Genomic DNA, 55,771 nt, shown 5'->3' with positions numbered 1-55,771 from the left:
GGCGCTGTGCTCGTGGCACCTGCAGACGCAGAGCGTATGGCCGCTTGGGACAAAAAGTTTGCAAGTTTCGCGCCCTTGCCGCGCCATAAACTGAGCTTCCCTTCTGTGGTCGTGGCAAGCCGTGACGATCCTTATATGTCTTTCAATAAAGCACAGGCCCTAGCGAATATCTGGGGTTCCGGTTTCGTTGATATGGGTAATTCAGGGCACATTAATGTTGAAAGCGGTTTCGGCTCGTGGCCAGAAGGACATGTCCTGGCAGATTCAATGCGCAGGCCTCACCAGAGTTTTCGCGCACAACGCGCTGCCTAAACCAATTGCTTGCGTTCAAGCAGATATTTGAGAACTAATGTCACGACAGCAATCAGCGCCAATGTAGATGAGGCTGCAAATGCACCAGTGACATTATAGTCATTGAATAGCAGCTCAATTTGCAAAGGCAGCGTGTTGGTTTGCCCCCGAATGGCGCCGGAAACAACTGAAACGGCACCAAACTCGCCCATCACGCGAGCATTGCATAGCACCGCACCGTAAAGAAGAGCCCAACGAATATTCGGCAATGTAACGTAAAAGAATGTTTGCAAGCCATTGGCGCCAAGGGTGATTGCTGCCTCCTCATCTTCGCTACCTTGAGCCTGCATCAGGGGAATAAGCTCGCGTGCAACGAATGGGCTTGTAACGAAAAGGCTGACCAAAAAGATGGCGGGAACCGTAAACATAATTTTTATGTCGTAGTTCTCCAACAACGGTCCAAGCAGGCCCTGACTCCCATATAGGAAGAGATAGGTCACACCCGCAACGATTGGCGAGACCGAAAAAGGTATCTCGATAAATGTAATCAACAACCCTCGTCCGGGAAATCTAAAGCGCGTAACCAACCATGCCACGCAAATCCCGAACACCATGTTGATCGGCACTACGACGATCGCTGTCAAGACAGTTAGCCAAATCGCGTGCAGAGTTGCGGGTTGGCTTATCTGAGTCAAATATACCGTCATACCCTCCCGAAATGCGTAGGTGAAAATAACGAGCAGCGGTACGCCGATAAGCAATATAGACAGCAAAATCGCGGAAATTACCAAAAGCCGCTGGGACAATCGCACGGGCTTTTTGCCGTGTCGCGATGACGGCTTCAGGCTCCCGAAGGGCGCAGCAAGATTAGTTACGTTCTGCATATTTCAGCTGCCAGGCCTGTATTGAGTTTGTTACGAAAAGCATGACGAACGCTATGACCAACATAACTGTCGCTATGGCTGCAGCTGCGGGATAGTCATATTCATCAAGCCGGATAAAGACGAGAAGAGACATTACTTCTGTTTCAAACGGCAAATTGCCCGAAATAAAGACGATGGCACCAAACTCTCCCAAGCTTCTTGCAAATGAAAGGCTGCAACCAGCGACAAATGCCGGAAAAATGGCGGGCCAGATAATGTTTGCGAATATCTGCCAGTTTGTGGCACCCAAAGAGCGGGCAGCCTCTTCTACATCTGTTGCCACATCTTCCAAAACGGGCTGAACCGTCCGGACAACGAAGGGAATGCTGGTAAACATCATCGCGAGCGCAATTCCCAAAGGTGCATATGCGATTTTGATACCCAGCGGCTCCAAATACCGTCCGAACCAGCCATTGGCGGAAAATACGGTGACCAATGCCAACCCAGCAACGGCCGTGGGCAAAGCGAAAGGCAAGTCGACCACCGCATCAAGAAGTCGTTTTCCGGGAAACTCGTAACGCACCAATACCCACGCTAGGAGCATCCCAAAAAGCGCATTCAGCAAGGTGGCCAACAAAGCTGCACTGACTGTTATGCGATAGGTTGCGACGGCCCGTTCAGAAGAGATGATACTCCAGAAATCCGCCCAACCCAGATTGAAGGATTTGTACAGCATTGCCAGCAATGGCAGAGCCACAATCAACGTAAAATAAAATAACGTCACTCCAAGAGTGAGACCGAAACCGGGCAAAATTCCGCGCTGACTGGACTTGGAAAACAATGACATGCGAGGTTCTTAATTCATCCAGACTTTAACGCAAGTGATCTGTTGCAACGAAAAACGACGCGGATTGGCTGCCGCGCCGTCTGTATAGAGATTTACCTTTGATTCAGCGCTTGGTGAATACCTTATCAAGAATACCACCTTCAGCCAGATGATCTGTGGTGACCTTCTTCCAGCCTCCGAACACATCCTCGACAGTCAAAAGACGGGTTTCTGGAAACTGCGAGGCGTATTTGGCTTTGACTGCTTCATCATGCACACGGTTATAATTCTGCGCGAGGATGTCCTGGCCTTCCGAGGTGTAAAGGAATTTCAGATAGCTTTCAGCAATTGCACGTGATCCGCGCTTATCCGCAACTTTATCGACTACAGATACTGGAAACTCAGCTAACAAGCTTACCGGTGGAATGACCGCTTCGTACTTGTCTTCGCCAAGCTGCTTTCGAGTGCCCAGCACCTCTGCCTCGAACGTGATGAGCACGTCGCCAATCCCGCGTTCAGCGAAAGTTGTGGTGGCAGCGCGACCGCCAGTGTCAAACACCGGAACATTGGAGAGCAACTTTTTCGCGAATTCTTGAGCCTTTGCTTGATCCTTATTGTTTGCCTCAAGCGCATAGGCATAGGCGGCCAAGTAAGTATACCGACCATTACCGGATGTTTTCGGATTGGGGAAAACAACCTTTACATCATCACGAACAAGATCATCCCAGTTCTTGATATTCTTTGGATTACCGGCCCGCACGAGAAAAGCAGGAAGGGAATAATATGGCGATGAATTGTTGGGAAGGCGTGATTGCCAATCGGCTGGGATCAAATTTCCCTTATCGTGCAACACTTGCACGTCGGTCACCTGATTGAACGTTACAACGTCAGCCTCAAGGCCTTCAAGAATGGAGCGCGCCTGCTTCGATGAGCCCGCATGCGACTGGTTTACCGTAATGTCCTTACCTACCTGTACCTTGTAAGCAGCGCTAAAAGCTTTGTTGATCTGCTCGTAAAGTTCACGGGAGATATCGTAAGAGACATTGAGAATTTCCGTAGGCTCTTCTGCCGCTTGTGCAGGAGTTAAAGCAAAGCTCAGCGCCAAAGCCGCAAAAGCAACCAATTTTTTCATGAAATTCTCCCAGTTGGAGGCGATAATCGCCCAATCTACTTTTCAAGCCACACCCAATCCGCCTGCTCTCCGGCTTCACGGACAATTATTCTAAGACTGTCGGTAAAAACGGGCGGAAGGAAGGGTTACCTTTCCAAGGAACCGCAAATAATAGAAACAAAATACTATGAACTGGGAAAATCAGGGCAAACGACGGCGATGCTCCAGGTCGCCCGCATTAATTGATATACTTCGGGTCTCAGGCTGTCGGTTTACCAAAAACCACGATGCTGCCAGCACCACAGAAAATCTTCCTCGCCCGAGTTGCGCCGCTTCTTCACAGGAGCTTTATCATCGGCGCAATTCTCAGAATTACGAGCATCGAATTTGATGTTATCAGACGTGAATACCTCACGCCATAAACGCTCCGCTCGATTGAAGATGTTTGAGACTTCACTATACATTGCGACCTCCAAAAATAACTCGGCTGTAAAGTGGCTTACCATTGACGGGCAATAGAACGACAATGATGACGCCTTGAAATTGTTTGTCAATAATCACGACTGATTTAATCGTGTATCAAAATGGCTTCACAAAGGTATTTTCCAAAGCAAAAACCTTAATGAATTATTATTTTTCAGAGCATTACGTGCCATTATTGAGACATTCGGGCGCCGCAAAAAAACTCACATTTTTTACGTTTTTATACTAGGAAATGTTTATCGAAGGGCTATGACTGCACCCAGAAGGTTGTAGGCTAAGAAGAATGATATCGCAAAAAGCCAAATATGCTCTCCGCGCGCTTGTCGTCCTCGCACGCGCCGACTCTGAAAAAGCTTTATTCATTTCGGATATTGCAGAAGAGCAAAATATTCCAAAGAAATTTCTCGAACAGATTTTGCTAGACCTAAAGCGTGAAGGCATTGTCATGAGCCGAAGAGGCAAGATGGGTGGCTATCTTCTTCTGAAAGGTGCGGACGACATTACTTTCGGCGAAATTCTGCGCCTGATAGACGGTCCCATAGCGTCCCTTCCGTGTTTGAGTAAAATTGCCTACCGGCGCTGCGAGGACTGCAGCGATGAAGATACCTGTGAAATCCGCCATGTTTTCAACGAAGTTGCGAATGTAACACGCGGGGTACTCGACAAAACGACCATTGCCGATTGTCTGATCTATGGCGAAAAGGGGAAAATACCCGCCATTCTTGATATGTAAAAGGACGATGTGGTGGTCGCTGAAGATCAAGATACTCTTCGATTTTATTCAGAAGAAGCTGAGACCTATGCCAATCGCATTGAACATAGATCATACGAACGATTGGATTCCTTTCTTATTCGTCTTACTCGCAATTGCTCCATTCTAGAACTTGGTTGCGGCGGCGGCGATGACAGTGCCCGCATGCTCGCTCTAGGCTTTGACGTTACACCTACCGATGGCAGCTCAGAACTTGCCTATCAAGCTGAGAAACGTCTGGGCGTTCCTGCAAAAGTATTGAAGTTCGATCAAATCAAGGATCGCAGCAAATTTGATGCTGTGTGGGCCAACGCCTGTCTTTTACATGTTCCGCGACCAAACCTTGCCGCTATTCTTCAGCGTATCGAGCGAGCGCTTAAATCAGGCGGTTTGTTTTATGCCAGTTACAAGGCTGGAAAGCAGGAAGGGCGCGACAAGTTTGGGCGTTATTATAACTACCCCTCTCCTGAATGGCTTAGGCAGGCTTATGGCTCAAGCTGGTCTTTGGTCGAGATCAAGAATTATATGGGGAGTGGTTACGATAATGAGCCGACGGAATGGCTCGATGTTATTGCTACAAAGGCCAGGTAATCTCCCTATGTAAATACAGCCTTGCCTATTACAGGCGTTGACGGCACAGCCATATCGCGCGGCTCCAGCACGACCGCTTGATAAGCTTGATGGCCAGCCTCAACAGCTTTGGCAAAAGCCTGTGCCATTGCTGGCGGATTGCCTGCCTTGGCTACCGCTGTATTGAGAAGGACCGCATCAAATCCCAATTCCATCACAGCCGCTGCATGCGACGGCCGACCCAAGCCAGCATCGATAATAATCGGAACCTCAGGGAAATGCCCGCGTATCGAGCGCAATGCATGCAAATTGAGCGGTCCCATGGCTGAACCAATAGGCGCGCACCACGGCATGAGAACATCGCAGCCCGCTTCCAGCAACCGTTCAGCGATGACCAGGTCATCGGTTGTATAGGGAAACACCTTGAAGCCATCTTCGCTCAAAATCCTTGCGGCTTCTACCAAAGCGAAAACATCGGGTTGTAGAGTGTCGTGATTACCAATGACTTCAAGCTTGATCCAGTCTGTAGAAAAAACGTCACGCGCCATATGCGCAGTCAGCACAGCTTCTTTCACTGTGTGACACCCGGCTGTATTAGGCAACACACGCAATTTCAAGGAACGAAGCAAGGACCAAAATCCGTCGCTAGTTTTCGTGCCAGCCATTTCGCGGCGCAACGACACGGTTATGATCTCTGTTCCTGAAGCTTTAATCGCATCTATAAGAATTGCAGGAGATGGATACTGCGCCGTACCAAGCAAAAGGCGAGACGATATTTCGGCGCCATAAAGTTTCAACATTTCACCCACCCTGCTTCGGGGTCAAAATTTCGATGCGATCACCATTCTTTAGAGTGTGATTCTGCCGCTCGTTTGCTCGTACAAGCTCACTATTGACTGCTGTTGCGAGCCACTCACCCTCAAATTCAAGCTCTAACAACAGCGCTTCAAGAGTTTGCGCCGAGACATCATGCGCTTGTCCGTTCACGGTGAGTTTCATGGCGTATACTCCTTTCTTTCAGGATCATGTCGGCAGCCTGCTTTGCCATCGCTGGCGCAAGCAGAAAACCGTGTCGATAAAGTCCATTAATGCTGATGCAATTGCCCGTTTTAACCACGCGCGGCAGATTATTTGGGTAGGCTGGGCGAACGCCTGTTCCGGTTTCGATAATTTCGGCTTCACCAAATGCCGGGTGAACACTGTAGGCAGCGTTCAACAATTCCATCATTGAGCGCGCCGTTACCGGTCCATTTGCATCGCTCTCAATCATTGTCGCGCCCACCATGAAAGTGTGGTCCGGTCGGGGCACAATATAAAGCGGGAACCGCGGGTGAATAAGCCGTATGGGTCGTGACAGTGATATGTCTTTGCTGCGCAAGATGAGCATTTCGCCACGCACGCCCCGCAAATCAATATCTGGAGACGCGATTCCAGTACAATCGATAACCCATTCAAAGCTGGAAATTTCAGCGGCGCTCATCTCAGTTTCGCAGCGGGCGCCTAACCCAACGAGTTTTGCCTTTAATTCCGTTAGAACCTGACGTGGCGCCAGATGCGCCTCACTTTCAAAGAACAATCCCTTGCGGAAAGCCGCCTCGCCAAGATCGGGTTCCAAGAGCGAAATTGCTTCCTCACCAATGCGCACAAAGCCCGACGTCCGCGCGCCAAAGCGCTCCAGTTCTTTTACATCCCGCGGTGTGGCCACCACCAGCGTTCCCTTGCGACTCACGGATCCGGGAATTACAGACTCCCACCAATTGGCCGCGTTCATTCCAAGATCAATGACAGCCTGTTCAGCGCTTTCGCGCTCACACCAAGGTGCGAGCATGCCACCGGCATACCAGGAGGCCGCAGAATTTTCGCCGCCAAAGGGGTCTAGTATCGTCACTTCGGCTCCACGTGCTCGAAGCTCATAAGCAACTGTGAGGCCGGCAACGCCGGCCCCTTTCACCAGAATATTCACCTCATTCCCCGGCATTGAGCGGCATATAGAGCTCGCCGCCTGTGCGGAATTTCTCCGCCATCGCTGCCATGCCTTCTTTTTGAGCCTCCGCACGAATGTCGTGTGAAATGCGCATTGAGCAAAACTTCGGCCCGCACATTGAGCAAAAATGCGCAACCTTATGCGCTTCTTTCGGCAAGGTCTCATCGTGGTAGAGTCTCGCCGTCTCAGGATCCAGAGAGAGATTAAACTGGTCCTCCCAGCGAAACTCAAAGCGCGCACGGGATAGAGCATCATCTCGAAGCTTCGCCGCCGGATGCCCCTTGGCCAAATCCGCCGCATGTGCAGCAATCTTGTAGGTAATAACGCCGACCTTTACGTCGTCTCGATTGGGCAATCCCAGATGTTCTTTAGGCGTAACATAACAAAGCATCGCCGTGCCAAACCAGCCGATCATTGCAGCACCGATGCCAGAGGTAATATGATCGTAGCCGGGAGCAATGTCTGTCGTCAGCGGTCCAAGCGTGTAGAATGGTGCCTCTCCGCAAACAGCAAGCTGCTTGTCCATATTCTCTTTGATCTTGTGCATCGGCACATGACCGGGACCTTCGATCATAACCTGGCAATCTCTGGCCCAAGCGATCTGAGTCAGTTCACCCAATGTTTCAAGCTCAGCAAACTGCGCCGCGTCGTTTGCATCGGCTATTGAACCGGGACGCAATCCGTCACCGAGTGAAAAACTGACATCATAAGCACGGCAAATATCGCAGATTTCCTCGAAATGCTCATAAAGAAAGCTTTCCCGGTGATGATGCAGGCACCACTTTGCCATGATTGAACCGCCTCGCGAGACGATGCCCGTGAGACGATTAACCGTCAGTGGAATATAATGCAGTCGGACACCGGCATGAATAGTAAAGTAGTCGACGCCCTGCTCTGCCTGTTCGATCAGCGTATCTCTGTAAACTTCCCAAGTCAGATCTTCAGCGATACCGCCAACCTTCTCCAGCGCCTGATATAGCGGAACAGTTCCGATGGGAACCGGCGAATTACGGATAATCCACTCGCGAATATTGTGGATGTTGCGCCCGGTCGACAAGTCCATCACCGTATCGCCACCCCAGCGGATAGCCCAAACCATCTTTTCGACTTCCTCCTCCATCGACGATGTGACGGCGGAATTACCGATATTGGCATTGATCTTCACGAGGAAATTCCGACCTATGATCATAGGCTCAAGCTCAGGATGATTGATATTGGCAGGTATGATGGCCCGCCCCCTGGCGATTTCCTCCCGTACGAATTCCGGTGTCACATGATCCGGTAACGATGCACCGAATGACTCGCCATCCCGAACCTGGTTCCGTGCGGCTTCCCGACCGAGGTTCTCCCTTATGGCGACATATTCCATTTCAGGCGTAATAATTCCCGCACGGGCATAAGCAAGCTGCGTTATCGCTTTTCCGTCGTAAGCGCGGCGTGGCTGATATTGAACAGGAAATTCTCTTGTAAGCCGCTCGCCCGTGGCGAAGCCATTGTCAGCTGACTGGATTATTCGCCCCTTATAGGAATAGCTATCGGCCTGTTGACCGATTTTCCATGCCTCACGAACACGTGCGATCCCTTTATTGATATCGATACTTGCAGTTGCGTCAGTGTAGGGACCGGATGAATCGTAAACCGCAAGGTTTGGCTCACCAGCGGTGGGATGAACCGCAATTTCGCGCAAGGGAACGCGAATATCAGCATGTATCTGCCCTGGTTTATAAATCTTGATTGACGCGGGAAGCGGCCCGGTTGAAACTTTCGGGGCCTCGGTAATTTTTGTTACAGCAGTCATCGTCAGGTTCCTTTGCGTTATTGCAGGAAACCCAGTTCTGAGCCGGAAGGATGAAAGAAGCCTCGCGAATCCAATCATGGATTCAGTGCGAATGCACTATGCGCGATAACCTTTGCACCGTCCCTACGCCAGTGTGAACTGGATCAGGTTCAACGGGTCACTGCGCTTGGCTATGCCTGAAGCAGTATCTCAGCCCCTTGTCGGGACTCCCCTGGTGAATGGCCTAAAGTGAACCGCCTGACGTATTGCTGTCAAGCGCTTCATAAAATTACGAAGCGCGAAGCGGTTTCAGAGCGCCTGCCCATTTTGCAAGTTCAGTCAAAACCGTGCTGGCGCTGGTAGTTATCAGTTCATTTGGCGTGAACACGCCATCATCGTTGATAAACTGCTGGTACGAAGGAATGGGAACGCTTTCTGCAAGCGAAACCATACGGAGTGCCGAGATCAACCCTTTGACCGATTCGGTAGCACGCAAACCACCGGAAACACCGCCATAACTTACAAAGCTTACAGGTTTGTAGTTCCACTCATTCCATAAATAGACCAAGGCATTGATGAGCGAAGGTGGCGCGTTGTAGTCATATTCAGGCATGACAAAGATGTAAGCGTCGGCCGGCTCAATCGCCTCACTCCACTTCTTTGTATGCGGATGTTCGTATTTTTTCATGCGGGGATGATTCGGTTCGTCATAGACCGGCAACTTGAAATCAGCCAAATCGATAAGCACAGGGTCGAACTTGCCATCCTGCTTGGCGAATTCGTTGAACCACTTTGCTACAGCAGGACCACCACGCCCGGGCCGCGTGCTTGCGATTATAATATTGAGCCTGAGTGCCATAGTATCATATCTCCATAACTGCGATAATCGATAAGTAAAGACATTGACCCATCGCACAAGAAGGCACTTTTTTGAAACTGCCCGGAATGTCTGCGTAGTCCCACAAAAAACGAAACCCGCTATAGCGATTTGGCCATGCGGGTTTGTCGTCACAATGAAGGGCGTTAAAGCCCGTCAGATATTAGCGATTATTATTATAGTCGTTACCTGCTGGCGCGCCAGGGCGTGCAACACGTTCTTTTTTCTTTGGTCCAGGCAACAAGCCTTCGCGTTGAGCCTGCTTGCGGGCAGCCTTGCGGGCGCGGCTAACGGCTTCTGCTTTTTCGCGAACACGACGTTCAGAAGGCTTTTCGAAAGCCTGACGGGCCTTCATTTCGCGAAATAGACCTTCGCGCTGCATCTTTTTCTTCAAGACCCGTAGGGCTTGTTCAACATTGTTATCACGGACGAGAACTTGCAATCGTTTTCCTTACCCATGCTTGCCTCGTCTTGCAGTACCAAAACTGGCCACAATCAGACAAGCGTTTGAAGAATTGCCACAACGGCAATCCGGAGAAGCGCGGACTTTATTCATTCCCGCGCCAAAAATCCAGTGCACCCAAGCAATTAAACTTGGATACGCAATCTTTAGATTGCAGCCGTGATGATGATTTCAACCTTATATTCCGGTGTTGCAAGCTTGGCTTCACCTGTCGCGCGTGCTGGAGCATTGGCCGGATCAACCCATGCATCCCATACTGCATTCATTTCGCCAAAGTCCTTCATGTCATCAAGCCAGATGATGGCCTGCAACAACTTCGACTTATCTGTGCCTGCCTCTTTGAGCAAACGATCAACCGAGGCCAGGACGTCTTTAGTCTGTTCTGTTACGCTCTTGCCCGGACCACCTACCTGACCGGCCAGATAGACTGTATTACCATGGATCACGGCCTGGCTCATGCGAGGGCCTGCTTCAATACGACGAACGCTCATGAAAATCTCCTGTGGAAGGTTTCGGACAAGCCGAGGCTTGCTTGGTGCAAGAAAAAAGGGCCATACGGCCCTCGTTTCAGAAAAATGGTGGGCACAGTAGGGATCGAACCTACGACCCGCTGATTAAGAGTCAGCTGCTCTACCAACTGAGCTATGTGCCCGTCAGCCGCTTCCGCGACGACAGTGAGCGCTCTATAACGGGGCAAATCTTGCCTGTCCAGCCCTTCACCAAACTTTATCGCGCTGATCGGCAAGAAGATGAAATTTTCGCTCTCAGACAAACAACTTGCCCTCTGCCACCTTGATCGCCACGCCACCGATTCGTGCGCTTATGATTGCCTTATCCTTAATATCGAGTTCTAGCTCAAGTTTCGACAGCCGGCCCATCTCATAGCCTTGTTCAATAGAAAATCGCTGTACGCCATCAAGCGGTTCATCGAACAAGTGAATTGCACCGGCAAACGCAGCTGTCGCTGAGCCGGTTGCAGGGTCTTCATAAGTTCCTTCGTCACTGACAAACATACGCGAATGAAAATCGTTCTCATGCCCTACGGTTTCACGGCAGTAAGCATAAACCGGCAATTGCCTATGGCCAATTCGGGGTGCTATCCGCTGCATTGCAGCCTGATCGATCCGTATTCGAGCAGCTGATGCAAGACCACGTATCGGCACAAGTAAAAATGGTACACCGGCATCCCAAATGCTGGGAACATGGTTTTCAAAACCAATCTCGTCGCGCTCTAACCGCAGTGCCCGCGCTATAGCAACCTTGTCGTAGTTGTAGTCTACCCGTTGCGGCAATTTAGGGAGGTCAAATTCCGCAAAAGCCCCGTGTTTTCCCAGTCTTACGCCGCACCGAACAGGTCCAACCTGCTCTTCCAAAATAATAAGCGCATCTTGATCGCTTTCAACTTCACCAAAACGATTTTGCGCAAGTGACACAGCTGTCCCAACCGTAGGATGCCCGGCGAACGGCATCTCATAATCCGGCGTAAAAATGCGGACCCATGCTGTATGAGCGGCGTTTTTCGCCGGCAGCACGAAAACTGTTTCCGACAGGTTGAACTCACGGGCGATACGCTGCATCGCCTCATCATCAAGGCCCTGCGAATCGTGAACGATTGCCAATGGATTCCCTTTCAGGACCTCGGAAGTAAAGACATCATATATTTCATAACGGCGGAAGGTCATGGGCGTTGCCCCTTTTTCAATTTGATGAAAAATAGACCAACCCTAAAGTGGCGCAAGTCAAACCTTGTAACGGTTACATTTGGCTGAAATGCCAGTCGCCGAACGCGCGGAATGTAACAGGTGTTGTATCGGTCATATCAGCCGATGAAGCCACTGCAACAACATCGTCGAGCTCCGAAATAAGTTCTGCAGCGATATGGCGACGTATGCGCGTCAACAATTCTTGGGAACACAAATCAAAATAATAGCGACGAAACAATGCAATGCTGCGATCCGCGGTAACGAGATAAATATTGCTGTCAAAGCCCTGAGCATCCGCTAAATCAATAGCAGTCTCCTCCAAAACCTCACGCCTCATATTCCCTTCAATATCAATAATTTCGTTGCGCACATCACCTTCATCAAAGGAACCGGCCGGAAAATAGACACGCCCTGCCGCCGCCGTTGAACTGGCCATTCGACCGGCGATCAGCTTATTGTCGTTAGAGACGATCACGCCTACTGCATAAACGTGCCAAGGCTTCAGTGATGTCCGATTCTTCTTCCAGTGCATCATCGTTTTGAAACGCGTGCGTTTATAGACCGCTTCGAAGGCATCACCGTTGACGTGAGCCTGCTCAGCCATAAAGAAATCGCCATTGAAAAGAGTAGGATTGGCTCTAATTTCCTCTTCCCAATTTGCCCCAATTTCAGACTTGTTTTCTAATTCATAGGTGAGCGAGCCACTTTCTATCCGTATCGCGGCATGTTTGAGCTCAATCACCGTCTTCTCGGGAGAGGCTTTCATTGTTCAAACCATGTCAAACGTAACTACGACAGGACAATGATCGCTGGCCTTGGGGCGATCCCAGCCAATACGAGGAAAACGTTCAAACTTTTGATCAGGTGGGAATACTGCCCGGAATGGCTGTCCTTGTCTGATGATGTCGGGAACAGCTTGCATGTTATTCTGCGCCAAGGACGGTGACGCCAAGATATAATCAAGCTGGCACAAGTGCCGTTCATTGGGTCCTCGCGTGTGATAAAGCGTCCAGCGATCCATTTCGGGGCGTCTTTCTACCAGATTTTCACAAAAGCCACCCTCAAGCAGGATGTTAAGACTGCTTTCCATCTCTTTAACCGGCTCGAACATGTACCCAACCAGCGTGTCCCCCTTGATAAGAACACGCTCTCGATAATCATTGAAATCACCACAGATGACCCAGCTCTTATCAGCTGATCCCCCACTGCTGGCAAATTTGTCTTCGATGATACGGCGCACGGCCTTTGCCTCCGCAACTCGGACGGGCATGGAAGCAGCCCGCCCATCCATGCCGTTGCGAGGCGTGCCCATGGATTTGAAATGACTGACAAAAAGCGTCAACGGCTTTCCACCGATGCGCACGTCGATCTCTAGGCAGTCACGCTTGAATATTCGCTGGTAGGATTCGATACCCAATAACGCCAGGTCAGCGCTATAAATACCAAAATCATTATATGTGAGATGGGCATGACTCGTCATCGCAACAAATTCGATCGGTAAACCGTCACGTGTCTGATCTCGCATCAGGACAGCAACGTCGATGCCACGGCTGTCATTTCCTTCGACCATATATTTGTGGCGATAGCCCTCACCCACCATCTTGAACAAATAGCCGAATTCGAAAGCATTCAGCGCGCCGATATTGTCCACCTCCTGGAGGCAAAGAATATCCGCGTGAGTTTCGGCGATCGCCAATGCGGTCAGCTGGCGTGTGTCATCGGCATAAGCAATAGCTCGAGCCTGTTCGAGTTGCCGGTATTGCGCCTCATCATCTATCTGAAAGAGCTGCAAGGCTCTGTCTTTGTTAAGATTATTTTTGAAACCGGAAAAGTCGAAGCGATTCATCAGATTTTCAACGTTGAAGGTAGCAATGCGAACTGACATGCAAATACTCTGGATTAAGATCAATGACGCTCTATGCGCTCATAGCCTACCCGCATTACCCCGTTGCTGCCAGTAGCGATTGGCATCACAAGCGCCTATATCAACCTTATGAATAACCGGAAGCTTGAAACAATGAAATTTCTTAAGATGGCGCTGGCTCTTCTGGTTTTAGAAATGGTCGGCCAGATGCCGACTGCTTTCGCGCGAGAAATCCAGACATATCGACCGGCTCCGCGAGGGCTTGATGTGGTGCCGCGATCCCCAACGATCCTGCGCAATAATAGTCCGTATCGGGATAGTCTGCGGGATTGTTCGACAGGAAACTGCTACAATGGACGAGCTAACCGACCGACCGGAAATAACGGTCCTACGCAGGCTGAGAAATGTCGCGCGGCCTATCAGTCCTATCGAGCTTTCGACAATACCTATAAGCCATATAACCGTCCGCGAGAACGATGCAATTTGTAATGTAAATTCAGTGGCTTCGCCGGATCTAAAGACACAAAAAAGCCACCGGGTTTCGCCGGTGGCTTTTAAAATTATGTTCTGATCTTCTTAGTTCTTTGCCTTATCGACCAGCTTGTTGCTACCGATCCAAGGCATCATGCCGCGCAGCTTCTCACCAACTTCTTCGATCTGGTGTTTGTCATTGTTGCGACGGATGGCCTTGAAGCGCGATGCGCCGGCCTTATACTCCTGCATCCAATCGGAAGTGAACTTGCCGGTCTGAATGTCGGTCAGAACGCGCTTCATCTCTGCTTTTGTCTCAGCCGTGATGATGCGTGGGCCGGATACATACTCACCCCACTCTGCAGTGTTCGAGATCGAATAATTCATGTTGGCGATACCGCCTTCATAGATCAAATCAACGATAAGCTTTACTTCGTGCAAGCACTCAAAATAGGCCATTTCAGGCGCATAACCACCTTCAACCAATGTTTCGAAACCAGCGCGGATCAGCTCAACGAGACCGCCGCACAGAACAACCTGTTCACCGAACAGATCGGTTTCGCATTCTTCACGGAAATTGGTTTCGATAACGCCCGAACGACCGCCACCAACGCCACAAGCGTAGGATAGAGCGAGATCATGTGCGTTGCCGGATGCATCCTGATGAATAGCGATGAGGCATGGTACGCCACCGCCCTTCTGATACTCACCACGAACCGTGTGGCCGGGGCCCTTTGGCGCGATCATAACAACGTCAACAGTCTTCTTCGGCTCAATGAGACCGAAGTGAACGTTAAGACCATGAGCAAAAGCGATCGCAGCGCCATCGCGGATGTTATCGGCGATATGGTCCTTGTAGATATCGGCCTGCAATTCATCAGGCGTTGCCATCATCATAAGGTCGGCCCATTTGGCTGCCTCGGCAACGCTGACGACCTGAAATCCGTCCGCTTCAGCCTTTTTCGCTGTTGCTGAACCGGGACGCAGAGCAATGCGCACATCCTTTGCACCGGAATCCTTCAGATTGAGCGCATGCGCACGCCCCTGCGAACCGTAGCCGATGATGGCGACCTTCTTCGACTTGATCAGATTGATGTCCGCATCACGATCATAATATACGCGCATTTTGTTATTCCTTCCTATGTTTCAATCAGTATTGTTTTCCAGTCGCTTGACCGGTTTTTCTCAAGGTTTGTATAGAACCAGAAATTGTTCAGTGGCCCGTTTTGCGTCACGCTCAATAGCTGCCTCGCCCAACTCGAAGCGATCTCCTAGCAGCAGACGAATTTGCACATCGCGAACCACCAGACCAAAAAATGTACGGAATGCCTCATCGGTCTGTTCGAACTTAAGCAACCCTGCTTCCCGCCCAAGCAGCAGAACGGGCTCGAGCCTGCGAGCCATGGCAAATGGACCATTCTCCAGAACGATACCGCCAAGATCGCGACCAAGTCCGTGCTTGTCTGTGCCGGCATGCGTGACAGCAACGCGGTTCAATGCAACTGAGATTTTACCCGACAAGACCCGCAGCCAATCGGCCGCGAAACGCTCCAAACCAGCTACCAGCGCATCGCGATCAAATGCATTGCGGCTGACGGGGACTCCCCTGACCTTGGAGGCTTGCCACTGGACCGTAGCCGTCAGCAAGCCATCGCGGTCGCCAAACCATTTGTATAAGCTTTCTTTCGAACAGCTTGCACGGCGCGCCACGCTTGTCATTGTGAGTTTGTCGCCAGCTTCAACCAGAAGCGCGAGCGCAGCATCAAGGACGTCTTTCTGACGTTCCGTTAATGCCGTTTCGCTGATTTCCAGTTCTGCTTTCAACACATCCTCCAACCGTACCGTACCGTACGTTACGGCTTGGCTTTTAATACATGTCCCAGGGTTTGACAAGCGTTAGGCCGAAAATTCAGCTCCAGACTTTCTCACGCAATCCGATCGGTCCAAATGGATCTATCAGCGTGCCTGAAACCATTGCTGCCAATAATTGCGGCGCTGGCGGAATGCCAGAAATTATTGGTACCAAGCGGTCACGGATGAAGGGCAATATTCTGGAGTCTGATTGATAAAATGGCGTGAATGCGCGCGACAATGCTTGGAAACTCCGTATATGCCCACGTCGCGACGATGCATATAGCGACAATGCTGTTGCAAGGTCAGATGAAGAATGCAGCGCATGAGCGAGAGCCTTGGCATCCAGCAAAGCCATATTTGCACCCTGCCCCAATTGGGGACTCGTCGAATGTGCTGCATCGCCAATAACCGAAAGGTGACGCCCGATTGGGAAAGGGAGTGTATGATGGCCATAACGCGCCAATGCCATATCATCGAAGCTGCCGATCTGGTCGAGATAAACCGAACATTCCGGCCAAAGTGACAATATATTGTCTTTCCATTGCGTCATTCCGGCACTACGCAATTTTACGTTTTCGTCTGGCTTGGTACTCCAGAAGAAGGCAGCGCTCTTCTCGTCAGCAACGCTTGCTTTGCCTATCGGCAGCACGCCAATCATTATTCCTGCTTTGCGATAACGCTGTTGCAGCGAACGCTCATCAAAAGCATCCGGATGCCATTTGAGCGAGGCCCAATAAGCCCCATAAGCCAGCGGCTTCGGGTCCCGGCTCTTGTATGCAAATTTATTTATTTTCGATCTCGATCCGCTGGCATCAACAATCAGATCAAAGGCCCCGACGCGGCGGCCAGTATCCGTTATGAGCCAAGCGGAACCAGCTCCGACTTCCATTGAAACAACATCAATATTCGTCTCAATATCGATAGCTTCGCGTAGCACTGCATCGTAAAGCACACCAAACAAAGCCGCCCGGTGAACCGCAATGCCATAACGCCCACCCTTAAGCGCAGAGTATCTCACGTCAAGAACAGTGCGGCCAGAATGTGCATCCGCACCATAAAGTCTGTCGATGCGACTACCCAAACCCCGGATCATCTCAAACAACCCGAGATCGTCAAGAACCGTCAGTCCCGTGGGTTGAAGGATAAGACCTGAACCAACCGCAGAAGCCGATTCAAACCGTTCAAACAATGTAACATGATTGTCCGAACGCTTAAGGTAGAGCGCGGCGGCCAATCCAGCCGGTCCTGCGCCAACAATAGCGATCTGTAATTTTTTCATGCGGACCAGTTTGCTAATGCGGGCTAAATATTGACCTGCGTTCCAATCTCGACGACGCGTCCTGTTGGTATCTGAAAATATTCAGTCGCATCGCTGGCGCTTCTTGCCAGAGCAATGAAAAGACGGTCCTGCCAGCGTGGCATTTCAGAGCGCGCCGAAGCCTTCAAGGACCGCCGGGACAGGAAGAATGAAGTCGTCATAATATCGAACTTCCATCCTTGCTTACGACAAATCGCGAGCGTCCTGGGAATGTTTGGTCGCTCCATATAGCCGAACGTCAAGGTTACCCGCATGAACAGGTCGTTGATAGGTTCTATCCGCACCCGCTCACTCTTTTTCACCAAAGGCGATGGAGCGGTGATTACGGTCAGGATCACATTGTTCTGATGCAAAACCTTGTAGTGCTTAAGACTGTGCATGAGCGCTGTTGGCGTGCTTTTCGGATCGCCAGTCAGGAAAACCGCAGTGCCCGGGACCAGGGTAGGCGGATTTTCAGCCATTTTCTTTGAGATCAAAGCCAGCGGAACTTCGCCCTTGCGAGTTTTCTCGAAGAGCTTCCGGCTGCCGCGAACCCAGGTAAACATGATAAGAACAACCAGGAAAGCAACGACCAAAGACGCCCAGCCTCCATCTACGACCTTAATCAAATTGGCGCTTACAAAAACAAGGTCGATGATGAGGAAACACGCGGTCAGACTGGTTGCCAACCACAAACTCCATTTCCAGATGCGGGTCATGACAATGAAAAGCAGGATTGTCGTTACTAGCATATTTCCAGTAACGGCAATACCGTATGCGGATGCCAGATTTGAAGAGCGCTCGAAGCCCAAAACAAGCAGTATAACAACAATACCGAGAAGTGCGTTGACCTTTGGCAGGTAGACTTGGCCTGACTGCTTCTCTGACGTGTGCTCGATATTCAGGCGCGGCAGAAGGTTCAACTGCACAGCCTGACGGGACAATGAGTATGCACCCGAAATAACGGCCTGGCTGGCGATAACAGTGGCCATAGTCGCCAACACAACCATCGGTAAGAGTGCCCAATGCGGGAACATCTCGAAGAATGGATTTTTTGCTTCATCCGGATAAGCGAGGATGAAGGCGCCCTGCCCAAAGTAATTGAGCAGCAAACACGGGAAAACAACCCACATCCACGCGGTAGCAATCGGCTTGCGTCCAAAGTGGCCAAGATCGGCATAAAGCGCTTCCGCACCCGTCACGGCAAGGAACACAGTTCCAATCGTGGGGAAAGCGGTACCCGGATTATCCATGATATATTCGAACGCATAGTATGGGTTAACAGCCGCAAAAATGCTGAGATCATCGGCAATGTGCAGCAGCCCGAAAAAACCGATCGCAAGAAACCAGATCAACGTAATCGGTCCAAATATCTTTGCTACGCTCGCTGTCCCAAACCTTTGGATGGAGAACAAGGTCAGGAGGATGACAATCGTTATCGGGACGATAAATGGTTTTAAGGTTGGCGTTACTATCTCAAGTCCCTCGACGGCCGAGAGGACAGAGATCGCAGGCGTTATCACGGCATCCCCGTAAAACAGGGAAGCGCCAATGATACCAAGCCCCAAGATAAGTTGCGGCCGTGATTTAAAGCTGGACCGGGCTAGGGCCATCAAGGATAGGATACCGCCTTCGCCGTCATTATCTGCGCGCAATACGAAGGTGACGTACTTGATGGTAACAATGACCGTCAATGCCCAAAAAATCATGGATACGACGCCGAGCACGTCAGTACGGCTCAAGCTGCCATCAAGGGAGGCAGCATGCAACGCTTCGCGAAAAGCATAGATCGGGCTGGTTCCGATATCGCCATAGACAACACCAAGCGCGCCCAGAACGAGAACTGGAAAGGCTTCCTTGTGATGCGGTTCTGGCTCGTAACTTACCGAACCGTTATCGCAATCATCGCCGACCGCTTGCTGGTCATTCATAAAAGTTTTCCCTCGCTCCTACAGCGTGGGCGGACGAGTTAGTCGTGTTGCACCGCAATATCAATCGCCATTTTAACATATCTCATCCTTTGCGTTATGCAAAAATGCATGACAGCAGATTAGCATGCTAAATCAAAGCATTATACCTTGAGCGCATTGAGAAATCTTTCCACAGAGCCCGCCATCCCATGTATTAAAGCATCCGCTGTGAGGCCGTGACCAATGGAAACTTCGGCAAGTTTTGGCACTTTCTTCACCAGCGCAGGTAAATTTGCTACCGTCAGATCATGTCCGGCATTCACCGCAATACCCGCTTTCGCTGCTGCAGATGCCGTAACGCCCAGCTTCTCAAGTTCAATTAGCGCGCCGTTTGGATCATCATACATTGAGCCATAAGGGCCAGTGTAAAGTTCAATTCGATCAGCGCCAAGTTCTTTTGCGGCCAGCGGCGTCTCCGGATCCGGATCAACAAAAAGGGAGACTCGCATGCCGCGGTTTTTCAAATCCCGAATAATAGGCGTCAGAAATTCTGCGTTGCGCTCCAAGTCCCAACCATGATCGGACGTCGATTGGGCTGGATCATCCGGCACCAGCGTCACCTGTTCTGGTTCATTCCTGGTAACCAGTTCGAGAAATTCACTGGTTGGATAACCCTCAATATTGAACTCTGCTTCAGGAAACTCATCATCAATGAGGGCACGAATTTCCGGAAGGTCGGCAAACCGGATATGCCGTTCATCGGGCCGGGGATGCACCGTTAATCCGGAAGCCCCCGCAGCCAATGCTATACGGCCGATACCGATGACATTTGGCCAAGGCAGATCACGGCGGTTCCGCAACATAGCAATTGCGTTCAGATTAACAGACAAAGATGCGGTCATGAAAATATCCGGAGCAGTGTATTTGGGTTTTGTTGTACATGAGTTTGGAGACGCTAAACATGCTTATTTTACGACAGCAGCTCAGACCTCAAGCACCCGACTTAACGGCCTGAATTTTATCGGACAACAGTCAAGCGCTCGGCTGCACGGGTGATGGCCGTATAAAGCCAGCGATCCCGCGTGTCTCGAAATGCATAGCTCTCGTCAAACAGCACAACTTCGTTCCACTGCGAACCCTGTGCCTTATGAGTAGTCAACGCGTAGCCATAATCGAAATCATCGAAACGCTTCTTTGTTTGCCACGGTATCTCTACATCGGGATCGTCAAACTGCGCTTTCAGCAATTTTATTTTCGCGACACCCCGTCCTGGCTCTTCATCTTCCGGTGCAATCAGCAAGTTGATACCAGGTTTTACTGTTTCGCGTGAAGAGGTCATCACCTTCCAAAGCGAACCATTGAGAAGCCCCTTGGCTGGATCGTTACGCAAGCAGACCAGCTTATCGCCTGCCTGCGGAAAGGCAGCCGAAAATCCCTTGAGCTCTCGCAAGCGCTGATTATACCGTTTGCGAGTCCGATTAGTTCCGACCAGAACCTGGTCAGCCCCCAACACCAATTCCTGCGTCACTTCAGATTTGGAGATCACCTTAGCAGCACCATAGTCACCAAATTCAAATTCACGCCCCTCACGAACGTCCAAGGCCAACCGCAAAATTGGATTGTCACGCGCTTGCCGATGAATCTCACTCAATAGAAAGTCAGGCTCATGTTCGGTGAAAAAGCCACCGCCGGATATGGGCGGCAACTGTCCCGGATCACCCAAAACAAGAATTGGCGTTCCGAAACTCATAAGGTCCCGCCCCAATTGCTCATCAACCATCGAGCACTCATCAACGACAATCAATTTTGCCTTTGCTACAGGACTCTGCCTATTGAGAGAAAAGGTTGGCGCGATGCTGGTTTTGCCTGTCGTTTCGTTTTCGACAGCCTCTTCACCGCGCGGCCTATAGATAAGCGAATGCAGCGTGCGCGCGTTCTTGGCGCCCTTGGAACGCAAAACCTGCGCAGCTTTGCCCGTAAACGCAGCAAATTGAACATCGCCTTCGATATGTTCCGCAAAATAACGCGCAAGTGTTGTTTTGCCGGTGCCGGCATAGCCAAACAGCCTGAAAATCGGACTCCGTCCGCTCTTCAGCCATTTTGAGACGGCCTGTAAGGCCTCATCCTGTTGTGGTGACAGTTGCATGATCCTGAGAGACAGGATTCGTAATCAAAGGGCAAGAAAAATGCTGATAAAGGCCATTAGACTATAGATTATCAGGATTCCCGGAACGGATCTGTCCTTCGCCGGCAAGGCCAAATTGCTGGTCCAACATACGAAAACGGTCGCCCTTGACCTGCAACTTCCAGCAAATTTTCTTTTCCTCACCTTCATAAGTGAAACATAGGCTACCTTGGTCCAGCGCCCACTCCCCCGAATATGACATGCCCTTTGTTGCGAGCTCGTCGGGCTTGCAGCATTCGATCATCTTGCCGCGTGATGTGCCGTCAGCGCCAAGATATTCGCTGAAATTAAAGGGCGGCTGCGCTTTGACTTCGCCGGTAAGCGTTGCCCCTGTGACGATCTTACGGAGCTCTTCCTCATTAGGCGTAGGCCAAATATCTGCCTGTGCAAGGGCCTGCGTTACCACAAGTCCTCCAACAAGGGCAGCAAGAACAGAAATACTTCGCAATACTGTCAGCATAGTTTTCATACCCGATCAGGATCATTTTCCAGCCTGATAGGCTGCCCATGAGGCGTTGCCAAGGCAGCGCGTTGCCAGGCACGCGTCAGCAAATCTATATCCGCTTTTGGCGCAACCTTCTTTTCCGTTATGAGCGATTCCAACGCAGCAAGCCAGCATTGATAATAGTCGCTAGGGTCTTCCAGCTCGTCCGACTGTTTTAGTTGGGACGATAAAGCCTGTGCCCACTCGGCCCAGCTGAACAATCCACGCTCATGTAGCGCGACCACCATTGCAAATGCTTCTGCCTGCCAAGGTTGCGCAAAAACCGTTGCTTCTCCTCCAGGGGCGGCGGAATTACCGATCAGATCATGCAAGCTCAATATAATCCTCCCAAGCGTCAATACTGATGGTCAACAAAGGATCTGCGGCAACACCCCAAATTTCTGAAGCTTGAAACACGACGGTATAGACATATTGAGGGTTTTCCCCTTGGCCATGCGCGTTCGTGTCAGGAAACACGAAACCATCGCGAACAGCTTCGATGATACCGGTCTTGCCCCGCGCATAGCGTGGTAGGCGCGTATGAGTCTTAGGATTTAGATTACGGGTTCGCACTCGATCACCCGCTTGGAAACGAGGCTCGGACTTCATCCCCCTGTCGCATGGACCACCTTTAGCGAGCACGGAGGGTACGCTTTCTGCTAATAAGACACGTTTTGGAGTCGCGCCCTTTGTTAAAAACCGCGCCATTCTCAATTCGTCATCTGAAACGAACCCATGTCGCTCCAGGAGAACTTCCAAAGCCTTGATCCAAATTTCATAGTAGGATGACGAATAATAATCGGCTGGATGCAGGCTTTCTCGAGCATGACGGCTTTCATCAATGTTCCAATGCCCCATGCCACCCGCAGCAAGCGTGATGCCTAACGCCCTTTTTTCCCATTCTGCATGAAACAATGGCTCGTTGACTTCAGGGGCAACGGGACCAAATCCCATCTGCCCGCCAAGATCGTGCGGCCCGTTCATGTGTGCCCCGGCGTCAAAGGCAGTCCGGTCCCGATCATTGAATCCCGCGTAACGAGAGCGGCCAGTTGCTCATCATTCAGGTCATCGGAACCTTCAGGGCGCAGTGGCACCACCAGGTAGCGCAGCTCAGCTGTTGAATCCCACACCCGTATCTGGGTGGTTTGAGGCAGAACCAGATCAAATTCGGCGAGAACACCGCGAGGGTCGATCACGGCTTGTGATCGATAAGGTGGCGATTTGTACCAGACTGGAGGTAATCCAAGCACTGACCACGGATAACAAGAGCAAAGTGTGCAAACGACAAGATTATGTGTATCGGCCGTATTGAATACAGCCTGCATATGCTCGCCTTGCCGACCGGTGAATCCAAGTGAAGCGATAGCCGCCGTAGCGTCCCGCTGGAGCCAGTCTGAAAATTCAGGATCGCTCCACGCTTTTGCTACTACCTTGGCGCCATTTCTTGGGCCGATCTTGGTTTCATAAGTCTCGACTATGGCATCTATCGCCAAGGGATCGATCAAACCCTTTTCGGTCAGGATCGTTTCCAGCGCACGCACTCGCGCAGCCATGGGGTCAAGCTCATTATCATGGTGATGGTCGTCGTGATCATGTGGCATGGCAAAATCCTATGCACCTAAAGCCTTAGATGCAAGATCACTTCAACATAGGCCAAAGACTTGCCACCAAGAGAACGGCCATAATGATATTGAACCATTTGAGTCTTACTGGATCGGCAAGCCATCCGCGCATGATCTGGCCAAATGCGGCCCAGCTCGATACAGATGGTATATTGACGACAGCAAAGGCTATGCCGACTATCATCATCGTCGTGAAATAGGCATCCGGCGAGGTATAGGTCGCCATGGCTGTAACGGCCATCACCCACGCCTTGGGGTTGATCCATTGAAAGGCTGCCGCTTCCACAAACGTCATTGGCCGAGCCCTGCTATCAACATTGCTTATGGAGCGAGACATCGCAATTTTATAAGCAAGATAAAGAAGATAGGCTCCGCCTGCGAATTTCAGGACGGTATAAAGCACAGGCATGGTTTCAATTAGTGCGCCAAGTCCGCAGCCGACACCAATCAATAGGGTGAAGAAGCCAGAGCCAATGCCGAACATATGCGGAATGGATCGCCTGAAACCGAAATTAACGCCTGAGGTCAGCAGCATTAAATTGTTCGGTCCCGGCGTTATCGAGGTCACGAAAGCAAAAAGAAGTAGTGTCAGGAAAACATCGAGCGCCATTTAAGAACCAGTCAATGAAAATCCAATATTAAGATCTGGCCTGCCACCGCTCAATATCCAACTTGTCAGGGATACAATTTACCCCTGACAAAAAGAGAATTGATCCTCTGACAGATCACATTCCCAAAGGACCACGGTTCATTGCAGCAACACCGGTCCGGCAGATTTCAACAAGACCAAGCGGCTTCATGATCGCAATAAACTGATCGATTTTCGAACCTTTGCCGGTGATTTCAAAAATGAAGTGCTCGGTTGTGGCATCAGCAACTTTTGCATGAAAAGCATCTGCAAGACGTAATGCTTCATTTCGGTGCTCGCCAAGCCCAGCAACCTTGACCAGTGCCAGTTCGCGCTGGATTGGCCCTGCTTGGCCGAGTTCATCAGCACGGACAGAGAGGTCCACAACACGGTGCACCGGCACGATGCGCTCTAGCTGATGGCGTATCTGGTCAAGAATATGCGGCGTCCCTCGTGTCACAATGGTGATGCGTGACAGATGTTGCTCATGCTCCGTTTCGGAAACCGTCAGGCTTTCGATATTGTAGCCCCGTCCGGAAAAGAGACCGATGACGCGTGCGAGTACACCAGGTTCATTATCCACAAGGACGGACAAGACAGTCGTAACAGGTAGTTCAGTCTCCTTGGCGATGAAATATGCCGAGCCGGAGGCTAGATTTTGAGCGTTCATTCTATTTCTCCGGGTTCTTAAACGAGCTGTCTGCCCTTGGCATCAATAGCGTTTGCAACGGCTTCATCGGTGGCTTCGTCAGGCAGAAGCATCTCATTGTGGGCTTTGCCTGATGGTATCATCGGGAAGCAATTTGCCAGATTGGCAACGCGGCAATCGAAAAGCACAGGCTTTTTGACATCAATCATTTCCTGAATAGCGTCGTCGAGATCGCCAGGCTTTTCACAACGAATACCATGGCCACCATAAGCTTCCGCCAATTTGACAAAGTCCGGCAATGCTTCTGTGTAGGAATGCGACAAGCGATTGCCGTGCAGCAATTGCTGCCACTGACGAACCATACCCATATATTGGTTGTTCAAGATGAAGATCTTGATCGGCGCCTCATATTGAACTGCCGCGCTCATTTCCTGCATGGTCATCTGCACAGACGCATCGCCAGCAATATCGATAACCAACGAGTCAGGATGGGCGATCTGCACCCCCAGCGCCGCCGGCAAACCATATCCCATCGTGCCAAGCCCACCGGATGTCATCCAGCGGTTTGGCTTTTCAAAGCCGTAGAACTGCGCCGCCCACATCTGATGTTGTCCGACTTCCGTCGTAATGTAGGTGTCGCGATCCTTGGTCAGAGCATAGAGGCGTTCAAGCGCGTATTGCGGCATGATAACGTCCTTGTTGCGGGTATAAGACAAGGATTTCCGGCTACGCCACTTGTCAATTTGCAGCCACCAATCATCAATCGCCTTCGCGTCAGGTTTGGTGGATGAAGCACGCAACAAGCGGATCATATCCTCAAGCACCGAGGCAACGTCACCTATCACTGGAATATCGACCCGAACGGCTTTGTTGATTGATGATGGATCGATGTCGATGTGAATCTTTTTCGAATTTGGTGAGAATCCGCTCAGGCGCCCTGTAATGCGGTCATCGAAACGAGCACCAATATTCACCATGACATCACAGTCATGCATGGTCATATTGGCTTCATACGTGCCATGCATGCCGAGCATTCCCAGCCAATTCTTGCCAGAAGCCGGATAAGCGCCAAGCCCCATCAATGTCGATGTGATGGGGAAATTCGTCAGCTGTACCAACTCGCGCAACAATTTGCTTGCTTCATCACCGGAGTTGATAACGCCACCACCCGAATAAATCACCGGGCGCTTTGCCGTCAGCATCAGCGCTACAGCCTGCTTTACGGCTTCGAGGTCTGCCTGGATGGTGGGACGATAACTGGTCCGCGGACTGGTTTCAGGAGGTGTATAAATGCCCGTAGCGAACTGAACGTCCTTGGGAACATCAACCAGAACTGGACCAGGACGTCCGGTGCGAGCGATGTGAAACGCTTCGTGCAATATACGGGAGAGATCGTTTACGTCCTTCACCAGCCAGTTATGTTTGGTGCAAGGACGCGTAATTCCAACGGTATCACATTCTTGAAAAGCATCTGATCCGATCAAACTGGTTGGAACCTGTCCGCTGATGCAAACAAGCGGAATTGAATCCATTAACGCATCTTGAAGTGGGGTAACGGCGTTGGTTGCACCTGGACCGGAAGTAACCAGCATGACACCGACTTTGCCGGTGGAACGAGCATATCCTTCAGCCGCATGACCAGCGCCCTGCTCATGGCGAACGAGAATGTGGTTGATCTTGTCCTGCTGAAAGAGTTCATCATAGATCGGAAGCACAGCACCACCGGGATATCCGAAAATATCGGTCACGCCCTGATCGATAAGAGCCTGCACGACCATTTCGGCGCCAGTCATCTCACGTCGTTGCGAAGTTTTACTGCTATCCTGTTTATCTGCTGTCATCGGTCTCTTCCCGTCTATTCTGCGGCGCAAAGCCTTTCAGAAGGTGCTTTCGTTTAACTGAGATGTAGAAAATAAAAAAGGCCCCCGAGGGAGCCTGTGTTTCGCGCATGGGAGCTTTCGCCGGGTGCTTACAACACCCTGCCCATACGCGGTCCCACGACAATAAGAACTGTTTTCATGGTCGCGGACGATAATTTAGTGATTTCAATCCGTCAACCGGCAAAGTGCAAATCAAGTCAGGTGATTGCGGTCACGGCGATTTAGCATTGGGTCGCTAAGGTATTTTCAATTCCTTGCATGCAAAATAGCCATCTGGCCTCTGTCATCCGACGGGCAATCTAATTGGGACAAACAGCCGATGAGCGCTGAAGCCATGCCTACCGGAGAACCGCGGCCATTTGTTCGCAACAGAGCTGATGGCCACATTATTGAATGCAATGGCCGGACAGCTGTCATTTATGCCCAAACAGGTCCGTCAATAGGTGCTTCCGACGATTACTGGACCGTCGGGCAACTTATCTCCATTCAAGTCGACAACGCCCGGATAGTCGGGCTGATATTCAAAGTTGATTTGCCTGAAACCCGATGGGTTTCAGGTTCGGATCAGGATGTGCATGTGCACGTCGAACTTGTCGGACAGGTCAACACGGATACGAATGACAAACTGACATTTTCGTCGGGCATCGCAAACTATCCTCATATGGGGGCGATAGCGCATCGTATTCGCGCAACTGATCTGGCCACGATTTACACCGCAAGTCTCAAGAATGCAGTTTCAATAGGACATCTATCGCAGAACGCATCAATCTCTGCCCTGATTTCCATCGAAAGTTTGATTACCCGCCACTTTGCCGTTCTTGGCAGCACAGGCGTCGGAAAATCGAGCGCAGTTTCGCTTCTTTTGCGCAAGATCATCAAGCAGCGCCCAGAACTTCGAATCCTGATCCTTGATCCACATAATGAATTTGCCAGCGCATTTCCCAAAAATGCAATCTCAATAGACCATAATACGTTTGATATGCCCTACTGGTTGTTCAAACTCGAAGAGTTTGCGGAGGCCGTATTCCGGGGACGCCCTGTCATCGCCGGTGAAGTAGATGCCTTGAGGGATTTGATCCCCATGGCCAAGGAACAATTTGCAAATTCAGAGCAACCCGTAGCTCCTTCACTCCTAAAAAGAGACCGGGATTACACATCAATGACGGCTGATACGCCGGCACCCTATCGAATAGCTGACCTGATCAAGTTGATTGATGAACGCATTGGCCAACTCGAAGGCAAGGCTGATAGACCAGTCATGAAGGCTTTGAAACAACGTCTTCAGGCATTGATCGCTGATCCTCGTTATCGGTTCATGTTTACCGCCCCAACGACAATGGACACTATGCGGCAGACCATCAGTCATATTTTCCGCATACCGGCAAATGATAAACCTATCTGCGTTTTTCAGCTGGCCGGATTGCCATCAGAAGTCGTGAACTCTGTTGCGTCCGTATTGTGCCGAATGGCCTTTGATCTGGCTGTTTCAAGCGATGGCACCCTGCAGACATTGGTCGTGTGCGAAGAGGCGCATCGCTACATTCCAGCAAACCCGGACGCCGGATTTTTGCCAACCCGGCAAGCGATCGCCCGTATAGCAAAGGAAGGCCGAAAATATGGGGTTTATCTAGGTGTGATCACGCAACGTCCGGGAGAACTCGATTCCACGATTCTATCGCAATGCAGTACTGTTTTCGCCATGCGGCTGGGAAACGAACGCGATCAGGAAATTATTCGTGGCGCAATCACCGGCGCTTCACAAAGTACAGTCGGCTTTCTGTCATCAATCGCAAATCGTGAGGCCATTGCCTTTGGTGAAGCAGTTCCCACGCCGATGCGTATGATATTCGAGACAATAGCCCCGGAAGACCTTCCTGCGGCAAATATGACGAAGAAGCAAGAATTGGCAAAACCAGACAGTCAGCACTTGAGTCTTGATAGCGTGCTAATGCGAATGCGCCAGCTCAATGCCGCTGACGGCATGGCGAAAGACGATATAGACTCGGCATTTCAAACATTTGAGTCCCCCTTGGCCGCACCCAAACCGCAGCCGGAAAAGATTCAATGGCGCAGTACGGAACCGGTCGTGCGGACGGAACAAAGCCAGCCCACTGTTGAAGGCTTTCGCGCAAGCGATCTGATCCGAACATTCCGCAACGATAAAACCTGATAAATCAGGGATATGGCACTCTTTCCCAATCGTCGCCAAGTTGATTGCGAAACCAGGTCATTTGCCGTTTTGCATATTGCCGCGTGGCAATTGTCGCAAGTTCCGCAGCTTGCTCGGCTCTTATTCTTCCGGCCAATACTTCTGCTATTTCCTTAACGCCAATGGCGCGCATGGCTGGCAGTTCTTGTGAAAGTCCAAGCGATAACAAGGACTTGACCTCCTCGATAGCCCCCTCTTCCATCATTGCTTCAAAACGCTTGGCAATACGCGAACCTAGCCACTGCCGATCCGGTTCAATAATGATCTTTCTGGCAGTTGCAGCATTAATCAACGCCCGGCCAGTTTCCTTCTGCCATTCAATGATGGAGCGGCCTGAAGTATCGAAAACTTCAAGCGCACGAACAATTCGCTGACTATCCGTCGGGCGAAGTGATGCGGCAGCCAAAGGGTCTTTCAGCACCAGCATTTCATGGAGTTTTTCCGCTCCCAGTTCACCATCCTGCTTGCGCCAAAAAGAGCGGACAGCCTCTGGGATAGCCGGCATCGTTGAAAGACCGCCGAGGAGTGCACGAAAGTAAAGCCCGGTACCGCCAGCAAAAATCAAAGTCTTTTCAAAGAGTTCCGGAGACTTCAAAAGTCCCTCGACATCGGAAAACCAGCGCCCTGTCGAATAGGCTAAGGAGGGCGAGACGTGTCCATAAAGATAATGAGGCACTCGCTCCAACTCAGCTTTGCCCGGACGCGCGGTCAGCTGTTCCAGCACATTGTAAACTTGCATGGAATCCGTATTGATGATTACGCCATTCAATTCTTCGGCTAAACGAAGCGCGAGCGCTGACTTGCCGCTGGCCGTTGGTCCGGCTATCAGGATTATCTGTCTGTTCAAATCACTGCCCAAATGGAAATCGCCCCATGCCTCTAATGGCTACGCTCATTGCAAATCCTGCCGCATCCAATCTTACACCATCATTGGGGATTAAAGCTTCGGCTGCAGTCAATGCAACAGGTCTTTATTGGCTGGCCGATGGAATTGCCTGTGACATCACCTTGAAAGACACCAGCGACCTTGACGAAGCCAGAGGCCTACTTGCTCGCGCGCTGGACGGTGAACCAATTGATATTGTTATTCAAAATCAGGATAGCAGGCGCAAAAAAATTCTGATTGCAGACATGGATTCAACCATGATTCAGCAGGAGTGTATTGATGAACTGGCCGAGGAAGCCGGGTTGCGCGATGAGGTAGCGGCAATCACCGCGCGAGCCATGAATGGCGAAATCGAGTTCGAACCGGCATTGCGGGAGCGCGTTGCCCTACTGGAGGGCCTGTCATATTCGGTCATCGATAAAGTGATCGCAAGCCGGATTACACTGATGCCGGGCGGACCGGAACTTGTCAGAACCATGAAGAAACACGGCGCCTACACCGCTCTCGTTTCCGGCGGCTTTACCGTATTCACACAACGTATCGCCGAGATGATCGGGTTTAACGAAAATAGCGCTAACATATTGATAAACAATGGAGAAACGCTAACAGGCAAAGTCCAGGAACCCATTCTTGGCCGCGCTGCGAAGGTGGCCGCATTAAGCAGCATTTGCGAGCGTTTTGGCTTTGTGCCGGAAGAAGCGATCGCAGTGGGCGATGGCGCTAATGATCTTGATATGTTGCAACTTGCAGGAACGGGTGTCGCTCTTCATGCAAAACCAGTAGTTGCCGAACAGGCCAAGGTTCGAATCGACCACGGGGATTTGACCGCTCTGCTCTATATTCAAGGCTACCGAAAGTCCGACTTCCTTATCTAAGTGCACTCGCCTACCCGCAACTATTTTTCACGCTCTGGTAGAAAAATTTCAGCAAAAATCGAGCATTTTTCAGCAACTTTCAGGAATTATGCTTCGAAATGAACCTGTATCGGTAAAAACCTCGACCGATCAGGGCACTTTCGTACGCAGATTGCGATTCCCAGTGCTCAGTCCATTTGCAAAGTTACAAATCGCAACTCGCCCGTCTTGGATGCGAGCATGAGGAGCGCATTCTTGCGGCCCTCATCGCGCAGTTTTTCGATACGTGCTGCAACATCCTCCGGAGTCGAAACTGTCTCCTGTGCAATATCGACAATTACATCCCCCGCTTGTATCCGCTTATTGCCTGCAACCGAGTCATCCTGGACTTCTGTTACGAGCACGCCCTCGACTTCTTTGGAGATCCCGAATGACTTGCGGGTATCTTCGTCCAGCACGCCCAGGGTCATCCCCAAGACATCAACGCCCTGAATGGCGCCGTCTTCATCCTGATCAGAATCAACAGGTTTCTTGGGAGCTTGTTCACTGTCCTCCAGACGACCAAGCGTGACCTTTACTGTCTGCTCCTTGCCCTTACGAACAACGACGACATCCACTTCCTTGCCTACGGGGCTTTCAGCAACAACGCGCGGCAGATCTTTGACAGTTGCCACTTCTTTGCCATCGAAGCGAATAATCACATCACCTGCAAGGATGGAGCCATTGGCGACAGGACCGCCATCAATGATACCGGCAACCAATGCACCCTTGCTGGTGGTCATCCCTAGACTTTCCGCAATATCGTCCGTCACGGGTTGAATACGCACACCCAGCCAGCCGCGACGAGTTTCACCAAATTCCCGCAATTGGGCAATCACGCCGGACGCCAATTCGGCAGGAATGGCAAAGCCGATACCAATTGAGCCACCGGTAGGCGAGATAATCGCGGTATTGATACCGATGACCTGTCCATACATATCAAACAGCGGCCCGCCGGAATTACCGCGATTGATCGCTGCATCGGTCTGGATAAAATTGTCATAGGGGCCAGAATTAATATCGCGGTTGCGTGCAGAAACAATTCCGACTGTCACAGTGCCACCGAAACCAAAGGGATTACCGATTGCCATAACCCAATCGCCAATGCGCGTTTTCGAAGAATCGCCAAATTTCACAGCAACAAGCTTGTGCTTCTTCGGATCAACCTTGAGAACGGCAAGGTCCGTCTTGGTATCTTTACCGACCAATTCGGCTTTCAGTTTCGAGCCATCACTAAAGTTGACCTCGATTTCGTCTGCATCAGCGATCACATGATTATTGGTTACGATAATGCCCTCTTGGGCATCAACGACGAAACCTGAACCCAATGACTGGACCTGACGGGATGGATTGTTTTGCCCCGGTTGTTGCTTACCGAAATAGTCATTGAAGAATTCCTGAAAGGGCGAGCCCTCGGGAACTTTCGGCATCGGGATCGGACCAGAATCCCCGTCCTGTCCCTTAACGGTCTGCGATGTGGAAATATTCACCACAGCGCCCAGGAGACCCTCGGCAAGATCGGCCACAGAAGCCGGGCCCTGCGCTCTTGGCTGCGCACTATTGGGAACAGTTGGCGCCTGCGTCTGCGCATTTGCCACCGTGACGAGTGCCGGTGGAAATCCGGTGGCTGCCAAGGCAGTCAATGCAATTGCGGCTGTAGCAGAACGGAGTGCTTTGCGGGCAGTGCTAAAAACCATGACAACAGGCCTTTTCAATAAGGTCGGAATATTTCAGGCCAGCAGAACCACCACTATGGTCGAAAGTATGGCCGGACAGGGCAAATTTTATTTATATAGAGCCAATTCTGTTTCACGGATAACGAGACAATCCACGCGGAAGGCAGCGAGGTCGATGTCGTTCCATCGAACGAACTGCCTGACCCGCAGAATGACTCTCTGTAAACAAAACCTGCTCTAGCTATTTCAACGTTTATTTGGTTGGAGTTCAACTCAAGATTTGCTGATTGAGATCGACAGCAATATTCAGCTCTAACCGCGGACCAGCCAAACAACGGCCACGCCAATTGCAATCGATGCAACGCCAGCTACACGCAGGAAACCATCGGGTTGCTCGCTGACATCGCGAGCAACCCGTTTAGCTACAATTGGAAAACACCCGTAGAGCAATCCTTCAAAAACAAGGAACAGTCCGACGGCATCCAAAAAATCAGTCATCAGCCGATCCTGCCCCTATTGAGGGGCAGGTGTTGTTGCAGCAGGCGCAGGCGGTGTGGAACCGCTAACTGGCGGCAATGCTCCACCAGCATCCTGGAAGTAACGGAAAAACTCGGAGTTAGGTGAAAGTACCATCGTCGTTCCGGTGTTTTCCAGTGCAGTGCCATAGGCCGACATTGACCTATAGAAAGCAAAGAAATCGGGATCTTTCGAGAATACATCCGCGAAGATACGGCTGCGTTCCCCTTCACCCTGACCGCGGATAATTTCCGATTCCTTGCGGGCTTCGGCAACGATCTCAACCACCTGACGATCGGCAATCGCCTTGATCCGCTGTGCAGCTTCACGGCCACGCGCACGCAGACGTTCAGCTTCAGCAAGACGCTCGGCGCTCATACGGGCAAAGGTCTGCTGGGATACTTCCTGAGTTAGATCCGTACGGCGAATACGTACATCGGTGATCTGCAATCCAAGCGATTCAGAGTCAGGACGCAATTGTTCACGCACCTCAAGCATCATGCCTGCACGTTCATCCGACAAAGCAGCTTCAAAGCCGCGCAAGCCGTAAACGCCACGCAGGGCTGCATCAAGACGCGTGCGTAGGCGGGCTTCCGCCAGAGTCACGTCGCCCGAAACGGTCTGACGGAATTTACGAGGATCGGTGATGCGATAGACGAGGAAGGCATCGACTTCGTAGAACTTGCCGCCCGAAACCTGAACACGGATATTATCGAGTTCAAAGCTGAGAGCACGATTTTCGATCATCTGAACATTATCTGCTTCAAGAAAGCCGAAAGGCATTTTGAAATAGATACCGGGCTCGGATTCCACATCGACAATTTCACCGAAGCGCAGAACGATGGCCTGCTGACCGGCGCGTACAACAAAGATTGACGCATAAACAAGAAGCGCAGCGAAGAGGATTACACCGACATAAATCGGGAGACGATTCTGGTTCATCACTGTGCTCCTCCGGTCGCGGGTTTCGCCTGTTTGCTCAGTTCCGGCAATGGTAGATAGGGAACAACGCCCTGCCCGTTCTGATCAACAATGACCTTGGTAGAGTCTTTCAGCACACGCTCCATGGTTTCAAGGAAAAGACGCTTACGGGTAACTTCCGGCGCCTTGACATATTCATCGTAGACTGAGGTAAAGCGCTGGGCCTCACCCGCTGCTTCCTGAACGATACGGTTTTTATAAGCCGCAGCATCTTCACGAATCTGCGCGCCCTCACCGCGAGCCTGACCAAGCTTCTGGTTGGAATATTGATTGGATTCCTCAACGAAACGATCTTCGTCCTGTTCAGCACGCTGAACTTCGTCGAAGGCGTCTGCAACTTCGCGCGGTGGAGCTGCATCTTCAATTGAAAGAGCATTAATAGCAATGCCAGCGCCATATTCATCAAGCGTTTTCTGGATAATGTTGCGCACGTCGTTGGCAATGCCTGCGCGATTATCACGGAAAATATCCTGAGCTGGACTGCGGCCAACGATCTCGCGCATAGCGCTTTCAGAAACCTGCTGTACCAGATTTTCCGGATTTTCGACCTTGAACAGATAGGAAACCGGATCGGAAACACGATAAAGCACCGAGAACTGAACATCGACGATGTTCTGGTCACCCGAAAGCATCAGGCCTTCCTTGGCGCCGCGTGTACCTTGTCCGCCAATATTCTTCTGCTTTTCAACAATCTCCACCTTTTCGTAGGATTCGATTGGCCAGAAGTGGAAATGCAAGCCAGGCTCGGAAATATCGGTCTTCGGTTTACCAAAACGCAGTTCGACTGCACGTTCGTCTGGCTGAACAGTATAAACAGACTGGAAAACCCAGAAAGCCACAAGGGCAAGTCCGATCAGGCCCCAGATAGCTGGACTACCGCCGGTGCCACCGGGGATTGCTTGCCGCAGACGGTCTTGACCGCGGCGGAAAATGTCTTCGAGGTCCGGAGGCGTCTTGCCTCCACCGCCACCTTGCGGTTTTTGACCCCAAGGGCCACCACCACCGCCATTATTATTACCGCCACCGCCCCAAGGGCCGCCGCCACCGTTCTGATTACTCCAGGGCATTCCTACCTCTTAATTTGAACGAAAATCACCACCCTGTGGCTACCCCTCGCAGCACATGCCCCTAAAAACCGGAATCGATTTTTAGAATGGGCCATGCGCTATTTTAACGCTCTACTGAGACCTTTGCGTCGCCATTCTGACACGGGACGCAGTAGCTCAACATCCCGTTTATAGGGATGGCGAGGTTGGCTTTCAACGCACACCGATGCTTTTCTGAGCCTTTTGCTGAAAAACCAAACAATTATCGTCAGTTATCACAATATTTTCATAATATGAGGCGTGTCGGCAAGCTTAATGGCGACGCTCGTAGACGACATAGCGTGTCGGATAGTTGTCTTTTTCCCCAGCGGGAAATTCTTCGCTGGACGATTCCGACCAGATGGCAGGATCGATCTCAGGAAAATGGACATCGCCTTCCACGCTCGCAAGCACCCATGTCACATACAACCTGTCAGCGCGGTTGAGGCATTGCCGGAAGATCTCGCCGCCGCCGATAATGCAAATCTCATTGACCTGATCAGCGCCCGCGTGGCTGCCCGCAATCAGCAGCGCTTCGTCAACGGACCTGGCCGAGACTACCCCCTCGACATTGAAAGCTGGATCGCGCGTAATGACGATATTTGTGCGTCCCGGCAAAGGCTTGCCAAGCGAATCCCATGTCTTGCGACCCATGATGATGGGCTTGCCCATGGTAATCGCCTTGAACCGCTTCAAATCCGAAGATAATCGCCATGGCAGATCATTATCCCGTCCAATCACACCATTCTGCGCAATGGCAACTACAAAGCTGATCATTCAGTCTTATTCCTCTTCAGAAGCAGTATTTCCAAATCGCGCTCGGGCCAGAAATCTTCAGCAGTCATCTCAAAGGTTGTGGGACCGGTTTTTCTGACATTCTGCCCACAAAAACTGATCAGATTCTCCGTGTCGCCCTTATCGATCGTAAGTTTGAACTTCTTGATGGGGCCTGCCCAATTACCACCTGTGGTAAGGATATATGATATCCAGTTTTCATAGAGCACGGTTCGTTCGGGCCCAGCCTTCTTGACGATTTTTGCAACGCTTTGATTGAAGCTCTTGTCACGGCAATACTTCTGCGCGTGGTCAAAATTGGGGCCATGGGTACTGTTATCATCGGGATCAAAATTCAGGCTGACAGTTCCGCCGACACTGGGCTTGTAGCGATGCGATACACGCACATCCTTTCCTGCCGGAAAATGGCCCACCCACCAATAGGTCGACTTGAGCAACCAGCCCGGTGCAAATTCAGAATCATCACTATTTTGGAGAATACCGCGTTTCAGCCAATCCTGTTTTGTGGCGGTATCCAACTTGTCAATCGCCGCTTGGACCGAAGCATTTTGCGGTGACACTGGAATTGCACTCGAAATGAGGGCGTCAGTAACATCAAGACCGCCGGCCAAGCCACGCTGTTGCAGCTCGGGCTTGATCGGCTTGCCATCAATGGCGACTGTAAAGTCCAGAAAATTGTCCGAGCCCATATCCGGAATGGCAATATCGGATTCGTAACGGGGTTCGAGATCAGGCATGGGGAAAGCAATAATGTTCTCCACATCGCCATCCGAATTGTTTCTGAACACATAATCGACGCGTATCTCGTTTTCCGAAATGAACAGGTCTTCCTGTTCCATGGAAATGATTGAATTGCGCGTGTAGATCAGACCGCCAGTTCCCACCGATGCGGTTGTATCATTAGCCAGACCTGGCGATGAAATCAGAAGCAGCAATGTCTGAAGAGCGACGAGAGACAATCTGACAGTCATTTTCACTCTCCGCGAAGATGGTCCAGAGCATTTTCAACTAAAACGATGTCATGAATCGCTCTAGACGGCGATGGGCGCCTTAATGGCCGGCTCAGCGACGTAATCAACGAGACGGAAGTCATCATATTTAAAAGCAAAGAGATCAGTCACATCAGGATTGATCTGCATAATAGGCAATGGACCCGGCTTGCGCGCAAGTTGTAATCGCGCCTGCTCGAAATGGTTTGCATAAAGATGCGCATCGCCCAGAGTGTGAACAAAATCACCCGGTTTCAAACCTGTCACCTGAGCGATCATCATCGTCAACAGCGCATAAGAGGCGATGTTGAACGGAACGCCCAGAAAAATATCGGCGGATCGTTGGTAAAGCTGGCAGGACAGTTTGCCATCAGACACATAAAACTGGAACAGGCAGTGGCATGGCGGCAGCGCCATCTCGTCTACAAGCGCGGGATTCCATGCCGAAACGATCAGACGCCGTGAATTGGGGTTGTTCCGTATGGCACTCAGTAGCCCGGCAATCTGGTCAATATGCCCGCCATCCGGTGTCGGCCATGAGCGCCATTGATAGCCATAGACGGGGCCGAGATCGCCGTTTTCGTCAGCCCATTCGTCCCAAATCGTTACGCCATTATCACGCAGATAGGCAATGTTGGTGTCGCCTTTCAGGAACCACAACAACTCGTGGATAATCGACTTGAGATGCAGTTTCTTCGTGGTGAGAACGGGAAACCCTGCGGCCAGATCAAATCGCATTTGATAGCCGAAAACCGAACGCGTGCCCGTGCCCGTGCGATCACCACGGTCGGCACCGTTGTCAAGGACGTGCTGTAGAAGATCAAGATAAGTGCGCATCGTTTCTCTTTAGCAGATTCGACTGACTAAATAGTAAAACTTGTACGTGATCCACAGCACTGCAAACAGAAAAGCCCTGCGGATTCCCACAAGGCTTTCTCTTTTGAGGCGGAAAGATCAGATGCTACCCAACGCTCCAAGAGCCTTAGCGGTCAGATAGTAAAATGTAACGCGGCTCTTGGTGCGGTCGTCCTTCATTGTTGCGCATACGGACTCGATTGCGGCATCGGCTTTGGCCACATCTGTCAAGCCAAGCTTCTTTTCCACCCAATTGGTACGAACGCGCGCCAATTCTTCAGGATCAGAACAGGATACCAGTGATGAATCCCGGTTGCGTAGAGCAATGCCGAGATGTTTGACGATCTTTGCAACGACAGCTTCATCAGCCGCAGCATCGTAATGACGGACATCGGTTAGATAGTCACTCATGTAAAAATCTCCTGATTGCTAGGCCCAATGCGCTGCATTGCAACCTCCCCTGACAATGAAGACATGGCGCGCTGCGGAAAACAGGCTGGCCAATGTCCACGCTAGACAAAAGGAACATTCCTCAGCAATACCCCCAAGTCAATCACTCTTTGGCTCGGCCGATGTCAGGCTTTATCGCGAAACCGCTTTCGAAATCGTCCGCCAAAGGATAGTACAGCGGCATCAAATGACAGGAAGGCACCGCCATGGATACTGTGGAAATTACGACGCGCAGCGATTTTGCCATGTGGGCGATTGAGCGCGCGCAGGAGATAGTGCGATCCGAAGGGTCCGCTCTTGCCCTCGCCGCGCGCGATATGGATGAGGCCGGATTGAAAGAGTCCGGAGCAGCGCTGGGCAAGGCCATTGCCGATGCTATGCTGGAAGTCTTTGACGGCCTTGTCCCTGAGTAAGCGTGCAGAGCTATCAGGCCGCCGATCTGCCCATTTCCAATTCACGCGTGCGACCAATGCGTGTCATCAACTCTTCGAACATTGCATCGCGCTTCAGCTGGACTGCATAGTGGCGGTGCAATTCGGAAACCAGCCTGCCTTTACGGCCCAATTGTTCATCGGCATAGCCAATCATCAATGAGTTCGGCCAGGCCTGAGGCCGGATTGTTCGCAGTCTTTCGAAAAGCCGATCTTCAGCCTCATCCGGACTGGCTTGCGCCATAAGCGTCAGCATAGCGGCAGTCGAGCGTGAAACGCCCATATGGCAATGCACAAGCAGGTGGCCCTCAACGCGATCTTCTGCCGATTGAAGAAGGCGAGAGCCGAAGTTGAGTATTTCCGTCACATGATGTTGCTGAGGTAGAACACGATCTGGCGCAGGGTCGATAATGTCGTGAAATTGCAGGATTGTGCGGTCATGGACACCATAGGACTGAAACGCTTCCAGCTCTGGCCAGTCGGGATCAACGATTGAAAGCACATGGCTGACGCCGCGCTCCCTTTGGCCGGGAAGTTCATCGATACCGCATATTGTAAGCGTGGATATTTTCAACGTCTGCATGATCTGACCGCTTTCTGGTGACTGTTGGCTCTGCTTATAAGGGAACCGAGCAGTCGCTGCTACACTTGCATCAACCGGAAAATCAATGATTTGCGCGTTGATTTAATTATGCGGCACACCTATATACGTTCCGCTGGCTTCGGCCAGCTATGGTGATAAACGGACGATGAAATAAGCCCATTGGACCCGGGGGCGGTACCCGGCGCCTCCACCACAATGCAGCAGAACAACGCTGCCTTGTGGCGGGGGCGAAATAGGATCGACAAGGGTGTAAAGATCGAACTTTTGCCCGGCATTGTACCACCGTTATCGGGCTAACTCAGTAGTTGCAAACGACAACTATGCGGAAGCACGTATCGCTGCTTAATGCAGTGCTATAGCTTCAAATCAAGTCCTAGGGGTTCGCACTTCTAGGCGGGGTTCGGAGGTACCTGGCAACAGAAACCTCCACTTTCCTCTCCTTCAAAACCTTTAAAACGCTCCTTCGCATTTCTGCGTTGTGACCTCCTGCTGCCTTTGCGCCTGCAAAGTCCCGCTTGACGATCGCGTTTGTCAGGCGTATATAACCATTAAGTTAAATAACCGAATGGTTCTACAGCAATGCAAACAGACCGCCTCGACAATATTTTTTCTGCGCTGGCCGACCCTACCCGCCGTGCGATTCTTGCGCGGCTTTCACTCGGAACAACTTCGGTAACGGAACTGGCAGAACCTTTCGAAATGTCAGGCCCCGCTATTTCAAAACATCTGAAGGTTTTGGAACGTGCAGGCCTGGTCATTCGTGGCCGGGAAGCGCAGTGGCGGCCATGCAGCCTCAATGCTGCACCGCTGAAGGAAGTCGAGACCTGGATCGAACATTATAAACGCTTCTGGGAAAACAGCTTCGACCGGTTGGAAGAATATCTGGAAGAGCTACAGGTGGAGGACAAGAAAAATGATTCAGAACAATAGTGCCGAAATAGCAAACACTGTTGCCGGGCGGGTCCTGACTATCAATCGGGTTTTCAATGCCCCACGTTCCCTGGTTTTCAAGGCGTTTACCGACCCGAAGCGAATGCTGCAATGGCTTGGGCCCCGGGACTATCCCGCAAGTTTCGTGGAAGCGGATGTTCGCCCCGGTGGCAAATGGCGGGCATGCCTGGACTCGGCGGCAAATGGCGAGGAACTTTGGCACGGCGGAATCTATCATGAGGTCGTACCAGACGAACGGCTCGTCTTCACATTTGCATGGGATCAGGAAGACGGAAAAGCAGGCAGGGAAACACTTGTCAAAATCGATCTCGAAGATTTGGCCGGCAAGACCAAAATGCAGTTTCAACAGTCCGAGTTCGACACAGTGGAAAATTGTGAAGGCCACCGGCAGGGTTGGAACAGCGCCTTCGACAGGCTGGAAGAACTGCTCGCCTGAAATCAGCAGCGACGAAGCAACAGCAACAGGAGATGATCATGCAACACCAGATCGTATCACGAGAACAATGGCTCGAAGCGCGCACTGCACTGCTCGAAAAAGAAAAAGCCTTTACCAAAGCGCAAGAGCGCATGAGTGCGGAAAAACGCGCGCTGCCTTGGGTAAAAATCGAAAAGGATTATGTCTTTGATGGCCCTTCAGGAAAGGTAACGCTCTCTGATTTGTTCAACGGACACAGCCAGCTTTTCATCAAGCATTTCATGTTGGCACCCGGTCAGGAAAAACCATGTTTCGGTTGCGGCCTCGTTGTGGATCACGTGGAAGGCATTTTACGGCATCTGGCAAATAATGACGTGTCTTATGTCGCCATTGCGCGGGCGCCAATTGCTGAAATCGAAGCTGCCCGTAAATCCATGGGCTGGAACTTTCCCTGGGTGTCGTCTTTCAATAACGACTTCAACTATGATTTTGACGTGTCATTTACTGCGGAGGAAAGAGAGAAAGGCACGGCATTCTACAATTATGAATATGGCGACCCGGGGATCGACGATTTGTCGGGCGGCAGCGTGTTCTACAAGGATGAAGACGGCCAGATCTATCATACCTATTCAGCATTTGGCCGCGGTGATGAGCAATTCCTTGGTGTCTACGCCTATTTCGACATCATGCCAAAGGGCCGCAATGAAAATGGTCCGCATTTCAATCTTGGCGATTGGGCGCGGCTGAAAAACACCAATGGCCGGACCAGCAATCCGCCAGCGCCAATCCACGAGCAAGCCGCTGCATGCGCTTGTTCGACACATAGCTGACTTTGCACCATGTGCTGCACACTCATTGCACTGTGCATCGCAATGGCAACCGCAACCCGGGCGAGTTTGAAAAACATTCTCGCCCGGCGGCTGCGCCTCCTTGCCTATGCCATCGCGTCCATCACCGTGATTGTGGGCTCAGCTTTCGCGGCAGAGCATGTCCGGCACTATTTCAACAGGGCCGCCAATAATGAGCGTTCTGTACTGGCTGAAATTCTCGCGCAGCCCATTTGCAGCGGCGTGCCAGCAAATGGAGCCAAACCCATCCAGCTAACTGATGCGAGCTATAAAAAATCCTCCGGACAATGAAATTCGCTTGAGTTTCTTCGATATGGTTGGTTAAATCATTCACATGGTTCGCTGATCAAGCGCCAAAACCCTCCCCCCAAATTCCCTTAAAGCTAGCGGCGTTCCGCGTCTGCTGTTCGTAAATCTATGAAGCTGATAGCCGTGAGCGCGCGTCAGCAGGAGCTATCCATGCACATTCTAAATGAAAGGTTTGTCGTCCTCACAGGCGGCCCGGGCTCAGGAAAAACAACTCTCATTGAAGAGCTGAAACAACGCGGTCACGCCGCCTCGGTCGAAGCTGGGCGAGCGATTATCCAGCAGCAAACAAGCATTGAAGGACCAGCGCTTCCTTGGAAAGACCCTGCCCTTTTCTCCGAACTGATGCTTTGTTGGGAACTGCGATCTTACGAGATTGCACAAGAAGTAGATGGGATGATCTTTTTCGATCGCGGCATCCCGGACATCGCAGGATATCTGCAACTATCGCAGCTTGCGGTGCCCGCACATGTTCAAAACGCTGCCGAACAATACCGGTATAACCCGCTGGCTTTCATACTGCCCCCTTGGGAAGAGATCTTTGAGCAAGATAGGGAACGCAAACAAACATTTGCGGAGGCTGTCCGGACCTATCATGCCATGGTGAAAGCCTATGGGCATTTTGGCTATGACCTGATCGAAGTGCCTCGATTGCCAGCCAGTCACCGGACCGACTTTATCCTTGAGCACCTATCATGAAAAAGGCCCGGATTTGCATCCGGGCCTTTTTGCAGATCTGAAACTCAGAATTACTCGGCAGCAGCACCGACTTCAACAGGACGGCGGCCGATCGTCAGTTGTGTGACGGCGAAAGCTATCACGGCGCACATGGCAATACCGGCGGCCATCGGCAGTGGCTTGCCTGTGAAGAAAAGCGCCGCAACAATCATGGCGATGATCGATATCACGAACTGCAAAGTACCCAACAGAGCCGACGCGGAACCGGCAATTTCTCCGTGCTCTTCCAATGCAAGAACACCGGTTGTCGGGATAACAAGGCCGAGGAAGCCATAGCCGACAAAGAGGAATGCAGCCAGAACCGGCAATTGATCAAAGCCGGCGCCCATGACAACAACCATGGCGGCCAATGTTATGCCAAAGCCCGTAACTGCCATACGCATGACACGCACCAGACCAAAGCGGCTGCCAAGCCAACCGGTCAATTGCGACACGGTGAAAAACGAAACCGCGTTGATCGAGAAAGCAATACTATATTGCGTTGGTGTCAGGCCGTAGTGGTCAATCAAGACGAAAGGCGAGTTGGCAAGATAGACGAGGAAGCTCGCAATGCCAAAACCGCCAATCATCGACAAGACCATAAAGTTGCGATCACGCAGCAGAATTCCGTAAGCAGTGAGCGCACTACGCAAGCTACTTTCCGCACGCGCTTCCTTTGGCCGGGTTTCTTCAAGCTGTGTTGACAGCAAAACCAGACCGATAAGGGCGGCAATCATTACGGCCCAGAATACGCCGCGCCATCCAAAAAAGTGAATAACCGCACTGCCTGTCAACGGCGCTAGAATAGGAGAAATGCTGAACACCAGCATCAGCAGCGACATAAGGCGAGCGGCCTGAACGCCAGTATGCATGTCACGTACAACAGCGCGTGGAATGACCATACCTGCTGCACCGCCAATTCCCTGCAGGAAGCGGAATGCGACCAGCGTCTCAATATTTGTTGCCAGGGCGCAGCCAATGCTGGCTACTGTAAACAGACCGATCCCCATATAGAGAGGTAGCTTGCGACCCCACATATCCGAGAGCGGACCATAGACGATCTGGAAGAGGGCAAAGGACAGGAAAAAGGCCAAAAGACTCATTTGCACGGCATTTTCACCAGCCGCCAGATCGGCACCGATGAATGGAAGCGCAGGCAAATACATATCGATCGCAAAAGGACCGATGGCCGACAGCAATCCAAGGATGATTGCATAACGTAGGAAGGAGGACTTCATGGTGATGCTCTTTCAAGCAATCGCGGCACAGGAGCGCGTTGCATTTACGAATTGAACGGTCTTGATAGAGCAGGGCCGTCTCAATTTGATGAAACACCCTGCCCTATCCGAAATTTCTTCGCAGCTTCCCCCGGACAGCCAGAAATCCGGTTTTGGGCACTGCGCTAAACATGAAGGCGTCTGCTTGGGAGGAGCATGGCGCTCATGGAAAATACTGCGTCAATATATTTGGACACAGGTGTAAAATTAGACACTATTGTCTAACACGTCAAGACGCATTATCTTGGGCCTATGAAAAATCACGCGATGGCTTTAAGCCGACCATCAACTGCACGCAAAGACACCGGTCCCACACAACGCGGTCAATGTTCAAAACGTGTGTCTATTCTGGATGCCGCAGCAAATGTTTTTTGCCGGGAAGGCTTTTCCGGAGCCAGTATTGATGAAATTGCGATTGAAGCATGCGTCTCGCGCCAGACAATATATAACCACTACCGCGAAAAAGAAACGCTGTTTGTCGCAGTGATCGAAGATGTTATGGAGCGGGCAAACGCCATGCTTTTCTCTACACTTTCGACCTTTCCCGACAAGCCCGATCATCTGCAACAAGATTTGGCCGATTTCGCCATAAGGCTGACAAAAAATTGCCTGTGCAACGATGACGGAAAGTTCCTACGCAGGCTTGTCCAATCCGAGGGCGAGAGATATCCGCATTTGTTCGAAGGATGGCGCCAGCACGGTCCATGCAAAATAAGCACGACGCTTGGCGCGCTGTTTGCAAAGCTCGCCCACAAGGGTGCATTGCGAATCGATGATTTTGACCTTGCCGCCCGCCAATTTCTGGCGCTGGTGAATGCCGATCTCCAAATGATTTATCTGTTTGGTGGCAAACCGACAGAAGAAGAACTGCAGACCGCTGCCAAAAATGCCGTTGAAACTTTCTTGCGAGCCTATGGTCCGCGCGTACAGGAAACCAGCAGCCAACCGGCTCCTGTCCTGATGGCTGTCAGCTGACTTCCACATTTGAATTGCGAAAGCGTCTACCAGCAAAGTACAATTTGCTCATTTATTGTGGTCCTTGGTTGTCTGACGCCAAGCCGCTGTAAAATTTGCCGCAAATACTCTTGATAATGCGCTTCACAGACATCGATATCCTGTTTGCTGGATATATTTGCACCCATTGCTGACAATCGGTCGCAAATGCATTAGCGATGCGCCATAATGGTCGGATACGATTTCTATCTCCGCTTGACAGGCAGGGGGGAATCCATGGGATAAGAGTGCATGCCACAAGATATGATCCGTTACGATATACTTGCCCAGGAAGCGCTTCGCGGCGTTATCCGTAAGGTGCTAGGTGAAGTTGCCAAAGCAGGCCTGCCGGGCAACCACCATTTTTTCGTCACCTTTTTGACCGGCGCACCCGGCGTGCGTATTTCGACGCGGCTTCACGAAAAATATCCGGAACAGATGACGATTGTCCTTCAACATCAATTCTGGGACATGCAGGTCACAGACACCCATCTTGAAGTCGGCCTATCGTTTGGCGATGTGCCGGAGAAACTCGTCGTGCCATTCTCCGCGATTCGCGGTTTCTATGACCCTTCTGTAAACTTCGAGCTGGAGTTCGATGTGGAGGTTGAAGAAACCGTTGGCGACAATGACCAAGGTATCACCAGCATAGCGCCAACCGACATTGCTGACGGTCCCAAGCTCGCTTCGACCAGCGCCAAGCCAAAGCCTCCGGCAAAATCCGCCAAGAAACCGGCCAAGCCATCCGGAAAGTCGGAAGCGGCAGCCGATGCAAGCTCAGACGATAATGGCGAGAAAGCTTCTGCTTCGGTGGTATCGCTCGACTCCTTCCGCAAGAAGAAATAACGACCTCCATGGCCGAGATCGTCAACCTGCGGCAGGTCAGGAAACGCAAAGCCAAAGATGCTGAAGAACAGGTTGCGGCTCAGAACCGCATCTTGTTCGGGCGCACCAAGACTGAGAAGAAGTTCGAAACTGCATTAACCGCTAAAGCAGAGCGGTTTTTGGACGATAGCCGGCTGGAAAAGCCCTTGGACGACAAGTGAGTCTTGTCCAGAAGCGCTCGGTGACAATTCACGGGCACCGCACCAGCTTTTCGCTCGAAGATCCCTTTTATGAAATTATCACCTCCATTGCACAAACCCGCCAAATGACGCTGGCGGCACTTATCGCACAGGTCGACAAAGATCGGGATCGCGACTCCAGCCTTTCATCCGCATTGCGATTATACGTATTGGCTTGGGTGCAAAGTGGCGGCATGTCTACGCAAAAATAATTCCGGCATCATGTAGGATTGGTCAGTCTTCCTTCGTCTTTCAGGCAGTTCAAATCGCAATGAAAGGGAATGACATGCCAATCAAACAAAAAATTACTCCATGCTTGTGGTTCGAAGGCAATGCCGAAGGAGCGATGGAGTTCTATTTTTCCATCTTTGAAAATGGAAAGATTCTGGAAAAGAGCTATTGGGGCAAAGGCGGCATGGGACCGGAAGGGTCTTTGCTGACCGCTCGATTTGAAATCGCCGGTCAGGAATATCTGGCGCTGAATGGCGGTCCGGAATTCAAATTCAACGAGGCCATCTCTCTTATAATCGATTGTGGATCCCAGGCTGAAATAGATGAGCTCACCGAGAAGTTAACTGCAAATGGCGGTGAAATCGGCCCATGCGGCTGGGTAAAGGACAAGTTTGGCCTGTCATGGCAGATCGTGCCTTCGGTGCTTGGTCAAATGATGCAAGACAAGGACCAGACAAAGGTTGACCGCCTTTTGGGAGCACTCCTGCAAATGCACAAGCTCGACATCAGCAAGCTGGAAGCGGCTTTTAGGGGCGAGTAAAGATCACTGCGGAACGGCATTCGGCTCGATGGTTTGCAAAAACTCATCGAGCGACTGCCGGTCAATGGCGCCTTGCGGCTGCGCTGGCGGAGGGGCGGCAGGTGGGTTCTCAAGAGCTTTGCGCGCTGCTTCCTCGGCGGCTTTTCTTTCCGCCGCCTCGCGCGCTTCCTGCTCAACCTTGAGGCGCGCGACCCTCACCCGCTCTTCCGCAAGCGCCTGAAACAATTGCGTCTCGCGGCGCAAACGCTGCTTTTCCACCAGCGATGCCTGCAGTGTTTCCACCCGCTGCTGCTCGCGCTCCAGCGCGCGCTGGGTCAGGAACTGCTCAAGCGGTTGGCGATTAAAGGTGACCGCAGGGCCATGCCATGGGCCATCCAGCGTAAACTCGACTACGGGATCGGCACCGACGACAACGGTCTTTCCGGGCTCAAATGTCAGTTTGCCTTGGGAAGCCACCATCATTTCCGGGAAATTTATCCGCAAATCAGCAAAAAGCCGGGCATCCCCATTGTTTAACTGGAATGTCGATGTGCGCGCCACTCCTCCAGCAATCGTATAGGGAATTTCAGAGGCAGTTGCCTTCAACGCTCCGGCATTCAGATATTTACCAATGATCGCATCGATGGTGGCGGTTGTAACGGGCCCTTCCATGGCGTCGACATCCGCCAAAATCGGCACCAACGCTGCCGGATTAAGCGCGTTGATCGTAAGATCGCTTACCGCCACGACTCCAGAGCCAGCGATGGATTTGACCAATTCCGCCATCGACGTGCCCGTTGCATTGACGGACGCCGAAATTTTTGCCTTGCCTTGAACAGCAGCAATAGCCGTTTCCGGTTGATAGAGTTCGTCAATGCCCGCTTGATCAAGCGTGAACTGGCCCGTCGCCAAGCCGGTACCGCTTGTATTGCGAAGCTCGAACATGCCAGCCAATTTGCCGCCGAAAAGGTCACCCTTGACATCATCAAGGCGCAAAGCACCGTCTTTCAGCGTAGCACTGGTTTGAAAATTGCCTATCTCGCCTATAATCCCCGTATCGGCAGTTTCTGCGCGCAATTTGAGGTCAAAGCCCATCGGGAAAAGCGGGCTGGCAAGAAATGGTTGTTGCGGCCACTGCGACTTGCCATCGCCATCCGTACTGCCTGTGCCAAGAACAAATTGCGTGACGGCATCAAGATTAATCTGAGCGAGCGTGAGATCGCCTTGCGCATTTGGTACGCCATTGTCGAGCACGAAGCCGATGTGCCCTCCAATTTTTGTGTCGTTCACCTGCCCGCTCAGATCGGGCAGCATGAGTTTGCCATTGTTAAGGGAAAAGCTGCTGGCTGCATCAATCGGCGTGCCGTTCCCGAAGCCTGGCACGGAATAGCCTGCCGTTGCGAGATAGGCATCGATATCGCTGCTCTTGAGCGATGCCCGTCCCTCCCCGTTCAGGCTACCATCCGCATAGCGGAAACTACCATCCAGTAATGCGCGACCGTCCGGCGCTTTCAAAGCGAGCTGCGTCTGAAATCCGGCATTCTGGTTTCCTTTAAGGGCGATATCGGCTTCCAACTCTCCGGCAAGACCAAGCGGCAATGCTGGCAAGCCAATAAAGGCCATCAACCCTTCGGCATGATCGGTACGCGCATTCATGGTCAGTTCGAGTGTGCGCAATTGCTCCTCATTCATGGTGCTTGTGCCGGAAAGAGTGATGTTCATCCCACCCGACTTTCCCGCGGCACTCAACGAAAACTCATTTGTTCCAGACTTTCCATGCAGCGTATTGGCGAGGACACTCATCTGCGTATCCTCGAAGAGACCTGGGAAGCGTGATGACCGCTCCTTCATGGCAACGAGAAACGGGAAATCCGGGAAACGCTGTGCAAGCGCATCGACAAAGGGCGCCATGTCATCCGACAGCAATGTTGCGTCAACCGACCCTGATGGCTCCGTCTTGAAGGGCTCCAGCTTGCCGGTGGCGGTGATCGTAGTGCCAGCGACACTGCCAATAGTCAGGCGATCAATATCGAACACACCTTCGCGCAGACGGAACGCCGTATCCACCGTTTCAGCGACAAATCCGCCATGGGCGACCGGTCCTGCTTTCAGGTCAACATCAAGGTCCTGCCCGTTTAATATTGCGGAACTGCCATTTGATGCATTGCTGCTGAACAATGCGGCGAAAGCCTCCAGCGCATCTGCATCGAGCGCGCCGCCTTCCAGTTTCAATTGCGTCAGCGGCAGTGAATCGCCCTTGGCGCTACGAACCAGCGTTCCCTTCAACGAGGCACCGCCGAGCGCAAGCTCAAGATTATCGACCTTCTGCAATTCATCATGCAGGCTCACATCGCCGGAGAAACCGGCACCGCGAATACGGCGAATGGAATCGTCCACTGTGTTTGTCAGCCAGACGGCAAGTCCGGAAGGTTGGCGCGATGCGACAAGCAATTTGCCATCGAAGCCGAAATTGTCGCCAACCTGCAAGACGCCTTTTGCTTCAAATTGTGTACGTCCTGGCAATTCCGCCTTGAGCTGATTTATTACCCAATTACCGGCTGCGGGCGCTGCATCAATCGTTACCGAACGAATTGTCGTATCGCCGGCGACGATAGCAGGCAGTTTCAAATCTATTCTTCCGGGCATGGTCGGCACAGGAAGCTGATCCATCAAACGCCGGAATATACCAAGGCGCTGAGCCGCGGTTTCAGGGTTTGCTTTGGCGTTTGCCTGCTCTGCCTCCTGATTGCCGAATGTTACTTGCTGACCATCGGCTTTCACCTCAAATCGCGGATTATCGCCATAGTCAAAATGGGCGTTGCCATTGACCACATAGGGGTCCGCCACCGGCCCCTGCTCCATATGAAACTCCGGTATGGTTATCCTGGCATGATCGGCTTCAAATTGTCCGGACAGGCGAAGACTGGAGAGCAGCGGCTTGTCTGCCGATCCTGCTTTTTCTCCTGATTTATCAGCGACTTCGTCGCGAGAACGAATGTCGATGCGGCCGGCATATTTCAACGCACCCTGATCGAGCGTTATCTGGCCGTCCGTTTCCATCGCAGCCGGAATATTGTCCGGAATGACACGCGCGTGCATTTGCAACGATCCGTCCGGTTTCAATGCGCCGGTCGAAGAGGAAACGGAGATTTTTTTGCCGTTGAAGAACAAGTTCCCGTCGAATTTCCATGGTCCGGAAAGATCGTCAGCAGACATGGTGGCATTCAAATCGGAGATTGAGCGCGTTGTCCCCGTCGAAGCATCGCGAATGATCAGCGAACCATTGCTAATCTGCAAATTCTCCAGCTTGACCTGCGTTTTCTGGAAAGGAGTGCGCGGCCGGATTGCCCAATCGACTACGCCGCCTTCACTTATCCGCACTGTTGCAGCCGGTTTTTCCAGCCGCATGTCAAATATGAGAATCTCACCGCGCAGAAAGGGAGCAAGCTCCGCATCCATGGAGAATTTCTCGATGGTCATTACCGGTTCAACGCCCGGGTCACCGACACGAACATCCGAAAAGGTAACGGATGGGAACGGCAAAAGCCGCGCACTCGCGCTTCCGGCAACAGTCACGGGACGGCCAAGCAATGTGGATGCTTCACGTTCGAACGAAGAGCGATAGCCGGCCCAGTCGACGAAATATGGCACAACCAGCGCTGCGGTCAGCAGCAGTACCAACAATCCGCCGATGAAAACAAACAAACGTGCCAGTGTCTTACTCCGATAGGTTCGCGCCAATCACCATAGAAACGACTTTATGGCAGTGCCGAGACATGACCGTTTCTATGCGCGATTTGCAATGCTTACACCATGCTTTAACACCCGGAATCAAAATGCGAACCTAAAGGCGTAAGATCTTGCCGGGATTCATGATATTCCCCGGATCGATAGCCCGCTTGATCGTTTCCATGACATCAACGGCACCGCCGAGTTCAGCGCGAAGAAATTTTATCTTCCCCTGCCCGATCCCATGTTCGCCGGTGCACGTTCCATCCATCGCGATAGCACGAAGATTGAGGCGCTCCACAAATGCCTCCACATTTTCGATTTCAGCTGGATTCTTCTCATCGAAAAGCACAAGAACATGGAAATTGCCATCACCGGCATGACCGACGATAGGTGCAATCAAGCCGCTCTTCTCAATATCCTTTTCGGTTTCGACGATGCATTCGGCCAGACGAGAAATTGGCACGCAGACATCAGTGGACAGCGATTGCTTGCCGGGCGCCAATGTCATGCAGGCAAAGTAGGAATTATGCCGGGCGGCCCAAAGTTTTTCCCGCTCCTCAACATTGGCAGTCCACTTGAATTCGCCGCCGCCATTGGCAGCTGCAATCTCTCCAAACAACTCCGCCTGCTCCGCCACACTCGTCTCGCTGCCGTGAAACTCTAGGAACAGATAAGGCGCAGGATCATAATCCAGCTTGGAGTAGGCAATCATTGCCGTCATTTCGAGCTCATTGACAAGTTCGATGCGTGCAACGGGAATGCCCATCTGGATCGTCTCAATAACCGTATTGCAGGCGCTTTCCAGATCAGGAAAAGCGCAAATGCCGCCCGAAATGGCCTGTGGGATGCCGTATAATTTCAACGTCAGCTCAACGATAATACCAAGCGTTCCCTCAGAACCAATCAAAAGCCTCGTCAGATCGTAACCGGCAGACGTCTTTTTCACCCGCTTCGACGTTGTAATAAGCCTGCCGTCCGGCATCACGGCCTTAAGAGCCAAGACATTTTCCCGCATCGTACCGTAGCGGACAGCGTTTGTTCCTGACGCGCGGGTTGCAGCCATGCCCCCAAGGCTAGCATTTGCACCAGGATCAATAGGAAAGAACAGACCAGTATCACGCAGATACTCGTTCAACTCTTTGCGTGTGACGCCCGGCTCTATAACGACATTCAAATCGTCATTATAGACTTTGAGAATACGATTCATCCGCGAAAGATCGATTGATATGCCACCGGCCGGCGCATTCACCTGGCCTTCGAGCGAAGTTCCAGTTCCAAATGCGATAACAGGCACCTGCCATTCGCCGCAGAGGCGGACGACCTCCTGCACGTCTTCGATAGACTCGGCAAATACAACCAGATCAGGTGCCTGATTAGGCACATAACTTGTGGTATGGGCGTGCTGCTCGCGGATGGATTTTCCGCCTTGGGCATTATCGCCGAAGCGCTTTTTGAGGATGGATACTACGGTTGCAATACCGTTTTCGTTGCGCAGCAATGCACCTGCGTCTGCCAATGCCATTCCAGTTTCCAGCCTTTTGTTGGATTCTCTTCAGAACGGTATTTTTAGGCAATACACGGGCCTTGTCTAGTTGTAACTCTGCGTTACACGAAAGGCCGCAGGCGTCAGTTCTTCGGCGCCTTAATCTTCGTCATCATCATCATCATCATCATCGTCTTCACCGGGTGACCAGTCGGTTACTGCAACGAAGCGTTCCTGCTCACCAGTTTTTTCAAAAACACTGCCAACGGGCGAATCCAGAAGAGGAATAATACTCGGATCATAGTTTGCGATGGTATTAACGTCGAAGATGCCACTATTGTCGGGATCTTCCATATAGTCGTCGCTCTCAAAGCCGGAGAGGAAGCGCCAACCACTATCAAGATCATTATCAGGATCTTCGCGATACATGAAACGCACTGGATAGCCGTCAATCGTTATCGTGTCAGTCGCAATGCAACCACCATAATTGCGTATCAGTGGCCGTATTTCTTCCTTGGTGAGTCGGTAACTTTTATCCATAGCCGATTTTAGTTGATCGTCATGGACTTGGCTAGCTTCCGGAAGCGGTCAGCATATTTGCTCTTTTCCGTAGCATTGACGATGAGGATGGCGCGCACATAGCGATTGGTTTCAAACCGCGCGATCTGGGCCACGTAAAGCGCATCGCCGCTGGCGGAATCTGTCGCTGTTCCATCGATTTCGATCCATTCCGCGCCATCGACCTCGCTGCTTGTCTCATTATCGGATTGGACATCCTTGATTCCGGTTAGCGATGCGAAGGCCTTTTTCGAAAACTCCAGCCGCGTGGCGGCCTCAGGCGCTGTATTCAGGTTTGAAGCAATAATCACCATTGGTTGCATCGAGTTGATGGCAACATCATTTGGCCCCTCGGTCAAAAGCAAGGTGGCTCCGGCAATAACACGCACGGGGCGAAAACCGGACGTATCTGCAACTTTGAAGGGCAACGACGCAATCTGGTCCGGCAAGCTTGCGGGCGCGCGAACAACCAAAGTACGCAGAGCTTTTTCCACATCGGCATCCGACAACGCACCTTTGGCACCATCCGGTATCTGGACCGTCACCATTGCAGTTGTGCTTTCGGCACCGACAAGCACAATCCACTTGCGATATTTGACGCCAGCTGCCACCTGACTGGCGCGGATCAGTTTTGAAACAACAGCGCCCTGCACCGACCATTCCTCAGGCCCGGATATGGTTTCTATACCCGTAGCCAGTAGGCCTTCCCGATTAAACCCCGCAGCGATTGTGGCATAGGCATCAACGGGAAGTTCGGTCACGACGATAGATGTGCCCTTGGCTGGGTCTTCGAAACCGCTGAAACTGGAAGATGGTACCAAACCGGCTGGCGGAACCAAGCCAATACCTGATCCACTTGGAAAAACCGCTTCTTGCGCAAATCCGGGTTGGGCGATCACCAACAAAACAAACAAGAGGCCGAAGACCCGTCCAACAAACTGCATTTATCAAATCCTGTTTTATTAACGCACAAATAGTAAGCACAGAACGATCCGGCAAGCGATTGGTTTCGCAAGTCCGGTCGACCATTCGTACAGCTGCGTTGAATTGCTCTCAGCTCAAATTCTTCTTGAAAAACTCAACCGTGCGGCTCCATGCAAGATCGGCAGTCTTCTTGTCGTAGCGCGCAGCAGAGGTGTCGTTGTTAAAAGCATGGTTCGCACCTTCATAGACATGAATCTCAAAGGTCTTTCCATTGGCTTCAAGCGCTTTCCTGTAATCCTCAATTCCGGCATTAATCCGTGAATCGAGACCCGCATATTGCAAAAGCAGGGGGGCTTTGATCTTTGCCACGTCTTCCGATTTCGGCTGACGACCATAATAGGCTACGCCTGCCCCAAGCTGTGGCGCATTGACAGCAAGATCGTTGACCATGCCACCTCCCCAGCAGAAACCAACAGCGCCAACCTTGCCATTCGATGATTTGATTTTGGCAAGATAGTCCAGAGAGGCGACGCCCTCTGCAATCGCGGTTTTTGAATCGAGCGCGCTTATCATGCCACGGGCTTTTTCCTCGTCCTCGGGCGTCCCGCCCGCTGATGACAGAAGATCCGGCGCCATTGCCACAAAACCTTCAAGGGCCATACGCCGGGCAACGTCGCGAATATGGCCGTTTAACCCGCGATTCTCGTGGATGACGACAACTGCTGGAAGCTTACCAGACGCATCGGCAGGAACAGCCAGATAGGCCTTGATATCGCCGGAAGGTCCTGCAAATACGAGATCTTTGGTGAAGAGCCGTTTGTCTTCCGGTGCGATGATTGCAGCCTGAGCAGAATTTGCTGCGAGCATGGGAGCAATAACTGCCGCAGCAGCGCCCGAACCTGCAAGCTTTGTGAGCTTGTCCATGAAAGAGCGGCGGTCGAGCGTCAGGTGAGTATACTCATCAAACGCGTCGACCATCGCCTGTGTAATATTCGGATGCTTTGTTGGTTCGCTCATTTTACAATCCTTTTAGAGGAAATGAGCCGCCCTCCTCCAATCAAGTCCTGACACGATGCGACAGGATGCCGGTAGAAAGAGCAACACCAAGTCCCGTGATAATTGCTGCCGCAATTTCCCAGACACCGAGCGCCTCGTCAAGGAAGATGGAGCCACCCACAGCAGCAAGCACCGGAGTGAGCGCGCTGAACGCGGCAGCCTGACTGCCACCAAGCGAGCGAACGGCTATTCCGTAGGCAAGCATAGCAGCCAGCCCGGAGAGCACACCCTGGCTCAAAAACTGCAAGCCGATTTCAGACAGCGGTACATCCATGATCGTTGTGCCGAAAAAAGCAGCCAGCACCAGATGGATGATGAATGACCAGACAGCAATCAAAGCGCCACCATGCAGAGCAGTCAGACCTGAACGCTTGAAAGCGTGGGTATAACCAGCCCATAGCAATGCGCCGAATGGCAGAAACACAAAGCTCACCCATGAAATCTGATGGCTGCCGATGGCTAGCGTCAGCAGAATGGCAAGCCCGGCAACAATGGCAGCAAGGCCAAGCCAGCGTGCAGCATCCGGGCGTTCGCCGAACAGGACAACCCCGATCAGTGCGGCTGCAAGGGGCATTGAACCGCCGAGCAGCACGCCTACGGCGGCGGCGGGCGTCGAATGAATGGCGAAGGTGGTGATCTGGAAGAACAATACGCCCGCGCCACAAACCATGATTGCGAGCAACGCCAAGGGAACATTGCGGGGCAGCAAGCCCGTCTTCAGCCAGACCGGCGCCAGCACCAGCGCGGGAAGACCGTAACGAATGAGCCCAAGATCGATAGTACCAAGATGCGTACCGCCGGAATGGCGGGTGGCAATGATCCACGTTGCCCAGATGAAGACCGTAACCAAAGCGCCGGCATAACCGGGAGCCAGAGAGGCAGATTTGTTGATTTCGGGTGAGATCGCAACCATTGAAATATCCTTTCAGATTAGTCTGAATGTGTTTCCATGGGAGCAATATAGAGCGAATGCCTCTGGCATGTCCTTGCAAGTTGATGCCACTTAGCCTATGATTTCAGCTACTTTCGATAAGATTTAACCTTGTTAAAGGCAGGATATGCCAAATCTTGATAAATTCGATATTGGTATTCTTGAGGCACTGCAAGGTGATGCACGGGCCACAAATGTCGAGATTGCAGAAAAGGTGAATCTGTCACCTTCTCCTTGCCTGCGGCGCATCCGAAATCTGGAAAAGTCCGGCGTCATTCGAGGTTACCGCGCCGATATTGATCGCAAGGAAGTCGGGCTTGGACTGACCGTCTTCGTGGAAATAAAGGTGGGACAGCACAGCAAGGCAAACTCCGAACTTCAGCAAGCGGCTTTGATCGCCATGCCGGAAGTGACCGGCGCGTTCCTTATTTCAGGAACCGCGGATTTTCTTGCTGAGGTGGTGGTGGAAGATCTCTCCGCCTATGAGCGGTTTCTTACGGAAAAACTGCTGGTCCTGCCCGGCATATCGGACATTCGCTCAAACTTTGCCATTCGCACAATCAAGACCAACAGTCCCTTGAAACTACCGCAGCGCTGAATCAGGATTCGCAGAAGGTAATCCGATTGCTGAACGGGTCAGTAACGGTGACTTCTCGTCCCCAGGGTGCTTCTTCAAGACCAGGTTTCATGAAACGGTAGTCTTGGGAATGCAGTTCCTTATGGAAAGCCTCAATGCCTGTCATGCGGACATAGACCCGCGCGCCGGGGCTGGCATCACCTGAATGCTCGCTAAGATGCAGTGTCAGATCGGAACGTGATACCTGACAATAAAGCGGAAAATTGTCTCCAAAC

The 55,771-nt window shown here is 51.6% G+C and carries 62 protein-coding genes, 1 tRNA gene, 1 other RNA gene and 1 riboswitch (2 of these 65 running past the window's edge); of the genes, 18 read left to right on the top strand and 46 right to left on the bottom strand.

Annotated features, from left to right (window positions below):
* Window positions 1–312: the 3' portion of an RBBP9/YdeN family alpha/beta hydrolase gene (locus tag ACTJI9_RS02580; protein WP_115052626.1), read on the top strand. It extends 249 nt beyond the left edge of the window; 312 of the gene's 561 nt are visible here — the last part of the coding sequence; the start codon falls outside the window, past its left edge; its stop codon occupies window positions 310–312.
* Here ACTJI9_RS02580 and cysW read toward each other — a convergent pair.
* The 4 genes from cysW to ACTJI9_RS02560 form a co-directional block, all read right to left on the bottom strand.
* The gene (cysW, locus tag ACTJI9_RS02575; RefSeq protein ID WP_440805794.1) at window positions 309–1,175 is read right to left on the bottom strand and encodes a sulfate ABC transporter permease subunit CysW; all 867 of its coding nucleotides are present in this window, start codon (window positions 1,173–1,175) and stop codon (window positions 309–311) included. The two genes, ACTJI9_RS02580 and cysW, sit on opposite strands and share 4 nt — an antisense overlap.
* A complete protein-coding gene (gene cysT / locus ACTJI9_RS02570) occupies window positions 1,159–2,001 on the bottom strand; it encodes a sulfate ABC transporter permease subunit CysT (protein ID WP_307286041.1) in 843 nt (280 codons plus the stop codon). The genes cysW and cysT overlap by 17 nt, the downstream gene beginning before the upstream one ends.
* 103 nt (window positions 2,002–2,104) lie before the next feature.
* Window positions 2,105–3,112 (bottom strand): sulfate ABC transporter substrate-binding protein, encoded by a 1,008-nt coding sequence (locus ACTJI9_RS02565; RefSeq protein WP_440805791.1) that lies wholly within the window; start codon window positions 3,110–3,112, stop codon window positions 2,105–2,107.
* Window positions 3,113–3,363: 251 nt separating this feature from the next.
* On the bottom strand, window positions 3,364–3,555 hold the full coding sequence (locus ACTJI9_RS02560; RefSeq protein WP_115052623.1) for a hypothetical protein: 192 nt from the start codon (window positions 3,553–3,555) through the stop codon (window positions 3,364–3,366).
* A 302-nt stretch (window positions 3,556–3,857) separates the two neighbouring features.
* Here ACTJI9_RS02560 and ACTJI9_RS02555 point away from each other — a divergent pair, with 302 nt between their 5' ends.
* Window positions 3,858–4,307, top strand: a complete 450-nt coding sequence (locus ACTJI9_RS02555) for an RrF2 family transcriptional regulator (protein WP_115052622.1) — start codon at window positions 3,858–3,860, stop codon at window positions 4,305–4,307.
* A 12-nt stretch (window positions 4,308–4,319) separates the two neighbouring features.
* Entirely contained in the window at window positions 4,320–4,916 is a 597-nt protein-coding gene (locus ACTJI9_RS02550) for a class I SAM-dependent methyltransferase (RefSeq protein ID WP_440805789.1), read from the top strand.
* A 5-nt stretch (window positions 4,917–4,921) separates the two neighbouring features.
* On the opposite strand, the gene ACTJI9_RS02545 is transcribed toward ACTJI9_RS02550, so the two are convergent.
* From ACTJI9_RS02545 to ACTJI9_RS02430, 24 genes are all read right to left on the bottom strand, one after another.
* Window positions 4,922–5,695, bottom strand: a complete 774-nt coding sequence (locus tag ACTJI9_RS02545) for a thiazole synthase (protein ID WP_307286050.1) — start codon at window positions 5,693–5,695, stop codon at window positions 4,922–4,924.
* A gap of 1 nt (window position 5,696) precedes the next feature.
* Window positions 5,697–5,894 (bottom strand): sulfur carrier protein ThiS, encoded by a 198-nt coding sequence (gene thiS, locus ACTJI9_RS02540; protein ID WP_115052620.1) that lies wholly within the window; start codon window positions 5,892–5,894, stop codon window positions 5,697–5,699.
* The gene (gene thiO, locus ACTJI9_RS02535) at window positions 5,863–6,858 is read right to left on the bottom strand and encodes a glycine oxidase ThiO (RefSeq protein ID WP_440805785.1); all 996 of its coding nucleotides are present in this window, start codon (window positions 6,856–6,858) and stop codon (window positions 5,863–5,865) included. Before thiO ends, thiS begins: the two co-directional genes overlap by 32 nt.
* A 1-nt stretch (window position 6,859) precedes the next feature.
* Window positions 6,860–8,677 (bottom strand): phosphomethylpyrimidine synthase ThiC, encoded by a 1,818-nt coding sequence (thiC, locus tag ACTJI9_RS02530; RefSeq protein ID WP_440805780.1) that lies wholly within the window; start codon window positions 8,675–8,677, stop codon window positions 6,860–6,862.
* 102 nt (window positions 8,678–8,779) lie between these two features.
* Window positions 8,780–8,900: riboswitch (TPP riboswitch) on the bottom strand.
* Window positions 8,901–8,945: 45 nt separating this feature from the next.
* On the bottom strand, window positions 8,946–9,515 hold the full coding sequence (locus tag ACTJI9_RS02525; protein ID WP_115052618.1) for an NAD(P)H-dependent oxidoreductase: 570 nt from the start codon (window positions 9,513–9,515) through the stop codon (window positions 8,946–8,948).
* A gap of 181 nt (window positions 9,516–9,696) precedes the next feature.
* Entirely contained in the window at window positions 9,697–9,975 is a 279-nt protein-coding gene (gene rpsU / locus ACTJI9_RS02520; RefSeq protein WP_115052617.1) for a 30S ribosomal protein S21, read from the bottom strand.
* 167 nt (window positions 9,976–10,142) lie between these two features.
* Window positions 10,143–10,487 (bottom strand): RidA family protein, encoded by a 345-nt coding sequence (locus tag ACTJI9_RS02515; RefSeq protein WP_008123603.1) that lies wholly within the window; start codon window positions 10,485–10,487, stop codon window positions 10,143–10,145.
* An 85-nt stretch (window positions 10,488–10,572) separates the two neighbouring features.
* Window positions 10,573–10,648, bottom strand: a tRNA-Lys gene (locus tag ACTJI9_RS02510).
* Between the two features lie 112 nt (window positions 10,649–10,760).
* The gene (locus tag ACTJI9_RS02505) at window positions 10,761–11,699 is read right to left on the bottom strand and encodes a PhzF family phenazine biosynthesis protein (protein ID WP_440806207.1); all 939 of its coding nucleotides are present in this window, start codon (window positions 11,697–11,699) and stop codon (window positions 10,761–10,763) included.
* A gap of 52 nt (window positions 11,700–11,751) precedes the next feature.
* Window positions 11,752–12,465, bottom strand: a complete 714-nt coding sequence (locus tag ACTJI9_RS02500; RefSeq protein ID WP_307286067.1) for an NUDIX hydrolase — start codon at window positions 12,463–12,465, stop codon at window positions 11,752–11,754.
* A gap of 3 nt (window positions 12,466–12,468) precedes the next feature.
* The gene (locus tag ACTJI9_RS02495; RefSeq protein WP_336439815.1) at window positions 12,469–13,584 is read right to left on the bottom strand and encodes an endonuclease/exonuclease/phosphatase family protein; all 1,116 of its coding nucleotides are present in this window, start codon (window positions 13,582–13,584) and stop codon (window positions 12,469–12,471) included.
* 555 nt (window positions 13,585–14,139) lie between these two features.
* Window positions 14,140–15,159, bottom strand: a complete 1,020-nt coding sequence (gene ilvC / locus ACTJI9_RS02490; RefSeq protein WP_113097408.1) for a ketol-acid reductoisomerase — start codon at window positions 15,157–15,159, stop codon at window positions 14,140–14,142.
* Between the two features lie 60 nt (window positions 15,160–15,219).
* Window positions 15,220–15,858: a TetR/AcrR family transcriptional regulator C-terminal domain-containing protein gene (locus ACTJI9_RS02485; protein WP_115052613.1), complete on the bottom strand. Its 639-nt coding sequence runs from the start codon at window positions 15,856–15,858 to the stop codon at window positions 15,220–15,222.
* Window positions 15,859–15,943: 85 nt separating this feature from the next.
* The gene (locus ACTJI9_RS02480; RefSeq protein ID WP_115052612.1) at window positions 15,944–17,167 is read right to left on the bottom strand and encodes an FAD-dependent oxidoreductase; all 1,224 of its coding nucleotides are present in this window, start codon (window positions 17,165–17,167) and stop codon (window positions 15,944–15,946) included.
* Between the two features lie 23 nt (window positions 17,168–17,190).
* Window positions 17,191–19,116, bottom strand: a complete 1,926-nt coding sequence (locus ACTJI9_RS02475; RefSeq protein ID WP_115052611.1) for a potassium transporter Kup — start codon at window positions 19,114–19,116, stop codon at window positions 17,191–17,193.
* 140 nt (window positions 19,117–19,256) lie between these two features.
* Window positions 19,257–19,997, bottom strand: coding sequence for a pyridoxine 5'-phosphate synthase (locus tag ACTJI9_RS02470; RefSeq protein WP_115052610.1), 741 nt, complete (start codon window positions 19,995–19,997; stop codon window positions 19,257–19,259).
* Between the two features lie 116 nt (window positions 19,998–20,113).
* Window positions 20,114–21,241 carry an ATP-dependent DNA helicase gene (locus tag ACTJI9_RS02465; protein ID WP_440805772.1) on the bottom strand — a complete coding sequence of 376 codons (1,128 nt, stop codon included), beginning with the start codon at window positions 21,239–21,241 and terminating at the stop codon, window positions 20,114–20,116.
* A 61-nt stretch (window positions 21,242–21,302) separates the two neighbouring features.
* Window positions 21,303–21,749, bottom strand: coding sequence for a hypothetical protein (locus tag ACTJI9_RS02460; RefSeq protein WP_115052608.1), 447 nt, complete (start codon window positions 21,747–21,749; stop codon window positions 21,303–21,305).
* Entirely contained in the window at window positions 21,746–22,102 is a 357-nt protein-coding gene (locus ACTJI9_RS02455) for a nitrile hydratase accessory protein (RefSeq protein WP_336439811.1), read from the bottom strand. The genes ACTJI9_RS02460 and ACTJI9_RS02455 overlap by 4 nt, the downstream gene beginning before the upstream one ends.
* Entirely contained in the window at window positions 22,089–22,748 is a 660-nt protein-coding gene (nthB, locus tag ACTJI9_RS02450; RefSeq protein ID WP_440805768.1) for a nitrile hydratase subunit beta, read from the bottom strand. Before nthB ends, ACTJI9_RS02455 begins: the two co-directional genes overlap by 14 nt.
* The gene (gene nthA, locus ACTJI9_RS02445; protein WP_115052606.1) at window positions 22,745–23,365 is read right to left on the bottom strand and encodes a nitrile hydratase subunit alpha; all 621 of its coding nucleotides are present in this window, start codon (window positions 23,363–23,365) and stop codon (window positions 22,745–22,747) included. The genes nthB and nthA overlap by 4 nt, the downstream gene beginning before the upstream one ends.
* Before the next feature lie 37 nt (window positions 23,366–23,402).
* Entirely contained in the window at window positions 23,403–23,996 is a 594-nt protein-coding gene (locus ACTJI9_RS02440) for a LysE family translocator (protein ID WP_354344099.1), read from the bottom strand.
* Window positions 23,997–24,111: 115 nt separating this feature from the next.
* Window positions 24,112–24,684 (bottom strand): acetolactate synthase small subunit, encoded by a 573-nt coding sequence (ilvN, locus tag ACTJI9_RS02435; RefSeq protein ID WP_115052604.1) that lies wholly within the window; start codon window positions 24,682–24,684, stop codon window positions 24,112–24,114.
* A gap of 17 nt (window positions 24,685–24,701) precedes the next feature.
* Entirely contained in the window at window positions 24,702–26,504 is a 1,803-nt protein-coding gene (locus ACTJI9_RS02430) for an acetolactate synthase 3 large subunit (RefSeq protein WP_307286106.1), read from the bottom strand.
* Window positions 26,505–26,862: 358 nt separating this feature from the next.
* Here ACTJI9_RS02430 and ACTJI9_RS02425 point away from each other — a divergent pair, with 358 nt between their 5' ends.
* Window positions 26,863–28,713 carry an ATP-binding protein gene (locus tag ACTJI9_RS02425; RefSeq protein ID WP_440805763.1) on the top strand — a complete coding sequence of 617 codons (1,851 nt, stop codon included), beginning with the start codon at window positions 26,863–26,865 and terminating at the stop codon, window positions 28,711–28,713.
* Between the two features lie 4 nt (window positions 28,714–28,717).
* On the opposite strand, the gene miaA is transcribed toward ACTJI9_RS02425, so the two are convergent.
* Window positions 28,718–29,611 carry a tRNA (adenosine(37)-N6)-dimethylallyltransferase MiaA gene (miaA, locus tag ACTJI9_RS02420; RefSeq protein WP_370878831.1) on the bottom strand — a complete coding sequence of 298 codons (894 nt, stop codon included), beginning with the start codon at window positions 29,609–29,611 and terminating at the stop codon, window positions 28,718–28,720.
* 14 nt (window positions 29,612–29,625) lie between these two features.
* Here miaA and serB point away from each other — a divergent pair, with 14 nt between their 5' ends.
* Complete coding sequence (gene serB / locus ACTJI9_RS02415; protein WP_440805761.1) at window positions 29,626–30,513, top strand: phosphoserine phosphatase SerB; 888 nt, start codon at window positions 29,626–29,628, stop codon at window positions 30,511–30,513.
* Window positions 30,514–30,680: 167 nt separating this feature from the next.
* On the opposite strand, the gene ACTJI9_RS02410 is transcribed toward serB, so the two are convergent.
* From ACTJI9_RS02410 to ACTJI9_RS02375, 8 genes are all read right to left on the bottom strand, one after another.
* The gene (locus ACTJI9_RS02410; protein WP_370878872.1) at window positions 30,681–32,174 is read right to left on the bottom strand and encodes a DegQ family serine endoprotease; all 1,494 of its coding nucleotides are present in this window, start codon (window positions 32,172–32,174) and stop codon (window positions 30,681–30,683) included.
* 345 nt (window positions 32,175–32,519) lie between these two features.
* Complete coding sequence (locus tag ACTJI9_RS02405; RefSeq protein ID WP_115052599.1) at window positions 32,520–32,705, bottom strand: DUF2065 domain-containing protein; 186 nt, start codon at window positions 32,703–32,705, stop codon at window positions 32,520–32,522.
* 15 nt (window positions 32,706–32,720) lie between these two features.
* On the bottom strand, window positions 32,721–33,665 hold the full coding sequence (gene hflC, locus ACTJI9_RS02400) for a protease modulator HflC (RefSeq protein WP_115052598.1): 945 nt from the start codon (window positions 33,663–33,665) through the stop codon (window positions 32,721–32,723).
* Window positions 33,665–34,771, bottom strand: coding sequence for an FtsH protease activity modulator HflK (gene hflK / locus ACTJI9_RS02395; RefSeq protein ID WP_115052597.1), 1,107 nt, complete (start codon window positions 34,769–34,771; stop codon window positions 33,665–33,667). Before hflK ends, hflC begins: the two co-directional genes overlap by 1 nt.
* A gap of 291 nt (window positions 34,772–35,062) precedes the next feature.
* Complete coding sequence (locus ACTJI9_RS02390; RefSeq protein WP_115052596.1) at window positions 35,063–35,566, bottom strand: dihydrofolate reductase; 504 nt, start codon at window positions 35,564–35,566, stop codon at window positions 35,063–35,065.
* Window positions 35,563–36,555 (bottom strand): DUF4424 domain-containing protein, encoded by a 993-nt coding sequence (locus ACTJI9_RS02385; protein ID WP_440805757.1) that lies wholly within the window; start codon window positions 36,553–36,555, stop codon window positions 35,563–35,565. Before ACTJI9_RS02385 ends, ACTJI9_RS02390 begins: the two co-directional genes overlap by 4 nt.
* Before the next feature lie 60 nt (window positions 36,556–36,615).
* The gene (locus tag ACTJI9_RS02380) at window positions 36,616–37,410 is read right to left on the bottom strand and encodes a thymidylate synthase (RefSeq protein ID WP_115052594.1); all 795 of its coding nucleotides are present in this window, start codon (window positions 37,408–37,410) and stop codon (window positions 36,616–36,618) included.
* A gap of 117 nt (window positions 37,411–37,527) precedes the next feature.
* Window positions 37,528–37,839 (bottom strand): DUF2853 family protein, encoded by a 312-nt coding sequence (locus ACTJI9_RS02375; RefSeq protein ID WP_115052593.1) that lies wholly within the window; start codon window positions 37,837–37,839, stop codon window positions 37,528–37,530.
* Between the two features lie 245 nt (window positions 37,840–38,084).
* Between ACTJI9_RS02375 and ACTJI9_RS02370 the strand changes: the two genes are divergently transcribed.
* Window positions 38,085–38,291, top strand: coding sequence for a hypothetical protein (locus ACTJI9_RS02370; RefSeq protein ID WP_115052592.1), 207 nt, complete (start codon window positions 38,085–38,087; stop codon window positions 38,289–38,291).
* A 13-nt stretch (window positions 38,292–38,304) separates the two neighbouring features.
* Here the strand turns inward: ACTJI9_RS02370 and ACTJI9_RS02365 are convergent, their stop codons facing one another.
* Window positions 38,305–38,892 (bottom strand): tyrosine phosphatase family protein, encoded by a 588-nt coding sequence (locus ACTJI9_RS02365; RefSeq protein ID WP_354344112.1) that lies wholly within the window; start codon window positions 38,890–38,892, stop codon window positions 38,305–38,307.
* Window positions 38,893–38,985: 93 nt separating this feature from the next.
* On the opposite strand from ACTJI9_RS02365, the gene ssrA reads away from it, so the two are divergent.
* From ssrA to ACTJI9_RS02335, 6 genes are all read left to right on the top strand, one after another.
* Window positions 38,986–39,344: a transfer-messenger RNA gene (ssrA, locus tag ACTJI9_RS02360) on the top strand.
* 148 nt (window positions 39,345–39,492) lie between these two features.
* Entirely contained in the window at window positions 39,493–39,843 is a 351-nt protein-coding gene (locus ACTJI9_RS02355; RefSeq protein WP_115052591.1) for an ArsR/SmtB family transcription factor, read from the top strand.
* Window positions 39,827–40,300 (top strand): SRPBCC family protein, encoded by a 474-nt coding sequence (locus tag ACTJI9_RS02350; protein WP_440805753.1) that lies wholly within the window; start codon window positions 39,827–39,829, stop codon window positions 40,298–40,300. Before ACTJI9_RS02355 ends, ACTJI9_RS02350 begins: the two co-directional genes overlap by 17 nt.
* Window positions 40,301–40,338: 38 nt before the next feature.
* A complete protein-coding gene (locus ACTJI9_RS02345; protein ID WP_440805749.1) occupies window positions 40,339–41,109 on the top strand; it encodes a DUF899 domain-containing protein in 771 nt (256 codons plus the stop codon).
* Between the two features lie 42 nt (window positions 41,110–41,151).
* A complete protein-coding gene (locus ACTJI9_RS02340; protein ID WP_307279082.1) occupies window positions 41,152–41,418 on the top strand; it encodes a hypothetical protein in 267 nt (88 codons plus the stop codon).
* Window positions 41,419–41,586: 168 nt separating this feature from the next.
* Entirely contained in the window at window positions 41,587–42,132 is a 546-nt protein-coding gene (locus ACTJI9_RS02335) for an AAA family ATPase (RefSeq protein ID WP_440805746.1), read from the top strand.
* A gap of 50 nt (window positions 42,133–42,182) precedes the next feature.
* Here ACTJI9_RS02335 and ACTJI9_RS02330 read toward each other — a convergent pair whose 3' ends face one another.
* A complete protein-coding gene (locus ACTJI9_RS02330; RefSeq protein ID WP_115052587.1) occupies window positions 42,183–43,388 on the bottom strand; it encodes a Bcr/CflA family efflux MFS transporter in 1,206 nt (401 codons plus the stop codon).
* Between the two features lie 306 nt (window positions 43,389–43,694).
* Between ACTJI9_RS02330 and ACTJI9_RS02325 the strand changes: the two genes are divergently transcribed.
* The 5 genes from ACTJI9_RS02325 to ACTJI9_RS02305 all read left to right on the top strand — a co-directional run bounded on the left by ACTJI9_RS02325 (window position 43,695) and on the right by ACTJI9_RS02305 (window position 46,256).
* Window positions 43,695–44,402 (top strand): TetR/AcrR family transcriptional regulator, encoded by a 708-nt coding sequence (locus tag ACTJI9_RS02325; RefSeq protein WP_307279091.1) that lies wholly within the window; start codon window positions 43,695–43,697, stop codon window positions 44,400–44,402.
* Between the two features lie 270 nt (window positions 44,403–44,672).
* Entirely contained in the window at window positions 44,673–45,266 is a 594-nt protein-coding gene (locus ACTJI9_RS02320; protein ID WP_336439802.1) for an SspB family protein, read from the top strand.
* An 8-nt stretch (window positions 45,267–45,274) separates the two neighbouring features.
* The gene (locus ACTJI9_RS02315; RefSeq protein ID WP_115052584.1) at window positions 45,275–45,466 is read left to right on the top strand and encodes a DUF4169 family protein; all 192 of its coding nucleotides are present in this window, start codon (window positions 45,275–45,277) and stop codon (window positions 45,464–45,466) included.
* The gene (locus tag ACTJI9_RS02310; RefSeq protein ID WP_115052583.1) at window positions 45,463–45,696 is read left to right on the top strand and encodes a ribbon-helix-helix domain-containing protein; all 234 of its coding nucleotides are present in this window, start codon (window positions 45,463–45,465) and stop codon (window positions 45,694–45,696) included. Before ACTJI9_RS02315 ends, ACTJI9_RS02310 begins: the two co-directional genes overlap by 4 nt.
* A gap of 74 nt (window positions 45,697–45,770) precedes the next feature.
* A complete protein-coding gene (locus tag ACTJI9_RS02305; RefSeq protein WP_440805742.1) occupies window positions 45,771–46,256 on the top strand; it encodes a VOC family protein in 486 nt (161 codons plus the stop codon).
* A 3-nt stretch (window positions 46,257–46,259) separates the two neighbouring features.
* Here ACTJI9_RS02305 and ACTJI9_RS02300 read toward each other — a convergent pair whose 3' ends face one another.
* From ACTJI9_RS02300 to ACTJI9_RS02275, 6 genes are all read right to left on the bottom strand, one after another.
* Window positions 46,260–49,976, bottom strand: a complete 3,717-nt coding sequence (locus ACTJI9_RS02300; RefSeq protein WP_440805739.1) for an AsmA family protein — start codon at window positions 49,974–49,976, stop codon at window positions 46,260–46,262.
* 103 nt (window positions 49,977–50,079) lie between these two features.
* Window positions 50,080–51,489: an FAD-binding oxidoreductase gene (locus ACTJI9_RS02295; RefSeq protein WP_115052581.1), complete on the bottom strand. Its 1,410-nt coding sequence runs from the start codon at window positions 51,487–51,489 to the stop codon at window positions 50,080–50,082.
* Between the two features lie 120 nt (window positions 51,490–51,609).
* Window positions 51,610–51,990 (bottom strand): DUF2185 domain-containing protein, encoded by a 381-nt coding sequence (locus ACTJI9_RS02290; protein WP_440805735.1) that lies wholly within the window; start codon window positions 51,988–51,990, stop codon window positions 51,610–51,612.
* A gap of 8 nt (window positions 51,991–51,998) precedes the next feature.
* Window positions 51,999–52,952: a hypothetical protein gene (locus ACTJI9_RS02285; protein ID WP_115052579.1), complete on the bottom strand. Its 954-nt coding sequence runs from the start codon at window positions 52,950–52,952 to the stop codon at window positions 51,999–52,001.
* A gap of 109 nt (window positions 52,953–53,061) precedes the next feature.
* On the bottom strand, window positions 53,062–53,949 hold the full coding sequence (locus tag ACTJI9_RS02280) for a dienelactone hydrolase family protein (RefSeq protein ID WP_115052578.1): 888 nt from the start codon (window positions 53,947–53,949) through the stop codon (window positions 53,062–53,064).
* A 40-nt stretch (window positions 53,950–53,989) separates the two neighbouring features.
* Entirely contained in the window at window positions 53,990–54,901 is a 912-nt protein-coding gene (locus ACTJI9_RS02275; protein WP_440805732.1) for a DMT family transporter, read from the bottom strand.
* A 145-nt stretch (window positions 54,902–55,046) separates the two neighbouring features.
* Between ACTJI9_RS02275 and ACTJI9_RS02270 the strand changes: the two genes are divergently transcribed.
* Window positions 55,047–55,517, top strand: a complete 471-nt coding sequence (locus ACTJI9_RS02270) for an Lrp/AsnC family transcriptional regulator (protein ID WP_115052576.1) — start codon at window positions 55,047–55,049, stop codon at window positions 55,515–55,517.
* Between the two features lies 1 nt (window position 55,518).
* On the opposite strand, the gene ACTJI9_RS02265 is transcribed toward ACTJI9_RS02270, so the two are convergent.
* A protein-coding gene (locus tag ACTJI9_RS02265) for a glyoxalase superfamily protein (RefSeq protein WP_115052575.1) crosses the window boundary here: on the bottom strand, window positions 55,519–55,771 show its final stretch. Its footprint extends 281 nt past the window's final position; the window shows 253 of its 534 coding nt (coding positions 282–534); the start codon falls outside the window, past its right edge — the gene reads right to left on this strand; its stop codon occupies window positions 55,519–55,521.

It is taken from the genome of Phyllobacterium sp. 22552 (assembly GCF_052044585.1).
In the GTDB taxonomy this organism is placed as follows: Bacteria; Pseudomonadota; Alphaproteobacteria; order Rhizobiales; family Rhizobiaceae; genus Phyllobacterium; species Phyllobacterium ifriqiyense.
Note: the sequence above shows the minus strand (reverse complement) of the source record. Positions and strands in the feature narration are given on the sequence as shown.

What these genes read in the sequence shown, in the direction of transcription:
- ACTJI9_RS02295 (WP_115052581.1), bottom strand. Translation starts at nt 51,489, where the DNA reads ATGGCATTGGCAGACGCAGGTGCATTGCTGCGCAACGAAAACGGTATT.
- ACTJI9_RS02270 (WP_115052576.1), top strand. Translation starts at nt 55,047, where the DNA reads ATGCCAAATCTTGATAAATTCGATATTGGTATTCTTGAGGCACTGCAA.
- ACTJI9_RS02280 (WP_115052578.1), bottom strand. Translation starts at nt 53,949, where the DNA reads ATGAGCGAACCAACAAAGCATCCGAATATTACACAGGCGATGGTCGAC.
- ACTJI9_RS02380 (WP_115052594.1), bottom strand. Translation starts at nt 37,410, where the DNA reads ATGCGCACTTATCTTGATCTTCTACAGCACGTCCTTGACAACGGTGCC.
- ilvN (WP_115052604.1), bottom strand. Translation starts at nt 24,684, where the DNA reads ATGAACGCTCAAAATCTAGCCTCCGGCTCGGCATATTTCATCGCCAAG.
- ACTJI9_RS02375 (WP_115052593.1), bottom strand. Translation starts at nt 37,839, where the DNA reads ATGAGTGACTATCTAACCGATGTCCGTCATTACGATGCTGCGGCTGAT.
- ACTJI9_RS02340 (WP_307279082.1), top strand. Translation starts at nt 41,152, where the DNA reads ATGGCAACCGCAACCCGGGCGAGTTTGAAAAACATTCTCGCCCGGCGG.
- ACTJI9_RS02290 (WP_440805735.1), bottom strand. Translation starts at nt 51,990, where the DNA reads ATGGATAAAAGTTACCGACTCACCAAGGAAGAAATACGGCCACTGATA.
- ACTJI9_RS02560 (WP_115052623.1), bottom strand. Translation starts at nt 3,555, where the DNA reads ATGTATAGTGAAGTCTCAAACATCTTCAATCGAGCGGAGCGTTTATGG.
- ACTJI9_RS02305 (WP_440805742.1), top strand. Translation starts at nt 45,771, where the DNA reads ATGCCAATCAAACAAAAAATTACTCCATGCTTGTGGTTCGAAGGCAAT.
- hflC (WP_115052598.1), bottom strand. Translation starts at nt 33,665, where the DNA reads ATGAACCAGAATCGTCTCCCGATTTATGTCGGTGTAATCCTCTTCGCT.
- ACTJI9_RS02325 (WP_307279091.1), top strand. Translation starts at nt 43,695, where the DNA reads ATGGCTTTAAGCCGACCATCAACTGCACGCAAAGACACCGGTCCCACA.
- ACTJI9_RS02500 (WP_307286067.1), bottom strand. Translation starts at nt 12,465, where the DNA reads ATGAAAGCCTCTCCCGAGAAGACGGTGATTGAGCTCAAACATGCCGCG.
- ACTJI9_RS02320 (WP_336439802.1), top strand. Translation starts at nt 44,673, where the DNA reads ATGCCACAAGATATGATCCGTTACGATATACTTGCCCAGGAAGCGCTT.
- ACTJI9_RS02470 (WP_115052610.1), bottom strand. Translation starts at nt 19,997, where the DNA reads ATGACCGCATCTTTGTCTGTTAATCTGAACGCAATTGCTATGTTGCGG.
- ACTJI9_RS02275 (WP_440805732.1), bottom strand. Translation starts at nt 54,901, where the DNA reads ATGGTTGCGATCTCACCCGAAATCAACAAATCTGCCTCTCTGGCTCCC.
- ACTJI9_RS02330 (WP_115052587.1), bottom strand. Translation starts at nt 43,388, where the DNA reads ATGAAGTCCTCCTTCCTACGTTATGCAATCATCCTTGGATTGCTGTCG.
- hflK (WP_115052597.1), bottom strand. Translation starts at nt 34,771, where the DNA reads ATGCCCTGGAGTAATCAGAACGGTGGCGGCGGCCCTTGGGGCGGTGGC.
- ACTJI9_RS02355 (WP_115052591.1), top strand. Translation starts at nt 39,493, where the DNA reads ATGCAAACAGACCGCCTCGACAATATTTTTTCTGCGCTGGCCGACCCT.
- ilvC (WP_113097408.1), bottom strand. Translation starts at nt 15,159, where the DNA reads ATGCGCGTATATTATGATCGTGATGCGGACATCAATCTGATCAAGTCG.
- ACTJI9_RS02515 (WP_008123603.1), bottom strand. Translation starts at nt 10,487, where the DNA reads ATGAGCGTTCGTCGTATTGAAGCAGGCCCTCGCATGAGCCAGGCCGTG.
- ACTJI9_RS02545 (WP_307286050.1), bottom strand. Translation starts at nt 5,695, where the DNA reads ATGTTGAAACTTTATGGCGCCGAAATATCGTCTCGCCTTTTGCTTGGT.
- ACTJI9_RS02345 (WP_440805749.1), top strand. Translation starts at nt 40,339, where the DNA reads ATGCAACACCAGATCGTATCACGAGAACAATGGCTCGAAGCGCGCACT.
- ACTJI9_RS02315 (WP_115052584.1), top strand. Translation starts at nt 45,275, where the DNA reads ATGGCCGAGATCGTCAACCTGCGGCAGGTCAGGAAACGCAAAGCCAAA.
- thiC (WP_440805780.1), bottom strand. Translation starts at nt 8,677, where the DNA reads ATGACTGCTGTAACAAAAATTACCGAGGCCCCGAAAGTTTCAACCGGG.
- ACTJI9_RS02525 (WP_115052618.1), bottom strand. Translation starts at nt 9,515, where the DNA reads ATGGCACTCAGGCTCAATATTATAATCGCAAGCACGCGGCCCGGGCGT.
- ACTJI9_RS02385 (WP_440805757.1), bottom strand. Translation starts at nt 36,555, where the DNA reads ATGACTGTCAGATTGTCTCTCGTCGCTCTTCAGACATTGCTGCTTCTG.
- ACTJI9_RS02565 (WP_440805791.1), bottom strand. Translation starts at nt 3,112, where the DNA reads ATGAAAAAATTGGTTGCTTTTGCGGCTTTGGCGCTGAGCTTTGCTTTA.
- ACTJI9_RS02425 (WP_440805763.1), top strand. Translation starts at nt 26,863, where the DNA reads ATGAGCGCTGAAGCCATGCCTACCGGAGAACCGCGGCCATTTGTTCGC.
- ACTJI9_RS02495 (WP_336439815.1), bottom strand. Translation starts at nt 13,584, where the DNA reads ATGTCAGTTCGCATTGCTACCTTCAACGTTGAAAATCTGATGAATCGC.
- ACTJI9_RS02365 (WP_354344112.1), bottom strand. Translation starts at nt 38,892, where the DNA reads ATGCAGACGTTGAAAATATCCACGCTTACAATATGCGGTATCGATGAA.
- ACTJI9_RS02480 (WP_115052612.1), bottom strand. Translation starts at nt 17,167, where the DNA reads ATGAAAAAATTACAGATCGCTATTGTTGGCGCAGGACCGGCTGGATTG.
- ACTJI9_RS02370 (WP_115052592.1), top strand. Translation starts at nt 38,085, where the DNA reads ATGGATACTGTGGAAATTACGACGCGCAGCGATTTTGCCATGTGGGCG.
- nthA (WP_115052606.1), bottom strand. Translation starts at nt 23,365, where the DNA reads ATGCCACATGATCACGACGACCATCACCATGATAATGAGCTTGACCCC.
- ACTJI9_RS02460 (WP_115052608.1), bottom strand. Translation starts at nt 21,749, where the DNA reads ATGAAAACTATGCTGACAGTATTGCGAAGTATTTCTGTTCTTGCTGCC.
- ACTJI9_RS02440 (WP_354344099.1), bottom strand. Translation starts at nt 23,996, where the DNA reads ATGGCGCTCGATGTTTTCCTGACACTACTTCTTTTTGCTTTCGTGACC.
- serB (WP_440805761.1), top strand. Translation starts at nt 29,626, where the DNA reads ATGCCTCTAATGGCTACGCTCATTGCAAATCCTGCCGCATCCAATCTT.
- ACTJI9_RS02405 (WP_115052599.1), bottom strand. Translation starts at nt 32,705, where the DNA reads ATGACTGATTTTTTGGATGCCGTCGGACTGTTCCTTGTTTTTGAAGGA.
- ACTJI9_RS02555 (WP_115052622.1), top strand. Translation starts at nt 3,858, where the DNA reads ATGATATCGCAAAAAGCCAAATATGCTCTCCGCGCGCTTGTCGTCCTC.
- cysT (WP_307286041.1), bottom strand. Translation starts at nt 2,001, where the DNA reads ATGTCATTGTTTTCCAAGTCCAGTCAGCGCGGAATTTTGCCCGGTTTC.
- ACTJI9_RS02465 (WP_440805772.1), bottom strand. Translation starts at nt 21,241, where the DNA reads ATGCAACTGTCACCACAACAGGATGAGGCCTTACAGGCCGTCTCAAAA.
- ACTJI9_RS02475 (WP_115052611.1), bottom strand. Translation starts at nt 19,116, where the DNA reads ATGAATGACCAGCAAGCGGTCGGCGATGATTGCGATAACGGTTCGGTA.
- cysW (WP_440805794.1), bottom strand. Translation starts at nt 1,175, where the DNA reads ATGCAGAACGTAACTAATCTTGCTGCGCCCTTCGGGAGCCTGAAGCCG.
- ACTJI9_RS02430 (WP_307286106.1), bottom strand. Translation starts at nt 26,504, where the DNA reads ATGACAGCAGATAAACAGGATAGCAGTAAAACTTCGCAACGACGTGAG.
- ACTJI9_RS02335 (WP_440805746.1), top strand. Translation starts at nt 41,587, where the DNA reads ATGCACATTCTAAATGAAAGGTTTGTCGTCCTCACAGGCGGCCCGGGC.
- nthB (WP_440805768.1), bottom strand. Translation starts at nt 22,748, where the DNA reads ATGAACGGGCCGCACGATCTTGGCGGGCAGATGGGATTTGGTCCCGTT.
- ACTJI9_RS02285 (WP_115052579.1), bottom strand. Translation starts at nt 52,952, where the DNA reads ATGCAGTTTGTTGGACGGGTCTTCGGCCTCTTGTTTGTTTTGTTGGTG.
- ACTJI9_RS02350 (WP_440805753.1), top strand. Translation starts at nt 39,827, where the DNA reads ATGATTCAGAACAATAGTGCCGAAATAGCAAACACTGTTGCCGGGCGG.
- ACTJI9_RS02390 (WP_115052596.1), bottom strand. Translation starts at nt 35,566, where the DNA reads ATGATCAGCTTTGTAGTTGCCATTGCGCAGAATGGTGTGATTGGACGG.
- thiS (WP_115052620.1), bottom strand. Translation starts at nt 5,894, where the DNA reads ATGAAACTCACCGTGAACGGACAAGCGCATGATGTCTCGGCGCAAACT.